This is a genomic window from Streptomyces sp. NPDC005898 (assembly GCF_040629635.1).
Taxonomy (GTDB): domain Bacteria; phylum Actinomycetota; class Actinomycetes; order Streptomycetales; family Streptomycetaceae; genus Streptomyces.
Genome location: NZ_JBEXWC010000011.1, coordinates 1 through 57,217 on the forward strand (window position 1 = coordinate 1; position 57,217 = coordinate 57,217).

Below are 57,217 nucleotides of genomic sequence, written 5' to 3' on the forward strand. Positions count from 1 at the left end.
CCCTTCGGGGGGGGGGGGGGGGGCCTGGCGCCGGGGGGGGCCCCCGCCCCCCGCGGCGGGGGCCCCCCCGCCGTGGGGACCGCCCGTTTCCGGGCGCGCGGTCAGACCTTTTCGGCCTTGCGCGGAAGGAACTGCACCAGGATCGCGACCAGGACGCAGACACCGGCCTGGGCGTACAGGCTGAGTCCGAACCCGTCGGTGTAACCCTGCGCCGAGGGGTGCTCGCCCACCTGGTTGAAGAAGATGACGCCGATCACCGCGATGCCCAGGGCGTTGCCCATCTCCTGCCCGGTGGAGAACACCCCGGAGGCCGCCGCCGCGTGCCCGGGCGCCACGCCTTCGAGGACCAGGGAGGTGAGCGGGGCGACCACGAGGCCCATGCCGAAGCCGCAGACCACCATGGCCGGCACGCACCAGCCGACCGAGCCCGTGGTGCCGAGGTGGGAGGCCGTCTGCGCGAAGGCGATGTCACCCGCGGCCACGACCAGCGCGCCCAGCGCGAGCGCCTGCCGCCCCAGCTTGGCGGCGAACTTGGGCGCCATCGCCGAGGCGACGAAGAACCCGAGGCCCAGCGGCACGAAGAGCAGGCCCGACTCCAGCGCCGAGGTGCCGCGCCCCTGCTGGAGGTAGAGCGCGAGGACCAGGAAGAAGGACGCCATCACCGAGAAGTACACGAGGATGGTGACGGACCCGACGGTGAACGCGCGGTCCCGGAACAGGGACGGGTTGACCAGCGGCGACTTGGCGCCCGCCGCGAGCCTGCGCTGGCTGACCCAGAACGCGGCGAGCAGCGGTACGGCCGCCGCCATGCACAGCCACGTCCAGGCCGGCCAGCCCTCCTCGCGGCCGATGACCAGCGGCAGCACGACCGCGGTGAGTCCGGCCGTGACCAGCAGGACACCGACCAGGTCGATCCCGGTGCGGCCCTCGGACTTCGACTCCGGCACCAGCTTCGGGGTGAGGACGAGGACGAGGACGCCGATCGGCACGTTGATCAGGAAGATGGTCCGCCAGTCCCAGCCGAACACGTCGGCCTTGATCAGCAGACCGCCGATCAGCTGCCCGAAGACGGCCGCCGCGCCGAGCGCGACGCCGTACGCGTTGAACGCCACGGCCCGGTGCTTGCCCGCGTAGGTGGTCGTCAGGATGCCGAGGACCTGGGGGATGACCAGGGCGGCGGCGGCGCCTTGAACGCCGCGGGCGACGATCAGCTCCGCCATGTTCTGGGCGATGCCGCAGGCGAACGAGGCGAGGGTGAAGACCGCCACGCCGACCGAGTAGACCCGGCGCCTTCCGTAGATGTCGCCCAGCCGGCCGCCGGTGATCAGCAGCGCGGACAGGCCGATGGTGAACGTGACGGCGATGAGCTGGATGTCCGCCGCCGTGGCGTGCATGTTCGCCTGGAGCGAGGGGATCGCCACGTTGACGATGAAGAAGTCGAGGTTCGTGACGAAGAGGCCGGCCAGGACGACCAGGAGCGCCCCATAGGAGGGCTTGGCCGCCGTGGCCTCGCCCGGCGGTGCTGCCTCTGGCACGAGGAGTGGGGCCTGTACGCCCGTGAGTTCCGCTTCGGTGGTCATGACCGACCTTCCTGACTAGGGCTCAGCGCGCCGAGGCGGCGACGAGCCGCTGGAGCCGCTGGGCGAAATGCGTGGTGACGGCCTCTGCGTGGCTGTCGATGTAGAAGTGGCCGCCCGGGTACTCGCTGTGGCCCAGGTAGCGCGGGCTGCGCTCGGCCCAGTGCGTCATGGCGTCCGGGCGCTCCATCAGCGGGTCGGACGCGCCGCCGTAGGAGACCAGCGGGCAGCTGGTGCCCGCGCCGTCGTCGACGTACTGGGCGGCGACCCGCAGGTCGGCGCGGAGCGCGGGCACGACGAGGGCGAGCATCTCCGGGTTGTCGTAGACCGCGGCGGGGAACGACCCCAACTTCTTGATCCACTCCACGAGTTCGGGGTCCGGCATCCGGCTCTGCTCCTCCGTCGGCTGGAAGAAGCCCTCGGGCGACCAGCCGGACATGCCGACCAGCAGCGGCGAGGGGCCGCTCTCGGCCTCCATGCGGATGGTGAGCCGGAACGCCAGCTGCGCGCCCAGGCAGTGCCCGAAGAACGCGAAGGGCCGCTCGTCCAGGTCGTCGAGGACGGCCTCGTGGAGCGCGTCGAGCAGCGGCTCCCACTCCTCGTAACTCATCTCCTCGCGGCGGTTGTGGCGCCCGGGCAGGGTCACCGCCTGCGGGGCGATGTCCGCGGGCAGCAGCCGCTCCCAGTCGCGGTAGATGATGGCGCCGCTGCCCGCGTGCGGCAGCATGAACAGCCGTACGGAGGCGTCCTGCGACGGCTCGGCGGGGTGGAACCACTCGCCCGCGGCGGACATCTCCTGGCCCAGGGCGGTGGCGGTGGCGGTGGCACTGGTCACGACTGTGTTCTCCCAACGTTCGTGGTCTCCCCGATGGCGCGTACCGCGGGCAGCAGCACCTCGGCGATCTCCTTCAACTGCGGCTCCGGGTCGAGCGAGCCGACCCGGATGACCAGGTGGCGGGCGCCGGCGCGCACATAGGCGCCGAGCCACTCGGCGCAGCTCTCGGCGCTTCCCCAGCCATAGGCCTGGATGGCCGACATCTGCTCCAGGGAGCGCCCGTAGTAGTGCTCGATGTAGTGCTCCAGCTCGGCCTTGGCCGCCGCCTCGTCGCGGTTGACGGTGACCGTCGCGTACAGCGCGGGCGTCACCGCGTCCGGGGCGCGGCCCGCCGCCTCGGCGAGTTCGGCGATCCGGGCGCGGGCCCTGCCGTACGCCTCGGCGTCGGGCAGGAACGGCAGCCAGCCGTCGTACTTCTCGGCGACCCGGGCGAGCACCTTCGGGGTGTCGCTGCCGGCCAGCCACAGCGGCGGGCCGCCGGGCGAGGCCGGCTTGGGCAGCCGCTCCAGGCGTTCGGCCTGCCAGAACCTGCCGTCGAAGTCGCAGGGGTTGCCCTCCTCGCCGGAGCGCCAGGCGGTGCGCCACAGCGCGGTGATCTCGTCCAGCCGCCCCACCCGCCCGGCGAAGGACGCCCCGACCGAGGCGAACTCCTCCTCGGTCTCGGGCATCGGGAAACCGGAGCCGAGCCCGAGCACCAGCCGGTCGGCGGCCACGTGGTCCAGGCTCGCGATCATGTTGGCGCCGATGAGCGGGTGGCGCAGGGCGGGGGTGAGCGCGGCCGTGCCGACCGTGATGCGCTTGGTGGCGGCGGCGGCTGCGGAGAGCACCACCAGCGGGTCCAGGCGCGGCCGGGCGGTCAGCGAGTCGCCCGCCCACAGCGAGTCAAAGCCGAGCGCCTCGGCCTGCCGGGCGAAGTCGAGCAGCGGGGCGGCGGCGTAGGTGCCGTTGATGGCCTGCTCCCGGGTGGGCAGCAGGATGCCGATGCGCAGGGGCCCGGCTGATGACTGCATGGGGTACTCCGTTTCGTGGGGGTCCGCTGGTGCGTCTGGTCCGTGCGTCTGGTCCGTGCGTCCGGTGGGTGCGTCCGGAGGTGTACGTCTTCGGCGTGCGGCCCGTGCGTCAGGCGTGCTGGCGCTGTGGCGGCAGCGACGCCTGCTGCGCCGAGGCGCGGCGCTGGACGGGCAGGCTCAGGCGTTCGGTCGTCGGCGGCGCCTCGGCACTCAGCCGCTCCCGCACGGCGCGTCGCAGGATCTTGCCCGAGGGGTTGCGCGGCAGGTCGTCGGCGAAGTGGAAGGCGCTCGGGATCTTGTAGTCGGCGAGGTGTGCGCGCAGCGCGACGAGCAGTTCGCGGGGTTTGACGGTGGCGCCGGGCCGCAGGACGACGACGGCGTGCACCGCCTCGCCCCAGTGCGGGTCGGGCAGTCCGACGACGGCGGCGTCGGAGACGGCCGGGTGGGCGGCGAGCGCCTTCTCGACCTCGGCGGGGTAGATGTTCTGCCCGGCCACGATGATCGTGTCGTTCATGCGGTCGCGCAGGTACACATAGCCGTCCTCGTCGAGGTAGCCGGCGTCGCCCATGTGCAGCCACTCCCCCACGATCGTGCGCTCGGTGGCCTCGGGGAGGTTCCAGTAGCCGAGCATGCGGGAGGGGGTGCGGATGCATATCTGGCCGGTCTCGCCGGGCGGCAGGCTCTCGCCGTCGGGGCCGATGACCTTCACCTCGTTGCCGGGGCAGGGTCTGCCGACCGACTTCAGGAGCCGGGTGCCGGGGCGGTGCGCCTCGGGGGGCAGGCAGACCGCGACGCTGCCGGTCTCGGTGCTGGCGTATATCTGCGCGAACTCGCAGCCGAACACCGCCAGGCAGCGTTCGAGCAGCGGCTCGGACATCGGCGCCGCCCCGTAGGCGATCTTGCGCATCGAGGCGAACGCGGCCGGGCCCGCGCCGCGTTCGGCCATCATCATCTGGAGCATGGCGGGCGCCGCGAAGGTGATGGTGACCCCGTGCTCCCGGATGAGCCGCACCGCTTCCTGGGGGATGAACTGCGGCATGATCACGCTGGTGGCACCGGCGTTGAAGGTGTGCATGAACCAGCCGATGCCGGCGATGCCGAAGCCCGGCAGGGAGATCAGGCTGACGTCGTCCGGCAGCCAGTCGAGCCAGTTCGCGTCGTGCTCGCGCATCGCGGCGGGCAGGGTGAAGAAGCTGCGGTGGGCGAGGACCGCGCCCTTGGGCAGGCCGGTGGTGCCGCTGGTGTAGATCTGCACCACCGCGTCGTCGGGTCCGGTGCCCGGCTCCAGGTCGGTGGTGGGGTGGTTGGCGTACCAGGCGGGCAGCCCGGTGCCGCGCGCCGGCTCGCCCTCGCTGTCGGTGCCGTCGACGCGCACGATCGTGCGCAGCCCCGGCAGTTGCGGCTTGACGCGGTCGGCGGTCTCCCAGAACTCGTCGTCGACGAAGAGGAGCACGGCGCCCGAGTCGCGCAGGATGTGGTCCACCTCGCCCTGCGTGAGGCGCCAGTTGACCGGGACGAGGACGGCGCCGGCCTTCGCGCAGGCGAGGATCGTGAGGTAGTAGTTCTCCGACTCGCGGCCCAGGTAGGCGATCCGGTCGCCCGGTCCGATGCCCGCGTCGCGCAGGGCGTGGGCCGCGCGGTTGCTGTCCCGGTGCAGCTTCCCGTACGTGGTGGTGCGGCCTTCGCAGATGATCGCCGCGTGCTCGGCCCGGCTCCCGGCGTGGGCCCGTGAGGTACGGGTCAGCGTCCAGTTGGTTGCGGTGTGGTTTTCCACAGTGGTCTCCCCGCTGCATGGGACATCGGTGGGTGTCATGAGGAATGGATGCCGTGATGGGGGGTGGCTGGCGGACGGTCCCGGTCAGGGGTGCTGCTGGGTGGCCGGGGCCAGGCGTCCGTCGAGGAACTCGGTGAGCCTGCGGACCGTCGGGTGGTCGAAGGTGAGCGAGGCGGGCAGCGGCAGCCGGAACTGGGTCTCCAGGCCGCTCTTGACGGTCTGGGCCATCAGCGAGTCCAGGCCGAGCGAGACGAACTCCGCGTTCGGGTCGAGGTCGTCGTCCGCGTCCATGTGCAGCGCGGCGGTGACCTTCTCGCGCACGGCCGCGCCGATCAGGGCCTCGCGTTCGGGCTTCGGCAGGGCGGCGAGCGCGCTCAGGTCGATCCCCGTGCCGTCCGCGCCGCCCTGCTCCTGCCGGGCGAGCCGGTCGTAGAACGCGTCGTCCACGCCGCCGCCCCCGACATAGCGCGCCCAGTCGAACTCGCCGACCACGCGGCGGCTGCCGGGCCGCTGCCAGAGCCGGGCGAGGGTGTCCAGCGCCCGGGTCGGCGAGAAGAAGTGGACGCCGCTGCGGTCGATCTCCTGGGCGAGCTGCTCGTCCAGCCGGGCCGACATGCCGACCCTGGCCCAGGCGCCCCAGTTGACGGAGAGGCCGGGCAGGCCCCGCAGGCCGCGCCACTCGGCGAGGGCGTCGAGCCCGGCGCTGGCGGCGGCGTAGTGGCCCTGGGTGGCGCCGCCGAGGACGGAGGCGATCGAGGAGTACGCCACGAAGAAGTCCAGCTCCGGGAAGAACTCCTCGGCGGCCTCGTGCAACAGCCAGCCGCCGTACGCCTTCGGGGCGAGCTGGGCGTCGATGGACTCCCAGGTCAGCTCGGCGATGAGCTTCTTGTCGAAGGAGCCGGCCGCGTGCACCACGCCGCCGACCGGATGCGCTCCCGTCGCGAGCCGCGCGGCCAGTTCCCGCACGTCGTCGGCGCTGCTCACATCGGCGCGCACGATGTCGACCCGCGCCCGCTCGGACAGTTCGGCGAGCACCGGCGCCGCCTCTTCGGTGGCCTGCCCGCCCCGGCTGACCAGCGTCAGGTGCCGGGCGCCGAGCGCGACCAGCTTGCGGGCGGTGACCAGGCCGAGGCCGCCGAGGCCGCCGGTGACGAGATAGGTGCGGTCGGGGCGGACGCGGGCCGCGGCGGGCTCGTTCTCCGGGCCGCCGGGCACCTCCACCCACACCTCGTGGGTGCCGGCGGCCGCGGTGCGCAGCGCCTCGCCGATCTCCTCCAGGCGGAAGGCCGTGGCCCCGCCCCGGCTCACGCCGCGGGCCGCGCCGGGGGCCAGGGCCACCTCGGTGGCGGGGACGGTGAGGGTGGCGCGCAGGGCGCCGTCATGACGTACGTAGACCTCGTCGCCGGCGGTGAACGCCGCCTCGGCGCCTGCGGCGACGACCGTCCCCGCGGCCAGTGAGCCGAGGACGGGACCGGAGCCGTCCACCTGCTCGCCGTCCAGCGCCGTGCGGGCGTCGGCGGCGGTCAGGGCGACCGAGGCGACCCGCACCTGGACCTCGCCGGCGGCGGGGGCGCGGTCCTCGACGGGGGCGAGGGTCAGGTCGGAGAGGTCACCGGAGCCGGGGGTGCGCAGGGCGAAGCCGCCGGGCCAGGTGCGGGTGGTGTCGCCCGGCAGCAGCCTGCGCACGTGGCGGTGGCCGGCGCGCAGGGCGACCTGGTACTCGCCGGGGGCCTCGGCGCGGCACTCGTCGAGCAGCGCCGACAGGCCGGTGCCGGGCTCGATGTCGACCAGCGTCGCGCGGTACTGCGGGGACTCGGTGAGCAGCACCCGGCCGAAGCCCCACAGGGTGGCGGCGGCCAGGTGCGCGCCGTCGCCCGGCCGGTCGCCGGGCAGCCGCTGGGCGCCCTCGGTGACCAGCCACAGCCGGGGCGGCCGCTGTTGCGCCGCCGCGTCCAGGACGGTCAGCAGGCCCAGCAGGTCGCGGTAGTTGTGCTCGCACTCGGCGCGCATCAGCTCGGCCGACATGGTGCCGGGCAGCCGCCGCCAGTTCCAGCAGACGTCCGTGACGGAGGTGTCCTCCAGGGCGCTCTTCAGCGCGGCGGTGTCCGGGACCCGCGTGACCCGGGGGCCGGCGCCGTCCGGAGCGCCGATGTCGTCGGGGCCGCCGAGGAGCAGGACGTGCCGGGGGGCGGTGCCCGCGGCCAGGGCGGGCAGGGCGCGGCGCACCCACTCCGGGCGGTGCAGGAACTGCCGCTTGCCCGCGGCGCCTTCGGGGCGGGCGAGGGTGACGCCGGTCAGCTCCAGGACGGGCCTGCCGTCCTCCACGACGAGGATGTCGGCCAGGCGCCGGTCCTGCTCGGTGGTGACGCGGGCGACGACGTCCAGGCGCTCGCCGCGGGGCTTCTTGAAGTGCCGTACGGAAGCGATCTCGCGGGGCAGGAACACCGGGCCCTCGGGGTCGAGGGCGACGGCGGCCTGCACGGCGGCCTCGACCAGCTCGGCGGGCATCTGCTCGACGGCGGTGGTGCCGCGGCAGGTCAGCCGCGCGGAGTGGCCGCCTCCCTCGTGGCGGGCCGCGCTCACCAGGGCGCGGGTGCGCGAGCCGTGCGGGCGGCCCACCGAGGCGAGGTCGGTGTAGAGGTCCTCGGCGTCGCTCTCCAGGACGGCGGGGCCGAGGAGGAGACCGGCGAGCCGCGGCTCGTCCTGGTCGTCGTCCTGAGCGGCGCCGAGCACGGCGGTGGCGTGCACCAGTTCGGTGCTGTCCTCGCCCCCGGCGGGGTCGGTGACGGTCAGGACCGTCACGTCGGCGCCGCCGTCGGGGCGCGGCCGCAGCCGGGTGGTCAGGGTCAGGGGCGTCTCGGCCTTCAGGGTGAGCGGGGTGGGCAGCCGCAGTTCCCGCAGGGCGGCGCGGGTGTGGCCGTGGACGGCGTCCTGGAGCGCGAGCAGCAGGTCGACGTAGGCGCCGGCGGGCAGGGTCGTGCGGTCGCCGTCGGCGAAGTCGGCGAGCGCGCCCAGCTCCTCCACGGTGAACTCGGCGGTGAATTCCCGCAGCGAGCCGTCGCGCGGGGACTCGGTGCCGAGCAGCGGGTGGTGGGCCGCGGCGCCCTGCGTGCCGCTCCGGCGCGGGGTGACCTGGGGCAGCCAGTAGCGCTTGCGCTGGAAGGCGTAGGTGGGCAGGCCGATCTTCGCGGGGACGGCGCGCCCTTCGTGGTAGCCGTCCCAGGAGACGGGCAGGCCCGCGGTGTAGTACTCGGCGAGGGCCCGCAGTGTGGTGTCGCCGCCGCGGTCACGCCGGCGCAGGCTGGCCAGCCACAGGTGGTCGGCGACGGGCAGGGAGCGCTGGGCGAGGGCGGTCAGCGCGGTGGAGGGGCCGATCTCGACGAGGGCGTGCCGGCCGCGCCGGGCCACCGCGCGGATGCCGGCCAGGAACTGCACGGGCTCCCCGATGTGGCGCACCCAGTACTCGGGGGTGCCGATCTCGGCGAACCGGGCGAGCTTGCCGGTGACGTTGGAGATGAGACTGATGGCCGGCTCGTGGAAGGCGATGGTCTCCAGGGCGGCGCGGAAGTCGTCGTAGACCTCGGCCATGAGCGGCGAGTGGAAGGCGTGCGAGACCGCCAGCCGGTCGACGCGCACCCCTTGTGCGGCCAGCTGCCCGGTGACCTCGGCGAGCGCCTCGGAGCCGCCCGAGATCACGCACTGGTCGGGGGCGTTGGCGGCGGCGAGCGCCAGGTCGGGGTGGGGTGCGAGGAGCGGCAGCACGTCCTCGGCGGGGGCGGCGACGGCCGCCATGCCGCCCTCGGCGCGCACGGCCTGCATGAGCCGGGCGCGGGCGGCGACGAGTGTGACGGCGTCGGGGAGGCTGAACAGGCCCGCCACCGCGGCGGCCGCGGCCTCGCCGATGCTGTGCCCGATCAGCACGTTCGGGCGCACGCCCCAGGACATCCACAGCTGGGCGAGCGCGTACTCCAGGGTGAACAGGGCGGGCTGGGTGAACTCGGTGCGGTCGATGGCCTCGGGGTCCTCGGCGCCGCCGACGACGAGGTCCCGCACCGAGCGGTCCAGGTGGGCGGAGAAGAGCCGGTCGCAGGTGTCGACGTGGTCGCGGAAGACGGGGAAGCGCTCGTAGAGGGCGGCGCCCATGCCCGCGTACTGCGAGCCCTGTCCGCTGAACATGAACGCGACCTTGCGGATGCCGGCCGGGCCCTGGTGGTCGCGCTCGGCGGCCTTGTCCAGGAGCTTGGTGAGCGCGGCGCGGTCGGTGACCGGGCCCGCGAGGCGGTAGGGGTGGTGGGTGCGCGCGACGTTGCCGGTGTAGCAGAGCGCATCGACTGCAACGGCGGGGTCGGCGGCGAGCAGCCCGCGGTAGTTCTCCACCTGTTCGCGCAGGGCGGCGGCGGTCTTGGCGGAGAGGGTGAACATGGGCGTGGCGGGGGCCTCGGCGGGCTCCTCGTCCGGTGCGGTCACGGCGGGCGACTGCTCCAGGACGACCGCGCCGATCGTCCCCGCGAAGCCGAAGCTGTTGACGACCGCGCGCCGCACCGGCGCCTTCCACGGCTCGCACGCGGTGGGCACCCGCACCGGGTACAGGTCCCAGGGGATGCGGCCGGAGGGCGTGTCGAGGTTGAGGTGCGGGTAGATCGTGGCGGATCTGAGCTGGAGCACCGACTTGATGACGCCGACGATGCCCGAGGCGGGCTCCATGTGGCCGAGGTTGGTCTTCACGGAGCCGACGAGCAGCGGGTCGCTCTTGGTGTGCGAGTCGGCGAAGGTGTCGCCGATGGCGCCGAACTCGATGGGGTCGCCCAGCGGGGTGCCGGTGCCGTGCGCCTCCACGTACTGGATGTCCTTCGGGGCGAGCGCGGCGGCGGCGAGCGCGGAGCGGATCACCTTCTCCTGCGCGGGGCCGTTGGGCACGGTCAGGCCGGCGCTGTCGCCGTCCTGGCCGACGGCGGTGCCCTTGACCAGGGCGAGGACGGTGTCGCCGTCGCGGGTGGCGTCGGACAGGCGCTTGAGCACGAGGATGCCGCAGCCCTCGGCGCGGGCGTACCCGTCGGCCGACTCGTCGAAGGTCTTGCACTGCCCGTCGGGGGAGAGCATCTGCGCGTTGGAGAACATCACGGGGATGCGGGGGTGGTGCAGGGCGTTGACGCCGCCGCACAGTGCGATGTCGGTCTCGCCGGCGCGCAGCCCCTGGACGGCGACGTGCAGGGCGGCCAGGGACGAGGAGCAGGCGGTGTCGATGCTCATGCTCGGGCCGCGCCAGCCGAGGAAGTACGACAGGCGTCCCGAGAGCGGGAACATGGTGATGCCGGAGGCCAGCAGGCCGTCCAGTTCCTCGTAGGGCAGGGAGTCCAGTTCGAGGGCGTAGTCGATGGAGCTGGCGCCGATGTAGACGCCGCCGTTGCCGCGGCGCAGCGGGGCCGGGTCGATGTTGGCGTGCTCCAGGGCCTGCCAGGCGGTCTCCAGCAGCATGCGCTGCTGGGGGTCCATGTACTGCGCCTCCTTCGGGGAGATGTTGAAGAAGGCGGCGTCGAAACGGTCGATGCGGTCGAGGAATCCACCGGACGTCGTGTGAATCTTTCCCTTATCGTCCGGGCTCTGCGGGGTGAATGCCTCGACGTCCCACCGGTCGCCCGGAATGGGGCCGATGCCCGAGCGCCCCTCGCGCAGGAAGGCATCGAATTCGTCGAGCGAATTACTGCCGCCGGGGAATCGCAGGCCGACGCCGACGATCGCGATCGGTTCGGGCGCCCGGTCGGACACCTGATGGTTCTTGGATTCCTCGTGCGGCATTGATCGTCTCCTTCTGTCCAGGGCCCTGGTGGATCAGTTGGTGCTGGGTATCGCGCCGGCCATCGCATGGGTCGGGTCGCACACGGCGTCGACGAGGTAGTCGAGGAGCCGGCCGACCGTGGGCTCGTTGAAGAGCACGTTCGCGTTGATGGAGAGGTCGAGGATCCCTTCCAGGGTCCGCCTCATCTCGGTCAGCTTCAGCGAGGTGAGGCCGAGGTCGAAGTAGCTGATGTCGAGGGGCAGGTCCTCGGTCTCGTCCATGAGCAGAGTTGCCCTGAACTGGCCGACGAGCAGCCGCTCCAATTCCTCGGTCAGTTCTGGCCGGGGGAGTTCCCTGAATTGCTCAAGTGTCATGTGTTCGGGAGACATGGAGCCATGAAAGCAATGAAGGCTGACGCCTCACTGACGTCGCGCGCGTACCACCCGGACCCCGCACTCAGTCCCTCTTTCCGGTTCTGCTCGCGGGGTTGGCTCAATCGGTGCGCATAGCAGCGATCAGTACGGCGTCAGCGCCGGGTCAGATCGGGCTGCCACGATCGAGATGCTTCGAAACAAGAGCTGATCAGATCGGATTCCACTCGGAGAACCCCCACCCCGAAAGGCTGATAATGCTGCGCGGCGCCATACAGGAGAAAAGTGCTCCGGCACACTCCGCACTCAAGAGCTATGACCTCTACATCGCGGGCAAGGACGTCGCGGGTGACGGGTGGGTCTACACCGTCAGCGGGCGCTCCCTGCTCGAAGACGTCTTCACCAGCGTGAGCCTCAAACGCACGCTGGAACAGGACCCCGAATCCGAGGCGGCCAACCACCCGTACGTGGTGGGCCGTTGCGCGATCGCCGACGACTCCGCCATCGACCTGGCCACGCAGGCCGCGGCCGCGGCGGCGCCGGACTGGGCGGCCGTCCCGCAGGAGCGGCGGATGCGCCTCGGCACCCGGTTCCGCGAGGAACTCATCAAACACCAGGACGAGTTCCTGGACATGCTGGTCGCGGAGTCGCACCCGGTGAAGCTGGCCCGCTGGGAGCTGAGCTGCCTGCTGCAGATCTACGCCCCCGGCAGCCTTCGCTGGTACGCGAAGCAGATGCGCGTCGAGAAGGAGTACGGCGGGCGCAAGCTGATCCTGCAGCGCCAGCCCGACGGCGTGGTGGCCTTCAACCCGCCGCAGAACGCCCCGCTGCCCAGCGCCGCGCTCTCCGTCCTCGCCCTGATGGCCGGCAACGCCGTCGTGGTGCGGGCGCCGCGCAGCATCGCGCTGTCCACCATGTGGCTGCTGCGGGACATCGTCGCGCCGATCCTGGAGGAGTTCGACGCGCCTCCCGGTGTCCTGAACGCGGTGTGCAGCAACCCGAAGCAGACCATGGACCGGTGGGTCACCGACCCGCTGATCAACGACATCTTCTACATCGGCGGCAGCCAGGAGGGCCTGCGCTTCGAGCAGGCCTGCGTGGCCAACGGCAAGAAGCCGATCCTGGAGCTGGCCGGCAACGACGGCATCGTGGTCTGGAAGGACGCCGACGTGAAGTGGGCGGCCGAGGCCATCACCGAGTCGTTCTTCGGCTCCGGCCAGATCTGCATGGTGCCCAACTACATCCTGGTGCACCCCGCGGTCGCCGATGCCCTCATCGCCGAGGTGAAGGAGCAGGTCAAGACGGTCAAGCCGGGCTTCCCCGAGGACGAGGACGTCCTGCTCTCCCCGGTGCGCCGCAGCGAGCGCTTCTTCCGGCTGCTGCGCCAGGCCCTGGACAACGGCGCCGAGCTGGTCACCGGCGGCAACCGCACGGAACTGGACGGCACCCCCTCGGAGACCGGCGTCTTCCTCCAGCCCACCGTCGTGCGCGTGGACGGCCTGGACCGCGCCCGCACCTACGACGTGGTGCGCGAGGAGACGTTCTTCCCGCTCATCCCGGTCATCGTGCCGGAGGCGGACAACGACGACGCCCTCCTGGAGGACTTCCTCCGGTTCGTCAACTCCAACGAGTACGGGCTGCGCAACTCCCTGTGGTCGCGCTCCGACCACGTCATCGACACCTTCGTGCGCCGCGTCGTCAACGGCGGCCTGCTGAAGGTCAACGACTCCCACATCGGCTTCCTGCCGTACCTGCCGAGCCACGGCGGCACCGGCCGCACCGGCGGCGCCTTCGGCGAGGCCAACTACCCCATGCTCAAGACCTCGCACGTGCAGGGCGTCAGCATCGCGCGCGACGTCAGCCCCTACCAGGCGGTCTTCGGCGCCTTCGACGACTGAAACCCATCCCCTCTCCTTCGGAGGTTGTCACGTGCGTACCCTCGATGCCGCTCGGGCCGTCTGCGAGCGCTACCACCCCGGCCTGCTCAAGGAACTGGAGCAACTCCCCTACGCCGAACGGGAGAAGCCCGGCAGTCCGATCATCGATCTCTTCCGCATCCACGGCGGGGTCGGCCTGCTGATACCGGAGAAGTTCGGCGGCCACGGCGCCGGCCCGCTGGACGCGCTGCACACCCAGCTCGCGCTCGGCGCCCTGTCGCCCTCGCTCGTCGCGGCGGTGTCCATGCACCACTTCACCGTCGCCATGCTCTACTCGCTGGCCGTCGAGAAGGGCCGGCTCACCGACGCGCAGACCGATCTGCTGCGCCGGGTCGTCCCCGACCAGCAGGTGATGGCCTCCGGCTGGGCCGAGGGCCGCACCGAGCAGAACATCCTCACCCCCGCGGTCACCGCCCGTCCGGTCGAGGGCGGCTACCTGCTCTCGGGCTCCAAGAAGCCGTGCAGCCTCTCCGGTTCGATGAGCCTGCTCACCGCGAGCATCGCCATCCACGGCCTGGAGGGCGACCCGGAACTGGCGCTGGCCCTGGTGCCCGCCGACGCGCCCGGCCTGTCCGTGCACCCCTTCTGGGGCAACGACCTGCTCGCCGCCGCGGAGAGCGACGAGGTGCGCCTGGAGGACGTCTTCGTACCGAAGGACATGGTCGTGCGCGCCGGGGCCGAGGACCCGGGCCGCCTGGACGACCTCCAGACGGCCGGCTTCGTCTGGTTCGAGATGCTCATCACCGCCGGGTACCTGGGCAGCGCCGCCGCCCTGGTCGAGCAGGTCCAGGAGCGCGAGCGCGGCAGCATCCAGGAGCGGGCCGCCCTCGCGGTCGAACTGGAGGCCGCCCTCTCGCTGCTCGAGGGCGTGGCCCGCGCGATCGGCCCCGAGCCGGGCGACGAGGCGTCGGTGGCCCGGGTGCTCGTCGCCCGCTACGCCGTGCAGAACGCGCTGCCCCGCATCACCTCGCACTCCCTGGAACTCCTCGGCGGCCTGGACTTCATCCGCTCCTCCGAGCACGCCCTCGCGGCCGCCGCGTCCGCCGCGATCGCCTTCCACCCGCCCGGCCGGGGCGCCGCCGCCGAGCCGCTCCTGCGCTACTTCGACGGGGGCCCGCTGGTCCTCGCCTGACGCAGCCCTTGACCGCACCGCTTCTTTGGAGTGAGAAACCTGTGACCGTAATCCAGGAAAACCCGGCTGCCGCGGCAGGCGCGGTCTCCGCGGCCGACACCGAGGCGGAGGTCCTCGGCCTGTACCGCGCCCACCTGAGCAAGGGCCGCGCCACCCTCGCCGAGCTGTTCGGCAGCCACATGGAGGTGGCCTCCGAGGGCGCCTGGCTCACCACGAGCGACGGCGAGCGCTTCCTCAACGCGGGCGGCTACGGCGTCTTCATCATGGGCGCCCGCCACCCCATCGTGATGGAGGAGGTGGAGCGCCAGCTCCGTACGCACCCCACCGCCACCCGCATCCTCCTCGAACCGACGGTGGCCCGCGCCGCCGAGGCCCTGGTCTCCGTCATGCCCGAGGGACTGGACCGCGTGCACTTCGGCCTCTCGGGCGCCGAGGCCGTCGAGACCGGCCTGAAGCTGGCCCGCGCCGGCGGCTTCAAGCGGACCGTCTCCATGCGGGGCGGCTACCACGGCAAGACGCTCGGTGCCCTCTCCGCCACCGCGAAGGAGGTCTACCAGGCGCCGTTCCGGCCGCTGATCCCCGACTTCCACCACCTGCCGTTCGGCGACACCGACGCCCTGGCGGCGGACCTCGCCGCCCACCCCGGTCAGACCTGCGTCATCCTGGAGCCCGTCCAGGGCGAGGGCGGCGTCATCATCCCGCCCAAGGGCTACCTCAAGCGCGTCGAGGAACTCGTGCGCGAGCACGGCGGCTTCCTGATCCTGGACGAGATCCAGTCCGGCTTCGGCCGCCTCGGCGAGTGGTGGGGAGCGGACTTCGAGGACGTGCGCCCCGACGTCCTGCTCGCCGGCAAGGCGCTCGGCGGCGGTGTGCTCCCCGTCTCCGCGGCCGTCGCCACCCGCAAGGCGTTCCGCCCCTTCGACAAGGACCCCTACATCCACACCGCCACCTTCTCGGGGCAGCCCGTCCTGATGGCGGCGGTGCAGGGCGCGGTGCGGGCCATGAAGGAGGACCGCCTGGTCACCCGGGCCACCGACCTGGGCGCCGCGCTGCTGCCGCGGATCGCCGAGATCGCGTACCGCAACATCCCCGAACTCGTCGTCGACGTGCGCGGCCAGGGGCTGCTCATCGGCGTGGAGCTCGTCGAGGCGGGTCTCGCCGGCGAGCTGCTCATCGAACTCTTCAACCACGGGGTGGTCGCCAACCACTCCATGAACGGCAGCTCGGTGGTGCGGTTCACCCCGCCCGCCGTCCTCAGCGACACCGACGTGGAGTTCCTCCTCAACTCCTTCGACCTGGCCACCCGCGACCTTCTCAGCGGTGCGGCCACCATGCCGGAAGGCGGTAACTGATCGTGCGGCACGTAGAACTGGAAGCAGTGGTCCCCGCGGAGCAGGTCTCCACGGTCTTCGACTCCGTGATGCGCTGGGAGAAGTACCCGGACCTGGCGCCCCACGTCAACTCCACCACGGTGCACGCCACGCTGCCCGAGACGGCGTGCAGTTCCAGCTGGGAACTGCACTTCCGCAGCGGGCTGCTGCGCTGGACCGAGGACGACACCTTCCTGCCGGAGCAGGGCGAGATCCGCTTCGAGCAGTCGGACGGCGACTTCGACTCCTTCACCGGCACCTGGGCGCTGACGCAGTCCGGTGACGACGTCGCCGTGCGCTTCGACGCCGACTTCGACTTCGGCATCCCGAGCCTGGAGGGCATCCTCGACCCGATCGCCGAGCGGGTCATCAAGGAGACCGTCGCCTGGTCGCTCACCGGCCTGTTCCCCGGCACGCGGATCGCGGGCGGCATCGAACTGTCGCAGCCCGCCGCCGCCTGAGACCACAGCCAGGAGCTGACCATGGACCAGGCCAATCCCTTCGAGACGCCGAAGACGTACTCCCTGCACCGCGCCGAGTATCTGGTGGGCTTCGCGGTCTCCACCGGGCTGCTCATCGCGCACATCGGCGAGATCCGCTGGATACCGGCGGTCGCGCTCTTCCTCTACATCGACCTGATCGGCTACATCCCCGGCGCCATCGCCTTCAAGCGCAGCGGCGGGAAACCGATCTCCAAGGTGTACTACGTCCTCTACAACGTGATGCACAGCCTCATCACCCAGGCCGCGGTGGCCGCGCTGTGGTGCTGGCTGATCGGACCCGAGTGGGCGCTGCTCGTGCTGCCCTTCCACCTCTTCGGCGACCGGGGCCTGTTCGGCAACTTCATGAAGTCGTTCGCCCTGCCCTTCGAGCCGGTGCGCCAGAGCGGCTATCTGCGGCTCCTGGACGACCTGGGGATCGAGCACCCCAAGCCGGTCGGCCACGCGCAGGACCCGGAGCCGGTCGGGCACATCGTCAAGCTGCCGCAGCAGGCGGCCCGGGCCCGCGAGGAGGCACTGCGATGAGCACCCTCACCCCGCTGCGCCGCCCGGTGCGCCAGGACCCGGCGGAGCGCCGCCGGGCGCTGTACCACCTGGCGTCACCGGTGTCGGTGCTGACCGTCGGCCACGCCGGCCGGCTGCACGGCACCACGGCGAGCACGGTCACCCTCGTCTCCCGCGAGCCGCTGCTGATCGGGGTCGCGCTGCGGCCCGGCTCGTCGTTCGCGCGGCTCGCCGCCGCCGAGGGGCGCTTCGTGGTCAACGTCCTGGACGGCACGCAGGGCGACCTGGCGCGCTGGTTCGCGGACAGTTCGCGCCCCGACGGCAGCGCCCAGTTCGACGGCCTGCCCTGGACGCCCGACTCCTACGCCGGCGCGCCCCGGCTGTCCGGGGCGCTCGCCCACTACTCCTGCCGGGTGCACTCCTCGCACCGGGCGGGCGACGGCGAGGTGCTGCTCGGCTACGTCGTGCGCGCCGGCGCCGAGAGCGGCCCGCCGCTGTTCAGCTACGCGGGCGACCTCGTCGCAGGCGCCCTGCATCCCGCCCGCACCACGAAGGAGACATCGGCATCATGACCGGTTCTGTGGCCCCCGAGGCCGACTGGGACAAGGCCCCCGGCTTACTCGACGGCGCGAAGGAACTCACCCTCGGGCCCGACGACTGCGACCTCGCCTACTGGTTCACCTCCGTCGCCCAGGGCACCCTGCGCGACCGCGGCGAGACCGGGCACCACGCGAACGCGACGGTCCCCGACTTCCTGAAGGCGCCCGGCCCGCTGCGCGACGCGCTGGTCCTGGAGTTCGGCTTCCGCGGCCTGTCCGAGGAGATCGCGACCCGCCTCCTCGGGCACTACGTGGCGCTGGCCCCGGGCGTGCCCGAGATGGAGTTCTACGCCACCCAGCTCATCGACGAGGCCCGGCACGCCCGCGTCTTCCGCAACCACCTGGTGGAGCTGGGGCACCCCGCGGGCACCCTCCTCAAGGACATCGACGAGATGGCCGCGGACTACCGCAAGCGCGTCCTGGACCCGGTCGTCGACTTCACCCTCGACATCGTCCGCGACCAGGCCGACTTCGCCGGCGGCGTCGCCGTCTTCGCCATCGTCATCGAAGGGGTGCTCGCCCCGGCCGCCGAGCTGAGCGAGCGCAAGTGGACCCCGCTGTCCCCGGCCACCGGGGAGATCTCGCGCGGCACCGCCATCGACGAGATCCGCCATCTGACGGTGGCCAGCACCATCCTGCGCGACCACATCGTGGCCCACCCCGAGTACCGCCCGCGCCTGATGGAGATCCTGCGCGCCGGGGTCAAGCTGTGGGACGAGATCCCCGACCGGGAGTTCGTCATCCACCGCGAGGAGCTGTTCCAGAAGGGCATGGCCGACCACGCCGACAAGATCGGCGACTACGAGATCTGGCCCGGCGTGCGGATGCTCGACACCACCCCCGAACAGCGCTACGACATGGCCGAGCAGTGGACCGACGAGATGGCCGAGTCCCGCATGGCGTACATGGGGCTGCCCGTCGAGGTCCTCAGCAGTCCGGAGCCGGGCGCATGAGCGGCGCGGCCCGGCCCCTCGGCCGGTCGGCGGTGATCTGCGGCATCGGCTCGTACGTGCCGCCGAACAAGGTGACCAACGACGAGCTCTCGCAGCGCCTCGACACCTCCGACGCGTGGATACGCTCCCGCACCGGAATCGCCGAGCGCTACGTGGTCTCGCCCGGCACCGCCACCTCCGACCTGGCGGTGGAGGCCGGTCTGCGCGCGCTGAAGTCGGCGGACACCGAACAGGTGGACGCCGTCGTCCTGGCCACCACCACCCCCGACCAGCCGTGCCCGGCGACCGCGCCGACGGTGGCGGCGCGCCTCGGACTCGGGCAGGTGGCGGCGTTCGACGTGGCCGCCGTCTGCTCCGGGTTCCTCTACGGGCTCGCCACCGCCTCCGGGCTGATCGCCGCGGGGCTGGCCGAGCGGGTGCTGCTGGTGGCCGCCGACGCGTTCACCACCATCGTCAACCCCGAGGACCGCACCACCGCGGTGATCTTCGCGGACGGCGCGGGGGCCGTGGTCCTGCGGGCCGGGGACGCCGGTGAACCCGGCGCGGTCGGGCCGCTGGTCCTCGGCAGCGACGGTGAGCTGAGCCATCTCATCGAGGTGCCGGCCGGCGGCTCCCGGCAGCGCTCGGCGGGCACCGCGCCCGAGCCGGGCGACGAGTACTTCCGGATGCTCGGCCGCGACACCTACCGGCACGCGGTGGAGCGGATGACCGTCACCTCGCAGGAGGCGGCCGAGCGCGCCGGCTGGCGGCTGGCGGACGTCGACCGGTTCGCCGCCCACCAGGCGAACGCCCGCATCCTCGACTCCGTCGCGGAACGGCTCGGCCTCCCCGCCGAGCGGCAGCTCACCAACATCGAGCAGGTCGGCAACACCGGCGCCGCCTCGCTCCCCCTGCTCCTGTCCCAGTCCGCCGCCGACGGCCGGCTCACCGCCGGGCACCGAGTCCTGCTCACCGCGTTCGGCGGCGGACTCTCCTGGGGGGCCACGACGCTCGTCTGGCCCGAAGTGCAGTCCGTCTGACGCCCACCGGCGCCGGCGGCACCTCCTCAAGACCCGTACGCCGAACGGCGCGTACGCCTTTCGAAAGGGATCGTCATGATGCTGGAGCAGCTCAAGGAAATCCTGTCCAACAAGCTCAAGGTGTCCCCCGAGGCCATCACGCCGGAGGCCACCAGGGACGACATCGAGCTGGACTCGCTGGCCGTGGTGGAGCTGTCACTGCTGCTCAAGTCCGAACTGGACATAGACGTCAGCGACGACGACCTCCTGGAGGCCGAGACCGTGGCCGACATGGTGGAACTCATGGAGACGAGGAGCGCGAAGGTCTGATGGCCGGCATCGACATCGCCGTCACCGGGCTCGGCCTCGTCACCCCGGGCGGTATCGGGGTGGGGCCGAGCTGGGCGGCGGTCTGTGAGGGCCGGTCGGGCGCGGCGTTCGATCCCGTACTGGCGGACAATCCGGTACGGATCTCCTGCCGGGTGCCCGGCTTCGACCCCGAAGCGCTGTTGACGGCCCGCAGGGCCCACCGCCTGGACCGTTTCGTGCAGTTCGCGCTGGTCGCCGCGCGTGAGGCGATCGCTGACGCCGGGCTCGACCCGCTGACCTGGGACGGCGCCCGGGTCGGGGTGGTGCTCGGCTGCGCGGACGGCGGCCCCGGCACGGTCGAGGAACAGCACGCCGTCCTACGGGAGAAAGGCGCCGACCGCGTCTCGCCGCTGCTGCTGCCCATGCAGCTGCCGAACATGCTGGCCGGTCAGACGGCCATCGAGTTCGGGGCGACGGGACCCAACCTGGTGGTGGCCACGGCCTGCGCCTCCGGGGCGACGGCCATCGGCACGGCGCGGGACCTGCTCGCGCTCGGCCGCTGCGACGTCGTCCTCGCGGGCGGCAGCGAGGCCATGATCACGCCGTTGGTGATGGCCGGGTTCGCGCAGATGGGCGCCCTGTCCCGGCGCGAGGACGACCCCACCCACGCCTCGCGTCCCTTCGACGCGGAGCGGGACGGGTTCGTCGCGGGTGAGGGCTCCGGGATCCTCGTCATGGAACGCGTCGAGGACGCCCGGGCCCGCGGGGCGCACGTGCACGGCCGGATCATCGGCTACGGCGCCACCGCGGACGCCCACCACATGACGTCCCCGCATCCGGACGGCGCCGGGGTGGAGGCGGCGGTCCGCGCGGCCCTCGCCGACGCCGGCGCCGACCCGGACGAGGTCCAGCACGTGAACGCCCACGGCACTTCGACGCCGCTCAACGACGTCGCCGAGGCGAGGATGATCAAACGGACCCTCCAGGGGGATCCGCTGGTCACCTCGACCAAGGGCGTGACCGGGCATCTGCTGGGCGCGGCGGGCGCGGTGGAGGCCGCGTTCACGCTGCTGAGCATCGAGCACGAACTGGTGCCGCCCATCGCCAACCTGGTCATGCCGGACCGGGAGGTCGACATCAAGCTGGCGTACTCGGCGACCTCCATGCCCATCGATCTGGCGCTGAGCAATTCCTGCGGGTTCGGGGGGCAGAACACCGTCCTGGCCCTCGCCCCCGCGTGAGCACCGGAGCCGACCCGCTCCCAGCCCCGCCCCCTCCCCTGCCCCGGCAGGAGCCGCAGCCGCCCCTCGCCAGGGGGGCGGCTCGGCGCATCTCCCCCGCCCCGCACCGCGAGACCCCAGGAGAAGCCATGCACGATCCGCGCGAACTGATCGCCGCCGGACCCGAGGCGGTGCGGCGTCTGGCCCGCCGCCGGCACGACCTCGACCTGAGCGCGCTGGACGCGGCCCACCGCGGCCGGGCCGACGCCCAGGCCGAGGTGACCCGGCTGCGCACCGAGGCCAACCGCGCCACCCGCGAGCGCAGGTCCGGGCCGCCCTCGGAGGAGGAGAAGGAGGCGGCCCGCGCGCTGCGCGCCGACGTGCAGCGGGCCGAGGCGGCCGCCAAGGAGGCGGGCAAGCGCCTCGCGGACCTGGTCCTGACCATTCCCAACATCCCGCTGGACACCGTGCCGGACGGCGACTCCGAGAAGGAGGCCGTGGAGGTGCGCCGGGGCGGCCCGCCCGCGTGCGAGGCGTCCGACGCCCGCCACCACGCCGACATCGGCGAGCGGCTCGGCATCTTCGACGGCAAGGCCGCGGCGCGGCTCTCCGGGGCCCGCTTCACCGTGAGCCGCGGTCCCGGGGCCCGCCTGGAGCGGGCCCTCGCCGACTTCTTCCTCGATCTGCACACCGGCGAGCACGGCTACACCGAGCACTCGGTGCCGTTCCTCGTCAACCGCGACACCATGACGGGCACCGGGCAGCTCCCGAAGTTCGCCGACGACCTGTTCGCCACGCAGGTCGGCGAGCGCGAGCTGTTCCTGATCCCGACCGCCGAGGTCCCGCTCACCAACCTCCTCGCGCAACAGACCCTGGACGCCCGCGAGATGCCGTACGCGTTCACCTCCCGCACCCCGTGCTTCCGCGCCGAGGCTGGGGCCTACGGCAGGGACACCCGGGGCATCCTGCGGCTGCACCAGTTCGAGAAGGTGGAGCTGGTGCGGGTCTGCGCGGCCGAGGACGCCCAGGAGGAGCTCGAGCTCATGCTGGGCCACGCCGAGGAGTGCCTGCGGCGCCTGGGCCTGTCCTACCGGGTGGTGCTGCTGCCGGCGGGCGATCTCGGTTTCTCGGCCCGGATGACGTACGACATCGAGGTGTGGCTGCCGGGCAGCGGCTCGTACCGCGAGATCTCCTCGGTCTCCGACTGCGGCACCTTCCAGGCCCGGCGCGCCGGCATCCGGTGCCGCACGGCGGACGGCCGCAAGGAGTACGCGGCGACGCTGAACGGCTCGGCGCTGCCCATCGGCCGCACGGTGGCCGCGCTCCTGGAGCAGGGCGCCCGGCCGGACGGCTCGGTGGAGCTGCCCGAGGCCCTCATCTCGTACACCGGGTTCCGCAGGATCCTGCCCGACGGCACCACCGAGTGACCCAGCCGGCCGGCCCGGGCACGACGAATGGGGGGGAGTTCAGGTGATCACCTGAACTCCCCCCCATTCGTTGTGGCCTCGCGGGCGCCGGGTCACGCGCCCATCATGTGGGCCCCGCCGTCCACGTGGACGATCTCGCCCGTCGTACGGGGGAAGAAGTCCGACAGCAGCGCGACGATGCCGCGGGCCGCCGGGTCCGGGTCGGTGAGGTCCCAGCCGGCCGGGGCGCGGGTGTGCCAGTCGTCCGCCAGCTCGGAGAAGCCGGGGATGGACTTGGCGGCCATGGAGCGCAGCGGCCCCGCGGCCACGAGGTTGCAGCGCACACCGCGGGCGCCGAGGTCCCGGGCGAGGTAGCGGCTGGTGGACTCCAGCGCCGCCTTGGCGACGCCCATCCAGTCGTACTTGGGCCAGGCGACGCTCGCGTCGAAGGTGACGCCCACCACCGAGCCGCCGCGCGGTTCCATGAGCGGCAGGCAGGCGGTGGTCAGGGACTTCAGGGAGTACGCGGAGACGTGCACGGCCGTCGAGACGTCCGCCCAGCTCCCGTCGAGGAAGTGGAAGGCGCCGGGCGGACCGTAGGCGATGGAGTGGACGACGCCGTCGAGGCCGTCGACGTGCTCGCGCAGGCGGTCGGCGAGGCCGTCGAGGTGGTCCTGGTCGGTGACGTCCAGCTCGACGACCGGGGCGGGCTTCGGCAGCAGGCCGGCGGTGCGCTCGATCAGGGAGAGCCGCCCGAACCCGGTCAACACGACCTCGGCGCCCTCCAGTTGGGCGATGCGGGCCGCGTGGAAGGCGATGGACGCCTCGGTCAGGACGCCGGTCACCAGGACGCGCTTGCCCGCGAGGAGGCCGCTCATGACGCGACCACCGCCCGCGGCAGCGCGGCGACCAGGTCGGAGTCGTGGGGCAGGGCGCCGAGCGCGGCGGCGCCGCCGGGCGAGCCGAGCCGCTCGAAGAAGGCGGCGTTGGAGGCGCGGTGGTCGCCCCAGTCGCCGGGCACGTCGTCCTCGAAGTAGATGGCCTCCACGGGGCAGACGGGTTCACAGGCCCCGCAGTCCACGCACTCCTCGGGGTGGATGTAAAGGGCGCGGCCGCCTTCGTAGATGCAGTCCACGGGGCATTCGTCGATGCAGGACTTGTCCTTCACATCGGCGCAGGGCTGAGCGATGACATAGGCCATGCGGGATTCCTCCTTGTCGCGGCGGGGCGGCTGATCAGCCGGCGGGCAGACGGTCGACCGAGGCGCCGGTGGTGCGCTCGCCCAGGGTGAGGACGGTCACCGCGAGCGCGGTCATCACGGCCGCGATGACGCCGAACAGCGCCCCCGGCCCGTAGGTCTGCAGGACCGGCAGCAGGGCGAACGGCAGGGCCGCGGCGCTGAGTTTGGACAGTGAGTACGCCGCGCCGGACGCGGCCGCGCGGATGGCGGTCGGGTACTGCTCGGCGAGGTAGACGTGGCTGACGCTGGAGAAGAGGTTGCTGCACACGGTGTAGACGAAGCCGAAGGTCATGACGAGCGTCGGCGAACCCGCGTAGCTGAAGCCGAGTCCGGCCACGACCATCGCGCCCGCCGAGGCGACCACCAGCTTCTTGCGCTCGACGCGGTCGATGATCGGCAGCGCGAGCGCGGAGCCCACGGGGTAGCCGAGGAAGCACACCGCGGTGAAGCCGAGGCCGGCGACGATCCCGTACCCCTTGGCGGCGAGGATCTGCGGCGCGAGTGTGCCGAAGCCGTAGTAGCCGACCGTGGAGAGCGAGCAGAAGATCCAGAGCATGGTGGTGCGCCGGCGCAGGTGGGGCTGGAAGATGTCGCGCAGCCTGGGCGTCGTGCCCGGATCGTGCCCCGGGCCCTCCTCGACTCCCGGGTCGGGGTCGGCCTTGCGCAGGTCGGCCGCCGTCGAGGCCGCCGCCGCGGCCGGGACCTCGGCCTCCATGCGGGAGACCAGCTCCTCCGCCTCCGCCTCGCGGCCGACCGTGGCAAGCCAGCGCGGGGACTCGATGAGCCGCCTGCGCAGCACCCACACCACGGCCGAGCCGAGCGCCCCGATGACGAAGAGCCAGCGCCAGCCGTCGATGCCGAGTGGGGTCAGCGGCACCAGCCACAGGGCCGCGAAGCCCACGGCGGGCACCCCGCAGAAGGCGAGGGTGTAGGCCCAGGCGATGTACCGGCCGCGCTTCTTCGCGGGCAGCACGTCCGACAAGTAGCAGTCGGACAGGGACTGTTCGGCGCCGATGCCGATGCCCGCGAAGAATCGCGTGGCGATCAGCCAGGCCGCGTTCGGCGAGAAGGCGCCGAGCAGCGAGAAGCCCGAGTAGATGGCGAGGTTGATCAGGAACGCCCGGCGCCGCCCGTACCGGTCGGCGATCTTGCCGAGCAGCAGCGAGCCGATGAACTGGCCGATGAAGGCGGAGGCGAGGACCAGCTTCAGCTCGGTGGCGCCGAAGGCGAAGTCGTTCTGGAGGACCTTGGCGATGGTGCCGGAGAGGTTGTTCTCGAACGTGTCGAAGAGCAGCCCGACGCCGATCACCGCGGTGATGCTGCGGTGGGTCGGGGTGATCGGCATCCGGTCGAGCCGGGCGCCGATGGAGGCGCCCGGCGTAAGGACGGCCGGAGCCGCCGGTCTGGTGACGGTGTCGGTCATCAGGCGGCTCGCCCGACGTGCGCGTCGACCTCGCCGCGGCGGACCGGGGCGCTGACCTCGTGCAGGTAGGAGGCCACCTCGCGGTAGGAGGCGAAGAAGCCGACCTCGTGGTAGGGCACCCCGCGCTCGGCGCAGTACTCGCGGGTGAGTTCCCGGGCCCGCCCCAGGTTCTTCTGCGGCATGGCGGGGAACAGGTGGTGCTCGACCTGGTAGTTGAGACCGCCGTACAGGAAGTCGATGAACCAGGACGGACGGATGTTGCGCGAGGTCAGGACCTGGCGCTCCAGCCAGTCCAGGGTCTCCTCGTCACCGTCGCGCACGTCCATGCCCTTGTGGTTCGGGGCGAAGATCATGCCGAAGTAGACGCCGAGGGTGGCCTGCTGGACCAGGATGAAGGCGACCCCGAGGACCGGCGACAGGACGGTGAAGACGCAGGTCAGATAGATCGCGGCCCGCGCTATGAGCAGCGTGGACTCCAGGACCGGACGCTTGGTGAGGCCCTGCGCGATCGACTTCACGGCCGTCTTGTGCATCTTGAACGACTCGAGGACGAGCAGCACGAAGAAGAGCACGCTCTGGTAGCGCACGATGAAGCGCTGCCGGGGGGTGCGGGTCGCGTACTGCTTGATGTCGAAGATCGCGGTGCGCCGGCCGATGTCCGGGTCCATGTCGAGGTGGTTGGGGTTGCTGTGGTGGCGGTTGTGGTGGTTGACCCACCAGCCGAAGCTGACGCCGTTGACGAAGTTGGCGTGGAAGTAGCCGACGGCGGAGGCGGCCCGCTTGTCGCGGAACATCGCCTTGTGTCCGGCGTCGTGCCACATGAAGGAGGACTGGCCGCCGCACAGGCCCATCCACACCGCCACGGCGAGCTGCCACCACGAGTCTCCCAGCAGGAAGAACGCGGTGAGCCCGGCCACGAGCAGCGAGGTGTTGCGGATCAGGCGCCCCACGTAGTACCGCGGGTTCAGGTCGAGCAGCCCCTCCGCCTTGACGCGTTTGAGGAGCTCGGAGAACGTGGCGGATGCCCCGGTGCGCTGCGGGACGTCGGTGCGCTGCGGGGCTACGGCGACACCGGTCTCTTGGACGTGCGGACGCTGCATACGAAGCTCTCCTCGGAAGAAGTGCCCGAACCGGGCGACGGCGCCCGCCCGGCGCACGGGACCCGCTGGAGCACGGTGCGACTGAGCGCGTGCGGTGCCCCATCGGACGGACGCCGGGCGAACGTGTGTGCAGCGTTCCGTGGAGCGCTGATGTGGCGCTGATGCTGAGCTGATCGGCCAGGTCGCGGCGCACCTGCCGCGATCAGTCCGCCGGGTCGGGCTCGGCCCGCAGCAGGGCGTCCAGGTCCCGCACCACGGCGTCCGCGGCGCGGGCGACGTCCTCGTCGTCCGGGGCGCCGATGACGCCCATGAGCTGTTCCACCATGGTGTGCTTGAGCGCGTCGACGGTCTGCGCGTTGTCACTCATCGTTCATCCACTCCTTTTCGCGTTGAGTCTGCTCGGTACTTGATGTGCCGTCAGAAGGCGTTGCAGGCACGGAAGATGTGGGCGAAGGAGGCGAGCGAGGCGGGCCCGTCGAAGGCGACGTACTCCGGGATGACCGCGTCGGGTGCCCACTTGTGCTTGTACGAGAGCTGCGTCTGGGCCGGGTAGAGCGCGGCGCCCTCGGCCCACAGGGCGTGCATCAGCCACTGGAAGGCGGGGCTGTGCCCGTCCAGTTCGTTGGCGGCGTCCAGCCCGGTGAAGGGCGTGAAGCCGAAGTGCAGCCACTGCACGCCCTCGCCGCGGAACACCTCGATGGCGTGCGCGTTGATGGCCTCCATCAGGCCCGGCGACCCGTCCGGCACGCGCCGGCTCAGATCGTGCATCCAGCCGGCGCGGGCGCCGTAGACCGGGGAGTACGAGATGTACGCCACGGGCTCCCCGGCGATCGTGCCGACGAACAGCCGCCGCTCCTGCTGCGCCTCGCCGCCGATCTCGCCGACCAGGAACTCCAGGGGGCGGGCCGCGCCCTTGCTGGAGAGCCAGGCGCCGTCGATCGTCTCCAGCGCCTGACGCCAGGCGCCGGCCTCGACCTCCTGTATCTGCAGGCCGTTGCGGTAGGCGCGGGAGATCTTGTTGCGCAGCTGCATGAAGCGGGTGCCGCGCAGGGTGAACTCCGGGAGGCTCACCGCCCAGGAGGCGCCGATCTGGTTGACGGTGTAGCCGCGCGCCGCGTAACGCTCGGCGTCGTCGCGCTGGAGCTGGACGCCCACGTGGGTGAGCCCCTGCTCCTTGACGTGGTCCCGGAAGCCGTCGAGGAGGCCCTCGTACTCCTCCGGGCCGGCGAAGGGCCCACCGAACTGGACGGCGAACCGGCCGGTCCTGCGGTAGACGACGACACCGTCGGAGCCGGGTCGCGTGAAGGTGCTGTTGCCACTGTTGAGCGCGAGGAACGCGCTGGGATTCTCGGCCCGCGTATAAGTGCGAACAGCCTGGAGAATCGGGTTTTCCACTACGGTCACGGTCATGATCCGTTTCCCTTTCGGCAGCCGTTGCGGTCGTTGAGAGTAGAGCACCGCCGCCCCTTTGATGGGAAGGGCGAAAAGCTTACGAGGCAGGTCCGTGACGACACGTCAGCAGGGCGTCAGCCGCTCGTCAGAACCACCTGGCAATGTTCTTCTCGTGAACGGAACGGGAAACCGGGCCGGGAACACGGAGAGGTGCCCGGAGTGGCTTATCGGGGACCTCGGGCTCAGCCCAGGTCGGGTCCCTCGGGGCCCACGCAGGTTCGAATCCTGCCCTCTCCGCAGGCACGAAACTCTGTGCCGGTACGACCAGGAGAGGTGCCCGGAGTGGTTTATCGGGGACCTCGGGCTCAGCCCAGGTCGGGTCGCTCGCGACCCACGCAGGTTCGAATCCTGCCCTCTCCGCAGGCACGAAACTCTGTGCCAGTACAACCAGGAGAGGTGCCCGGAGTGGTTTAACGGGGACCTCGGGCTCAGCCCAGGTCGGGTCCCTCGGGGCCCACGCAGGTTCGAATCCTGCCCTCTCCGCAGGCACGAGATTCTGTGCCGGTACGACCAGGAGAGGTGCCCGGAGTGGTTTAACGGGGACCTCGGGCTCAGCCCAGGTCGGGTCGCTCGCGACCCACGCAGGTTCGAATCCTGCCCTCTCCGCCAGCGGAACATGGACTTCCACACCTACTTCGCCGGGCCTCCCCCGCCCCGGTGAAGCGACCGCCCCGGCGCCCCGCGACAGCGGCTGGACCGCCGGGGCGGGCCTATGTCCGAGGGACACGCGCATCTTTTCCCGGACGAACCCCCAGGTCAGCCCCGTATTCAACTACCTGAGGCGACTCGTTCAAAAAAATACCTTCCCAAAGGAATGATACCGTGAGAGGGTCTTCGCTGGAAGGGAGTCAGAGGGTGCACCCCTGCCTCCCCCCGGCTGGGGACACCCAGAGATCGCCACGCCGACCTCCACCCGCGGTCCCCCACACCGCAGCACCGATGGCCCTGGCGACCCGGAAGGTGAACCGCCCCGACGTTGCAGCAACGAAAGCCAAGGGGGAAACGGCATGCTGAGCTTTTCCATTCTCGGAGCACTGCAGATCCGCACCGCGTTAGGTTTCGCGGAGATCTCTGGAGACCTCCAACGGAATCTCATCCAGACCCTGCTCGTCAGCGAGGGCCGCCCGATTTCGGGAGAGATCCTCGTGGAGGAAATGTGGGGCGACTCCGTCCCCGACAAGCAGGCCAATGCACTGCAGGCACATATCAGCAGGCTCCGCCGGAAACTGAAGAGCCTGGAACCGGATATTCCGGTTTCCCGGGTGACCATTCACCCTTCGGGTTACCGGCTCACCATCCATGAGGGCGAGTTCGACGCCGCGGAATTCACGAAGGCGGTCCGCCAGGCGGAGGCGGCGGGGGCCTCCGATCCCGGCGCCACCGCGGACCTGCTGGGCCGGGCGCTCGCGCTGTGGCGGGGCCCCGTATTCGGCGACTTTCCCGGCGGCACCATTTGCCAGCTGGCCTGCGCCCGTTACGAGGAATACCGCATGCGGGCCATGGAGCTGCGTTTCGAGGCAGAACTGCGGCTGGGTCACCACGCGTCGATGCTCGCGGAACTGCACGAGGCGCACAGTAATCACCCTCTGCGGGAACGCTTCTGCGAACAGCTGATGGTCGCCCTGTACCGCTCGGGCCGCCAGGCAGACGCCCTCAACGTCTACCGCGCCATGCGCCGCCATCTCTCGGACGAACTGGGCATCGACCCGTCCCCCGCACTGCGCGACGTGGAACACGCGATTCTCGCGCACGATCCGGCGCTGACGGGCGCCGCCCGCACCCTGCTCCAGCCGGCCTGACCGGGTGGCGGCCCCTTTCACGGGGCCGCCGTCCGTCACCTCGTACGCGGGGGGGGGCGCCACGCCGCTCTCCCCTTCCCCCTATATGGGCGAGGCCTCCCTACATGGGCGAGGCCTCCGTACGAGCGAGGCCTCCGATGGCACGCGGGGCAACGGCCCAAGACCGGCAACCGCCCAACCACCGGCGGACGCAGCCCGACCGGACGGCGCCCGACCGGACGGCGCCCGACCGGACGGCGCCCGACCGGACGGCGCCCGACCGGACGGCGCCCGACTGGGCGGAACCCGACGCACCGCCACCACCCCCAGGCCCCCGCACGGCCCCGTCACCGCAGGTCGACCCCCCATACACACGGCGTCAGCGCCCGGTCAGCGGCACTTGTCACCATGTGAACGGAAAGCGGGCGCCCGCCCTCCGCGCGGACCCCCCGTACGCGTCCCGGTATGCGTCCCGCGCGGCGCGCATGAACCCCCAACCACCGTATCCACCAGGAGTTTCCATGACCACGAGCCAGACCTCCGCACGCCTTGGAACCGCGGCCACGAACTCGTCCGCCGCGCGCCCGCTGCGTCTGTTCCTCGGTCTCGACGCCGCCGTCACGGCCGGCAACGGCCTGATCTACCTGATCGCCGCCGGCCCCGTCGGAGACCTCCTCGACATGAACACCGGCTTCCTGCGCGCGATCGGCGTCTTCCTCACCGTCTACGGCGTCCTGGTCGGCCTCCTCGCCGCCCAGCAGGTGCCGTCCGCCACCGCCACGAAGGTCGTCATCGAGGCCAACCTGCTGTGGGCCGTCGCCAGCGTCGCCACCGCGATCTTCGGCTGGTTCGACCCGAACACGATCGGCACCGTGTGGATCCTCATGCAGGCCGTCGTCGTCGGCGGGTTCGCCGTGCTCCAGATCAGCGGCCTGCGCAAGCTCACCAACTGAACCGCGCACAGCGTCCCCGGTGACGGCAGCGCAACGGGTAAGGGGAGAGATGAAACTCCACGTCGCGGAGCTGGCGGCAATCCGGGAGCAGGTCCACGCAGGCCCCGGTGAACCGGCCACCGCCGCTCAGAAGGCCAAGGGCAAGCTCACCGTGCGCGAGCGGATCGCGCTGCTCCTGGACGAGGGTTCGTTCCGCGAGGTCGAACCCTTGCGCCGGCACCGGGCGACCGGTTTCGGCCTGGAGGCGAAACGCCCGTACACGGACGGTGTCGTCACCGGTTGGGGCACGGTCGAGGGCCGGACGGTCTTCGTCTACGCGCACGACTTCCGCATCTTCGGCGGCGCGCTCGGCGAGGCGCACGCCACGAAGATCCACAAGATCATGGACATGGCCATCGCGGCCGGTGCGCCGCTGGTCTCCCTGAACGACGGCGCGGGCGCCCGTATCCAGGAGGGCGTCTCCGCGCTCGCCGGCTACGGCGGCATCTTCCAGCGCAACACCAAGGCGTCCGGTGTCATCCCGCAGATCAGCGTGATGCTGGGCCCGTGCGCGGGCGGCGCCGCGTACAGCCCGGCCCTCACGGACTTCGTGTTCATGGTCCGCGAGACCTCGCAGATGTTCATCACGGGACCGGACGTGGTGAAGGCCGTGACCGGCGAGGAGATCACCCAGAACGGCCTCGGCGGCGCCGACGTCCACGCGGAGACGTCGGGCGTCGCGCACTTCGCGTACGACGACGAGGAGACGTGCCTCGAAGAGGTGCGGTACCTCCTCACGATGCTGCCGTCGAACAACCGCGAGAACCCTCCGGCGACCACCACCGACGACCCGTCGGACCGCACCTGCGAGCCGCTGCTCGACCTGGTGCCGGTGGACGGCAACCGCCCGTACGACATGCACCGGGTCATCGAGGAACTGGTCGATGAGGGCGACTTCCTGGAGGTCCACGAGCGTTGGGCGCGGAACATCATCTGCGCGCTGGCCCGTCTGGACGGAAAGGTCGTGGGCATCGTGGCGAACCAGCCGCAGGCCCTGGCCGGCGTCCTGGACATCGAGGCCTCCGAGAAGGCCGCACGGTTCGTGCAGATGTGCGACGCGTTCAACATCCCCATCGTCACCCTCCTGGACGTCCCCGGCTTCCTGCCCGGCGTCGACCAGGAACACGGCGGCATCATCCGCCACGGCGCGAAACTCCTCTACGCCTACTGCAACGCCACCGTCCCCCGCATCTCCCTGATCCTGCGCAAGGCCTACGGCGGCGCCTACATCGTCATGGACAGCCAGTCCATCGGCGCCGACCTCACCTACGCCTGGCCCACCAACGAGATCGCCGTGATGGGCGCCGAAGGCGCCGCCAACGTCATCTTCCGCCGCCAGATCGCCGCCGCCGAGGACCCCGAAGCCATGCGCGCCCGCATGGTCAAGGAGTACAAGGCCGAACTGATGCACCCCTACTACGCCGCCGAACGCGGCCTGGTCGACGACGTCATCGACCCCGCCGAGACCCGCGAGGTCCTCATCAACTCCCTCGCGATGCTCGCCAACAAACACGCCGACCGCCCGGCCCGCAAACACGGCAACCCCCCGCAATGACGCACCCGCGCTGACCCGGACAGGCACGCGGTGACGCCCACGACCGGAGGTCCCATGCCCGCAGCAGCCGACATCCGCATAGAAAAAGGCGAGGTCACGGACGCCGAACTGGCAGCCCTAACAGTCCTGCTCCTCTCCCTCACCACCCCCCGCCCCACCACCCCCTTCACCCCCACACCCCCCACCACAGCCTGGCGCCGAGACAACTACCGGCCCCCCCACAGCTGGCAGACCTGACTCCCCCACAAGCAACAAAATGGGATCGGCTCCCCCAGGAGCCGATCCCTTCCCTTTTGCGGCGGCGCCGCATGCTGGACGGGGGGGCTGGCCATGGTGCGGGAAGGCGCCGAAATCGCTCCGGCGGGGATCGCCGGCTCCCCGGCCTGAGCTGCGAGCCGCTACCGTGAAGCCATGACCGCACTGCCCGACTGGATGCGCCCGCCGCGCGCGGAAGGCTGGTTCGCGGAGGACCTCGACCGCCTCCCCGAGGCACCCCGCCACACCGAGCTGATCGACGGAGCCCTCGTCTTCATGATGTCGCCCCAGCGGTCCTGGCATGGCCGCCTCGTCACCGTCCTGACCACCACGCTCATGGCGCAGGCGCCAGCCGGGTTCGAGGTCGAGCGGGAAATGACGATCCGCCTCGATGCCCGCAACCGCCCCGAGCCGGACCTCTTGCTGACGGACCTGCCCTACGATCCCGACCGCACCTGGTACGCACCGGAGGACGTCCAGCTCGTCGTCGAGGTCGTCTCCCCGGAGTCCGCCCATCGTGATCGCACAGTGAAACTCCGCAAGTACGCGGAGGCCGGCATCCCGCACTACTGGTGCGTCGAGGACGAGGACGGGGCACCCGTCGTCCACGTCTACGAACTCGACGAACCCACGCGCGCATACGCGCCCGCCGGAATCTTCCGGGGCGCCCTCCAGCGCCCGGTGCCTTTCAAGATCACCCTGGACCTGGACAAGCTCACACCACCCCGAAGCAGCTGAAAAGTCAGCACCAAGTCGGCACACGGCAGGTGACACTCCAGCGGCTCCGGCGTGCCGATGCCAGGGAAGGGGTGCAGCGCCGCTTGGTCCTCGGCCGAGGCAAGCACGGCGTTGCCGTGCTTATAGACGATCTCGATGGCAGGTCATCCGGTCCGACGTTGAACCGGAACGTCTACTGCAGCGCTGTGACCTGCGCAAACACCTCTTTCGAGTCGGTCGTCCCAGCACCATCCCAGCACGGGAGCCCCGACCCGGCACCACCCCGTTGCCGCAGCGATGAGCTCGGTGCAGCTCTCCTCGTGCCGTTTACCGTCACGCTCCGCCAGTCGGAGAAGCGACACGCCTGCCCTCAATGCAGATGACGGTGGCTCCGCGTCGGTCTGCGCCGCCGTGGGAGCCGGCGATGACCACGACGACGGTGGCGCCGAAGTAGGTTTCATGGCGTCGCGCAGGGAACGGGCGGAAGCGTCGGGGACTGCGGGCAACAGCCAGACGCACGGCGAGGGCAAGGCGGACACGTACCGTCAACCCCGGACCCGCGACGGAGTGAGCGTTTTCAGCCTTGCCTCTCTAGGCTGCGGACAGCTTTGGCGATGACGATCACACACTTGCAGCTGATGCGGGATCTGTGAAGAATCTGCCCGGACTTCAGCCGTGCCGTGCGTTCGATGGATGCCCTCACCGCCAACATGGCCCGGTTGACGGTGTGCTGAGTGACGGTGAGCCGGCGCCCTGGTAGGCGCGGTCGGCCAGAAGCGGGACGCCCTGGGTTCGCAGATCTCGGATTATGCGGCGGGTGCGGAGCCGCCGTCAGGTCACGGGTACAGGCCGGCAGCGCGGGCGAGATCCACAGCACTCACCTGTGGGAGCGGTGACGAGCTGCGCATTCACGCCTTGACGGCGATGCTTGGCCGAGTGATCGGCCCGGCTGTCGCCAACGCGGTCACACTCGGCCAGCGTCCCGTCCAGCAGGACGAACTCCGGATGGCACTCGCGCAGAGTCTTGAGCAGGCCCGGGACCCGGTCGGCGAGCAAGTCGGTCACGGCGGTGACATACGCGTGGGCGGCGCCGACGGGTATCCGCGAAGCCAGCCGCGATCCGGGTGAGGGTGTCGTGGCGACGCAGAAACACCAGAGCGACGAGCGCACGCTGGTGCGACGGGAGCGAGCAGCGTCGGTCACCCTCACGGATGCGTGACCCACTGGACATGGGCATGCGGGAAACCTTGAACACCTCCTCCGGCGGCACGGGGGCCTTGTGCGTTACGGCTCTCACCTAACCTCACCGGCGTAACCCCATCAGCGGCCACGCTGAAAACGCTCACTGCTCCAACTGCGGGCGATAAATGGCCACTTGATTACGGCAGGCTGCAGTGCTGCAGTACCGTCGGGGCATGACGACCCCATCAGCCGGAGAGCTCACCGTTTCGGGCGCGAGCGTTCGGCATTTGTACGATCTGTACCTCTCCGACCGACTTCGCGTCAACCGCCGCTACCAGCGGAAGTTGGTATGGAACGTGGAGGAGAAACAGCGTCTAGTTGACTCGCTGTTGGAAAATCTCCCGGTTCCCTTGTTCTTAATGGCGTCGACTGAGTCGACGGACGGGACCATCAAACTTGAACTCATCGACGGGATGCAGCGACTTAACGCAATATTCTCTTTCATTGAGAATGAATTTTCGTCCAACGGGGCCTATTTCAATCTCGCCGCCCTTGGATCATCCGCCACAAGAGTCGCTCAACCCTCAAATGTTCAGCAGCGCGAGCCAATTATGCCTGAACAGGCTTGCGCGCAGTTCCTCGACTATACGCTCGCCCTTTCCGTATTTCACCCGAAAGAATATGCATACGTATCCGAGGTCTTCCGAAGGATCAATTCCGGTGGACGTCGGCTCTCGCGCCAAAATATTCGACAAGCCGGGACACTCTCCCCACTGGCTGACCTCGTCCGTGTCATTTCTTCACGGATCAGGGGTGACATATCCCCCGGGGACGCTGTCGCCTTTCGGGTGATGCCTCAGCTGAGCATCACAAACCGCGGTCTCGACTATGGAGTCCAAGTTGACGATATCTTCTGGGTTCGCGAAGACTTGCTGCAGCCCACAGACGTCCGCGAGTCCGCCGACGAACAGCTCGTCCTAGACATCATCGCCGACTTCTTGATGGATCCCCTGACCGAAACCAATACCAGGATGCGGGACCAATTCTACGGTTACACCAGCATCGATCACCTGCATCCCACCACACCGTCATACACAGAAATCAACTCGGCCATCGATGCCTACGATCCACGGGCCGTCGAGGACCACTTCATGCATGTGTACGACATCGTGCGGTCCATACTGGCGCAGGACTCCAGTACCTTCGCGAGCCTCGTCAACTGCGCGACCGAGTCCGGTTCGCGACGGTGCTTCCACGCCACCTTCCTGGCGATCTACGAGCTCACTTATAAGGAAGGTATGCGCCTCAGTTCTCCGCGCACTGCTTGGGGACATCTGAGCGGAATTGGATCGCTTATGACAGCTACAGCTCTTCCGATGCATGACGACGACTGGCGGCCGGCCCCGAAGAGGCGAATGGTCGACGCCATAAAGGGAATACTCCGCAACGCGTTCGAAATGCGGGAGGCGGCCACACACAACCTAGGGAGATACGGGTGGGCCAGCCAGCTCGAAAGGTTGATGGGAAACGCGATTGTCGAACAGCAGTCGTTCGACTGCAAGCAGGGTTTCCTCAGGCTTGACACCTCGCGCCAATTCGACGAAAAGGCCTTCACTAAAATCTGTCGCACTATCACGGCGATCGCCAATACTGGCCCCAGAGTGACCGGCTACGTAGCGGTCGGGATCGCAGACAATGAGCAACACGCGGAAAGGGTGAAGGAACTCGACTCTGTTCAACCCGAGGGATTCCGGGGGTTTCACATAGTCGGCATCGAGAGGGAAGCCCCACTTTTATCCAAGTCTCTTAATGACTATTGGATGTGGTTGTGCCAGCTCTTGAAAAGCAGCGGTCTCGATCCTGATCTCGCAGGAAGGGTGGCCGCAGAATCCAAGCTGGTCAACTACCGGGGCCGCATGGTTGCACTTCTACACATATCGTCGGGTACGCAACCCTACTTTTTCGAGAACACGCTCCTTGAGCGATCCGGGTCTGAGACCTTGGTCGTGGAGCAAAACGACTACTTCCGCGTGTTCCAGCGCTTCACCACCGCCCCCCGGTGAGTCGCCGACCCACGCGCCTGCCTAGCTGACGTACTTCGGTACGGGGGCCACAACGTGCACGGTGTATTCGTCTGCGGCGAGCCGGTGGGCCTGGTTGCCGAGGCCGCCGCCAACGTGTAAAGCAGAACGCGGTGTAGGCAGCTTGATGCAGCACGCACACGAGAACCGTCCGGTGGCGAGCTGAGGACGGCGAGCTTACGCCCGGTGATGGGGCGTCGCGGCCACACCGTCATCACTGGGGTTGTACGCGATGCCGCGCAGGGCCACGACCTGGGCCCCACGGGCGCGCTGGCCGAGGATGTTCCCGGCTGCCGGGCGACGAGGTCGGTGCAGGCATCTTCCTGCCGCATACCTCGGCTGGGCCGACAGCACGCCGTGCTGCCGCTCGGCCTGCCCGAGACCGCAGGCAAGCATCTGGCCGGGCGGGGCCGGCAGGCCCCCGCTCGGCTGGCACCGTACCTGGCTTGCCGCCGAGCGCACGCAGAGGCTCCTCACCGGCATCCCAGCCCGATCCCAGCACCGGAGGGATAATCAGGACAGACGACAGGTAGCGAGGCGTCAGTCATCTCAGCACGGGAAAGTATCAGGGGTCCGACCCGGGAGAGTCGGACTCCTTCTGACCTGCACGCTTGCCAGACAAGCGGTGTAGCGGTACGTCACCCGCTACACGTTGAAGCGGAACTCCACCACATCCCCGTCCTGCATCACATACTCCTTGCCCTCCATGCGGGCCTTGCCCGCCGCGCGGGCCTCGGCCACCGAGCCTGTTTCGACCAGGTCGGCGAAGGAGATGACCTCGGCCTTGATGAAGCCCTTCTGGAAGTCCGTGTGGATGACGCCGGCCGCCTCGGGGGCCGTCGCGCCGCGCTTGATCGTCCAGGCGCGGGATTCCTTGGGGCCGGCCGTCAGGTACGTCTGGAGGCCCAGCGTGCGGAAGCCGACGTGGGCCAGGGTGGCGAGGCCCGGCTCCTCCTGGCCCACCGACTGGAGGAGTTCGAGGGCCTCGTCGTCGTCCAGTTCGGCGAGGTCCGCCTCCAGCTTGGCGTTGAGGAAGATCGCCTCCGCGGGGGCGACCAGCGCGCGCTGCTCGGCCTTGAAGTCGTCGTCCGTCAGCTCGTCCTCGTCGACGTTGAAGACGTAGAGGAAGGGCTTGGTGGTGAGGAGGTGAAGGTCGTGGAGGAGCTCCGAGCGCTCCGAGCCCTGGACGATGCCCTGGGAGAAGAGCGTGTCGCCGCGCTCCAGGATCTCCTTGGCCTCCTCCACCGCCTTGACCTTCGGCGCGACGTCCTTCTTGATGCGCGACTCCTTCTGGAGGCGCGGCAGGACCTTCTCGATGGTCTGGAGGTCGGCGAGGATCAGCTCGGTGTTGATCGTCTCGATGTCGTCCTTGGGCGAGACCTTGCCGTCGACGTGCACGACGTTCTCGTCCTTGAAGGCGCGGATGACCTGGCAGATCGCGTCCGACTCGCGGATGTTCGCGAGGAACTTGTTGCCGAGGCCCTCACCCTCGCTCGCGCCGCGCACGATGCCGGCGATGTCGACGAAGTCGACCGTCGCGGGGAGGACCTTCTGCGAGGAGAAGATCTCGGCCAGCTTCGTCAGGCGGGGGTCGGGGACGCCGACGACGCCCACGTTCGGCTCGATCGTGGCGAACGGGTAGTTGGCCGCCAGCACGTCGTTCTTGGTCAGGGCGTTGAACAGGGTCGACTTGCCGACATTGGGCAGACCGACGATTCCGATCGTGAGCGACACGTTGCGACTTCCCGTACGTCAGGGCTGGGTGGGGCGGCCCTTCGTACCCGCGCCTGGTGCGTGCGCTTCGTACGGGGGCCGATCCACCAGTCTACGGCGTGCCGCCGGCTGCCCCTCCGGACGGCCGTCCGCCCGGCCCCCGCCCGGTCCTCTGCCCGTCCTGTCCCGGCCGCTCCCCGTCGAACGCATGGCCAAGGTCACTCAAAGGGCGTGTCCCGCGCCTGATTCCGCGCGGGAGCCGACCTAGGTTGGTCCAGTGGAGCAACACAGGACGCGTCCCCCTCAGCCCGACCCGAAGGCCGCCCCGGCGGCCCGGTCCCGACGGACCGCTCCCCTGCCCCCGCAGGGCAGGGCCGCGCGGCCCGGCACTGTGTACCGGGCCGCGGCCCGGTCGCGCCGTCCCGTCCCGCCGTTCGTCGAGGCGCTGCGCCGCGCCCCGCTGTACCGCAGGCTGCGCCAGCTGCCGAACCCGCGGCTGACCGGGCTCGGCAGCGGGCTGTTCTGCGCGACCGTGATGTTCCTGTTCGCCTGCCTGCTGCGGCTGCTCTTCGGCGGTTCCCTCGTCGCGTACGGCGTGCTGTTCCTGCCCGTGGCCGCGCTCACCGCGTTCTGGGTGCGCCCGGCCGACCTGGTCACCGCGCCGGTGGTGGTGCCGATCGCCTTCGCCGCGGGCGTCCTGCCGATCTCCGGCGGCAGCGGAGGGTTCGGCGGCCAGTTCATGGGGCTCGTGACGTCGCTGGCCCTGCACGCCGGCTGGCTGTACGGGGGCACCCTCGTCACCGGGGTCATCGTGACCGTGCGCAAGGCCCGGCTGATGACCGAGCGGCGCAGGACACCCCGTCCTGCGCCCCGGCGGCCCGACGGCAAGGGCGTGCCCGCCGCCTGACCTCCCGGGACGCCTTCCCGGACGTCGGCCCGCTGCTACGCCTCGCCGGCCGCCGCCATCGCCGCTCCGACGATGCCCGCGTTGTTCTGGAGCTGGGCGGGGACGATCTCCGCCTCGATGCCCTCGATCAGCGGCAGGAACTTGTGCGCCTTGCGGCTGACACCGCCGCCGATGATGAACAGCTCCGGCGAGAACAGCATCTCCACGTGCGCGAGGTACTTCTGGACGCGCCGCGCCCAGTGCTCCCAGCTCAGGTCCTCGTCCTCGCGCGCCTTGGAGGAGGCCTTCTTCTCCGCGTCGTGGCCGTGCAGTTCGAGATGGCCCAGCTCGGTGTTGGGCACCAGCCGGCCGCCTGTGAACAGGGCGCTGCCGATGCCCGTGCCGAGCGTGAGCATCAGGACCGTGCCCGTGCGCCCCTTGCCCGCGCCGAAGTGCATCTCCGCGACGCCCGCCGCGTCCGCGTCGTTCAGGACGGTCACGGGGGCCCCGCCGAGCCGGTCGGAGACCAGCTTGCTGATGTCCTTGCCGATCCAGCTCTTGTCGACGTTCGCGGCCGTGCGCGCCGTGCCGTCGGTGATCACGCCGGGGAACGTGGCACCGACGGGCCCCGTCCAGCCGAAGTGCTCCACCACCTCGCACACGCCCTTCACCACCGCGTCCGGCGTCGCCGGATGCGGGGTCAGCACCTTGTGCCGCTCTTGCGCCAGGTCTCCGCGCTCCAGGTCCACGGGCGCGCCCTTGATCCCTGATCCGCCGATGTCCACACCGAAGATCTGCATGGCCCCCACGTTACGGCGAGGGTCGGCGCCGTGACAGCTCGGCCGGCACGATCAGCCCCGCGACAGCTCCGCCGCCTCGGCGCGCAGGTCCCTGCGGAGCTCCTTGGGCAGCGAGAAGGTGATGGACTCCTCGGCGGTCTTCACCGTCTCCACGTCGGCGTAGCCCCGCTCGGCGAGCCATTCGATGACGCCGTCCACCAGGACGTCCGGCACGGACGCGCCCGAGGTCAGACCGACCGTGGTGACGCCCTCCAGCCAGGCCTCGTCGATCTCGCCGGCGTTGTCGACGAGGTGGGAGGCGGCGGCGCCCGCGTCCAGGGCGACCTCGACCATGCGGATGGAGTTCGAGGAGTTCTTGGAGCCGACGACGATGACCAGCTCGGCGTCCTCGGCGAGCTTCTTGACCGCGGTCTGGCGGTTCTGCGTGGCGTAGCAGATGTCGTCGCTGGGCGGCGACAGCAGGTTCGGGAACTTGCCCTTGAGGGCGTCGACCGTCTCCATCGTCTCGTCGACGGAGAGCGTGGTCTGGGAGAGCCAGACGACCTTGTCGGGGTCGCGGACCTCGACGTTCGCCACGTCCTCGGGGCCGTCGACCAGCGTGATGTGGTCGGGCGCCTCGCCGGAGGTGCCGATGACCTCCTCGTGGCCCTCGTGCCCGATCAGGAGGATGTCGTAGTCCTCCTTGGCGAACCGGACCGCTTCCTTGTGCACCTTGGTGACCAGCGGGCACGTCGCGTCGATCGTCGCGAGCTTGCGCTCGGCGGCCTCCGCGTGGACGGTCGGGGCGACGCCGTGCGCGGAGAACATGACGATGGAGCCCTCGGGCACCTCCGCCGTCTGGTCGACGAAGATCGCGCCCTTCTTCTCCAGGGTCTGCACCACGTACTTGTTGTGGACGATCTCGTGGCGGACGTAGATCGGGGCCCCGTACTGCTCCAGGGCCTTCTCGACGGCGATCACGGCACGGTCCACGCCCGCGCAGTAGCCACGGGGAGCGGCGAGCAGGACACGGCGGGAGCCAGGCGTTGCAGTCATGCCCCCCATCGTAAGGCCGCGTCCAGCGCGTCAAAGATCGCCGCGTTGGAGAGACTGGAGCCCTGCGTCGAGCTACGGAGGCACGATGTCCGGACAGTCCGCCAGTACGGGAGCCCACTCCGCGGGCGCCGACCCCGCAAAAGCCCCCGGGCCCGCCGAGGGTACGGGGCTGCGGCGCAGCCTCGGCTTCCGGGATCTCGTCGTCTACGGGCTGCTCTTCATCGCCCCCATGGCGCCGGTCGGCGTCTTCGGCACGCTCGACGCGAAGTCGCACGGCGCCGTCGCCCTCGTCTACCTGATCGCCACGGTCGCGATGGCGTTCACCGCTTTCAGCTACGCCCAGATGGTGCGGGTCGTCCCCCAGGCGGGGTCCGTCTTCGCGTACGCGCGCGTGGGGCTCGGCAAGGGCCCCGGGTTCATCGCCGGCTGGATGGCGATGCTGGACTACCTGCTGATCCCCGCGGTCGCCTACCTCTTCTCCGGGATCGCGATGAACTCGCTGGTCCCCTCGGTGTCCCGGTGGGTGTGGACGGCGATCGCGGTGCTCGTCACGACCGCGCTGAACCTGTGGGGCGTGCGGACGGCGGCGCGGGTCGGCTTCGCGGTGCTCGCCATGGAAGTGGTGGTGCTGCTGGTCTTCGTGGTGGCCGCCGTGGTGGTCCTCGTGCAGGACGGGGCGCGGCGGGACTGGTTGTCGCCGCTGACCGGGGACGGCTCGCAGGGGGCGTTCGCGCTGTCGGCGGTGGTGGGGGCGGTGTCCATCGCCGTCCTGTCGTATCTGGGCTTCGACGCGATCGCCTCCTTCGCGGAGGAGGTCACCGGCGGCTCCGCCAAGGTCGCGCGGGCGGTGCTGTTCTGCCTGGCGCTCGCGGGCGTGCTGTTCGTCGCCCAGACGTACCTGGTGGCGCTCCTGGAGCCGCTGTCCTCCGCCGAGCTGGCCGCCGAGCCCGGCAAGCAGGGGACGGCCTTCTACGACGCCGTGAACTCGGCGGCCGGGACGTGGCTGCACGATCTGGTGGCCGTCAGCAAGGCGATCGGCGCGGCGTTCGCGGCGCTGGCCGGGCAGGCGGCGGCGGGGCGGCTGCTCTTCGCGATGGCGCGGGAGCGGCGGCTGCCGAAGGCCCTGTCCCGGACGGACTCCGGCACTCCCCGGGTCGCGCTGCTGTGCGCGGCCGTGGTGACGCTGGTCGCCGCGGTGTGGGCGGCTCGGCGGGACGACGGGATGGATCACCTGGTGTCGGTGGTGGACATCGGGGCGCTGACGGCGTTCCTGCTGCTGCACGCGAGTGTCGTCGGGTGGTTCGCGGTGCGGCACCGGGAGGACGGGTTCAGCTGGTGGCGGCATCTGCTGGTGCCCGTGCTGGGGGCGGTGATCGTGGTGGCGGTCATCTGGGAGGCGTCCGGGGCGGCGCAGGTCGTGGGGGCGGTGTGGTTGGGGGTGGGGCTTGTCGTGCTTTTCGCACAGCGGGGCCGTTGGGGGGTGCTCTGAGCCGCCGCTTCGCGACGGGTGTCTCCCACCCACCCACCCACCCGTTTACCCCGGGTCGTGCGGCGCCGTAGGGACGCCCGGTTACCCCGGGTCGCGTCCGTGCCGTAGGGGCGCTTTCGGTCCGCCCTGGGTGTCATACCCTCCGACTACGCTCGCCGCATGGCTCTCAACACGTCCGCGGACGCGCCGCTCCCCGTGGGGCAGGTGTCGCGGCTCATCGGTGGGTGGATCGACCGGCTCGGCGCCGTATGGGTCGAGGGGCAGATCACCCAGCTGTCCCGCAGACCGGGCGCCGGCGTGGTCTTCCTGACGCTGCGCGACCCCTCGCACGACATCTCGGTGAGCGTCACCTGCTACCGCCAGGTGTTCGACGCCGTGGCGGACGTCGTCTCCGAGGGCGCCCGTGTCGTCGTCCACGCCAAGCCGGAGTGGTACGCGCCGCGCGGGCAGCTGTCCCTGCGGGCCGCCGAGATAAGGCCGGTCGGCGTCGGTGAGCTGCTGGCGCGGATCGAGCAGCTGAAGAAGAGCCTCGCCGCGGAGGGCCTGTTCGCGCCCGGGCGCAAAAAGCCGCTGCCGTTCCTGCCACAGCTCATCGGCCTCGTCACGGGCCGCGCCTCGGCCGCCGAGCGGGACGTCCTGGAGAACGCCCGGCACCGCTGGCCCGCCGTCCGCTTCGAGGTGCGTGCCGTGCCCGTCCAGGGCGTGCACGCGGTGCCGCAGGTCGTCCGGGCCGTGCAGGAGCTGGACGCGCTCGACGAGGTCGACGTGATCATCGTGGCGCGGGGCGGCGGCAGCGTGGAGGACCTGCTGCCGTTCTCCGACGAGCAGCTGATCAGGGCGGTGGCGGCCTGCCGTACGCCGGTGGTCTCGGCGATCGGGCACGAGCCGGACAGTCCGCTGCTCGATCTCGTGGCGGACCTGCGGGCCTCCACGCCCACGGACGCCGCCAAGAAGGTCGTGCCGGACGTCGGCGAGGAGTACGAGCGCGTACGGGGTCTGAGCGAGCGCGCCCGGCGCTGCGTGGACGCCTTCCTCGACCGGGAGGAGCGCGGCCTCGCGCACGCCCTGGCCCGCCCCGCCATGGAGCACCCGCACCGGATGGTCGAGGAGCGCGAGGAGCAGGTCTCGGCGCTCGTCGACCGGGCCCGGCGCACGCTCGGGCACCTGTTGGACCGGGCGTCCTCGGAGCTGACGCACACGCACGCACGCGTGGTGGCCCTCTCCCCCGCCGCGACCCTCCAGCGGGGGTACGCGGTGCTGCAGAAGGCGGACGGCGCGGTCGTCCGGGCCCCGCAGGAGGTGGACGCCGGCGAGGAGTTGCGGGCCCGCGTCGCCGAGGGCGAGTTCACCGTACGAGCCGAACAGGCTGAACAGGCCGAACAGGCCGAACAGGCCGAGCCAGCCGAAGCAACCGCGCCGACCGAACCAACCGCACGAGCCGGACGAACCGCACGGAACGAGAATTAGGGTGACCGCATGACCAGCAAGACGGACGAGGCCGTGGGCCCGGCGGACGCGCTCGGGTACGAGCAGGCGCGGGACGAGCTGATCGAGGTCGTACGCCGCCTGGAGACCGGCGGCACGACCCTGGAGGAGTCACTCGCCCTGTGGGAGCGGGGCGAGAAGCTGGCGACGGTGTGCCGCCGCTGGCTGGACGGCGCGCGCGCCCGCCTGGACGCGGCGCTCGCGGGTGAGGGCGGGGAGGGGGCCGGGGCCACCGAGGACGTCGACGACCCCGAGGACCCCCGCGACGGCGCGGACGTCTGAACGGGCGAGGCTTGTGAGGCGAATCACGACCCACCCCGTTTGGTTGAAACTTAAACGTTGCGGTCGTACTATCGTCCATGCCTGTTGATATCCCGCCGTAACGAGAAGGTTGACCATGTCTCTCGCCCTTGACCCCGCCGCCCAGGACCTGCTCTTCCGCGAGGCCCGCACCGCGAACACCTTCACCGACGAGCCGGTCACCGAGGAGCAGGTCCAGGCGATCTACGACCTGGTCAAGTACGGCCCGACCGCCTTCAACCAGTCGCCGCTGCGCGTCACCCTGGTGCGCTCCCCCGAGGCCCGCGAGCGCCTGGTCGCGCACATGGCCGAGGGCAACCGCCCGAAGACGGCGACCGCCCCGCTGGTCGCGATCCTCTCCGCGGACAACGAGTTCCACGAGGAGCTTCCGGCGCTCTTCCCGCACTTCCCGCAGGCCAAGGACGTCTTCTTCGCCGAGCGCCCGGCCCGTGAGCAGGCCGCGCTGGTGAACGCCACGCTCCAGGCCGGCTACTTCATCGTGGGCGTGCGCGCCGCCGGTCTGGCCGCGGGCCCGATGACCGGCTTCGACTTCGCGGGCGTCCAGAAGGAGTTCCTGGACGACGACCACACCCCGCTGATGATCGTCAACATCGGCAAGCCGGGCGAGGACGCCTGGTTCCCGCGCTCCCCGCGGCTGGCCTACGAGGACGTCGTCACCACGGTCTGATCCGCACGGTCTGATCCGCGCCGTCTGATCGGCACGGTTTGAACCGCACGGTCCGATCGGCACGGTCTGATCGGCGGGCGCCCTCAGCGCCCGAACCGGCACGCGAAGGGCCCCCGGCACGCCGCCGGGGGCCCTTCGCGCACCCGCGCACCCGCCCGCCCGGGCGGGTCAGCCGGTCCGCAGCGACTGCGCCATCTTCGTGAGCTGTCCGAACGACGCCGTGCCGGTGACGACGGTCGTCGCGCCCTTCTCGGTGCTCACCAGGGCGTCGTACGTCGAGCCCTCGTAGCGCCGCCACGTCCGGCCGCCGATCTTGTCGGTGGCGTCCGTCCTGCGGGCCTCCTGCGTGGCGCCCTCGATGAACCTGGCCGGCTTGGCGGTGGACTGCTTGATCGCCACGTACTCGCCGTCGGGGTCGAGGAAGCCCAGGTGCCACGCGTCGTGGTCGGCGCCGTCGAACCGCACGGACGTCGGCTTCCACTCCTTGGACAGGCCCTCGGGCGCCGCCACCGGATAGGCCGCGGCCCGCCGGGCCGTCAGAAGCTCCACGCGGTAGTCGACCCGCTTGACGGGGGTCTCGGACTCGTCATGCGGGACGAAGAGGTAGATCACGCCCGCGACCAGGGCGATCACCACCAACGACCACAGCATGTTCTTGACGGTCTGGTTGCCTTGTCTGCCTGCCACGCCCCCATGGTCTCAGGCGCCGGCCGCGCCCCGTCGCCCGGTGCCCGGTCCGCTCATGCGTGGGGCCCACTGCTCATTTTGTCGGCCTACGGATAGAGTCGTTCACAATCCCTCATCCGGCCGTCGTCGTATCAGCAGAGAGGTGCGTCCCGATGACCGAGCATCATCTTCCGTCCGAGCTCGAGGTTTCCCCCGAGGCTCCCGACCGCAACCTCGCCCTGGAGCTCGTCCGGGTCACCGAGGCGGCCGCCATGGCCGCGGGCCGCTGGGTCGGCCGCGGCGACAAGAACGGCGCGGACGGCGCCGCGGTCAGGGCCATGCGGACCCTGGTCCACACCGTCTCGATGAACGGCGTCGTGGTCATCGGGGAGGGCGAGAAGGACGAGGCCCCGATGCTCTTCAACGGAGAGCGCATCGGTGACGGCACCGGCGCCGAGGTCGACATCGCCGTCGACCCGATCGACGGCACGACGCTGACCGCGAAGGGCATGCCCAACGCGATCGCCGTCCTGGCCGCCGCCGACCGCGGCGCGATGTTCGACCCCTCCGCCGTGTTCTACATGGACAAGCTGGTCACCGGCCCCGAGGCCGCGGACTACGTCGACATCAACGCGCCCGCGTCGGTCAACATCCGCCGGGTCGCCAAGGCCAAGAACTCCTCGCCCGAGGACGTCACGGTGATGATCCTGGACCGCCCCCGCCACGAGGGCATCGTCAAGGAGATCCGCGAGACCGGCGCCCGCATCAAGTTCATCTCCGACGGTGACGTCGCCGGCTCGGTCATGGCCGTGCGCGAGGGCACCGGCGTCGACCTCCTGATGGGCATCGGCGGCACCCCCGAGGGCATCATCTCGGCCTGCGCGATCAAGTGCCTGGGCGGCGTGATCCAGGGCAAGCTGTGGCCGAAGGACGACGCGGAGCGCCAGCGCGCCCTCGACGCCGGTCACGACCTGGACCGCACGCTCTCCACGGACGACCTGGTCAAGGGCGACAACGTCTTCTTCGTCGCGACCGGCATCACCGACGGCGAGCTGCTCCAGGGCGTGCGCTACCGCGCGGCGACCGCCTCGACGTCGTCCCTGGTCATGCGGTCCAAGTCGGGCACCATCCGCAAGATCGACTCCGACCACCGGCTCTCGAAGCTGCGGGCGTACAGCGCGATCGACTTCGACCGCGCGAAGTAGCTCCACCGCACCAAGTAGTCCCACCGCGCGAAGCGGCGCGTACGACGAAGGGGGGCGTCCCGTGCGGGGGACGCCCCCCTTCGGCATGGGCCACCAGCGAGCCCGCCGCGCCGCACCTAGCCCGCCGCGGCGATCCCCGTCGCGGCGGCCGCCTTCTTCAGCTCCACGTCCCGCCTGCGGCGGCGGGCCAGGACCACGCGGCGCTCGGCGGCGGTGAGGCCGCCCCACACGCCGTACGGCTCGGGCTGGAGCAGGGCGTGTTCGCGGCACTCGACCATCACCGGGCATCGGCCGCAGACCCGCTTGGCCGCCTCCTCGCGCGAGAGTCTGGCCGCGGTCGGCTCCTTGGACGGGGCGAAGAACAGTCCGGCTTCGTCGCGGCGGCACACCGCCTCCGTGTGCCAGGGCGCGTCATCGGTCCGATCACGCGCGGGCCCCCGCTGAGCCGGGACAGCGGCGACCTGCAGGGACTGACGCGAGGGTTGCAGCACGGTCTACTCCTGACGACGGCTTCGCGAGCGAGAGACGATGCAGCAAGCTCTACCCGCTGTGTGCGCGCCTATGCACTGAGTTCCGACGCGCGGAAGTGCGGCCTCCCCTCGCGGCGCGCGGACCGTCAGTGCCCGAGGTGCTTGCGCAGCCTCTGATGCAGGTCACGGACGAACTTGCCGCGCTTGGGCCGCGCCTCGATGCTGCCGAGGATCGCCATGCCGTCCACGAAGACGACCGGGGCGTCCTGGTCGGGCGAGTCGAGGGTGTCCACCTCGAAGCTGCCGAGGACGCCCGTGCCGCTGCCGCGCAGCGAGACGTTCTCCGGGAGGCGGATCTCGACCGAGCCGAAGATCGCGATCGCCTTGATGACGACCTGGCGCTGCTCGAAGATCGCCTCGCTCAGGTCTATCTCGACGCTGCCGAAGACGGCGTACGCGTGGGTGCGCCGGGCCACCCGCCAGCGGCCCTTGCGGACGGAGCCGCTGAGGACGGCCACCAGGTTCTCGTCCGCGACCGGCGGGATCGCTCCGGGGGACGGCCTGGAGGGGACGGGGCCGGGGGTGGGCCCGGACGGGGTCCTGGGGTGGGCGGCGGAGTCCTGGGCGGCGGGCAAGTCCCGAACCAGTGGCTGCAGTTCGGCCATCGTCTTGGCGCGATAGACGCCCTCGACGCGGTCCGCGTGCTCGTCGGCGGTGAGGCGGCCCTCGGCCAGGGCCTCGCGGAGGATGGCCGCGGTGCGGTCCCGGTCGGCGTCGGAGGCGCGGAGGGATCCCGGCTCCTCGGCTGGGGCGGGAGCGGGCTGCGGGAGACGCTTTTCGAGGTCCACGTCGGCAGCGTACCCAAACGCGATAGATCGCGACTACCCCTGTGGACAACCGGGCGCGGCGCCCCGGATCCTCTACTGAGCCTTACCTCACAGACTCCGCCCGCCGGGCGCGTTCTACGCTGGTTGGCGCGTCGCCAATGGAGGCCGCGCCGCTGTCTGCCGAGTGAGGAATGGCCGCAATGTCCGTTAGCCCCCGCCCGCCCATCCCGGCGTTCGAGTACTCCGACCTGCTCCCCCTGGGAGAGGACACCACCCCCTACCGGCTGGTGACCTCCGAGGGTGTCTCCACCTTCGAGGCCGACGGGCGGACGTTCCTCAAGGTCGAGCCGGAGGCGCTGCGCACGCTCGCCGCCGAGGCGATCCACGACATCCAGCACTATCTGCGCCCCGCGCACCTGGCGCAGCTGCGGCGCATCGTGGACGACCCCGAGGCGTCGTCCAACGACAAGTTCGTGGCGCTCGACCTGCTGAAGAACGCGAACATCGCGGCGGCGGGCGTGCTGCCCATGTGCCAGGACACCGGCACCGCGATCGTCATGGGCAAGCGCGGACAGAACGTCCTGACCGAGGGCGAGGACGAGAAGGCGCTCTCCAAGGGCGTCTTCGACGCCTACACGAAGCTGAACCTGCGCTACTCCCAGATGGCCCCGCTGACCATGTGGGAGGAGAAGAACACCGGCTCCAACCTGCCGGCGCAGATCGAGCTGTACGCGACCGACGGTGGCGCCTACAAGTTCCTGTTCATGGCCAAGGGCGGTGGTTCCGCCAACAAGAGCTTCCTCTACCAGGAGACGAAGGCCGTCCTGAACGAGGCCTCCATGATGAAGTTCCTGGAGGAGAAGATCCGCTCCCTGGGGACGGCCGCCTGCCCGCCGTACCACCTGGCGATCGTCGTCGGCGGCACGAGCGCCGAGTTCGCCCTGAAGACCGCGAAGTACGCCTCCGCGCACTACCTGGACGAGCTGCCGTCCGAGGGCTCCCCGACCGGGCACGGCTTCCGGGACAAGGAGCTGGAGGAGAAGGTCTTCGAGCTGACGCAGAAGATCGGCATCGGCGCGCAGTTCGGCGGCAAGTACTTCTGCCACGACGTGCGCGTGGTGCGCCTGCCCCGGCACGGCGCCTCGCTGCCCGTCGCCATCGCCGTCTCCTGCTCGGCCGACCGCCAGGCCACCGCGAAGATCACCGCTGAGGGCGTCTTCCTGGAGGAGCTGGAGAGGGACCCGGCGCGCTTCCTGCCGGAGACGACGGAGGAGACCCTCAACGACGACGCCGAGTCGGCGGACGTGGTCGAGATCGACCTCAACCAGCCGATGGACGCGATCCTCGCCGAGCTGACCAAGCACCCGGTCAAGACCCGCCTGTCGCTCACCGGCCCGCTCGTCGTGGCCCGTGACATCGCGCACGCCAAGATCAAGGAGCGGCTCGACGCGGGCGAGGAGATGCCGCAGTACCTGAAGGACCACCCGGTGTACTACGCCGGTCCCGCGAAGACCCCCGAGGGCTACGCCTCCGGCTCGTTCGGGCCGACGACGGCCGGGCGCATGGACTCCTACGTGGAGCAGTTCCAGGCGGCGGGCGGCTCCAAGGTGATGCTCGCCAAGGGCAACCGCAGCAAGCAGGTCACCGACGCGTGCGACGCGCACGGCGGCTTCTACCTCGGCTCGATCGGCGGCCCGGCCGCGCGGCTGGCCCAGGACTGCATCAAGAAGGTCGAGGTCGTCGAGTACGAGGAGCTCGGCATGGAGGCGGTCTGGAAGATCGAGGTCGAGGACTTCCCGGCCTTCATCGTCGTGGACGACAAGGGCAACGACTTCTTCCAGGACCCGGCCCCCGAGCCGACGTTCACGCACATCCCGGTCCGGGGCCCGGGCCTGGCGTAGCGCGGGAAACCGGCGGGTGCGCCCCGTGAGGGCGCACCCGCCAGGGGCGCGGGGAACGGCGCGGCCAGCCGCGACGCGCCCGCGGAAGGACGGCCCCTCAGGCGAACCGCTGATTCGCCGTCCCCCCACACTTCTGCAGCCGCAACGGCTCCTTGGCCCCCGCCAGGGTCAGACAGAGCCCGCGCGCGGCGGCGGCCCGCACGGTCCCGGCCTCACGGACGAACTTCTGGTTGCCGCCCCCGTGGCAGTTCCACAGGACGACGGCGGCGCCCTCCTTGTAGGCGCCGTCGGGCACGTCGAGGCACCGGTCCTGGGTCAGCCCGGTGTGCAGGGACTGCCGGTCGCCGTCGTACCACCAGGTCTGGTTGCGGTTGCCGGTGCAGTCCCAGCCCTGGACCTTGGTGCCGTTGCGGCTCTTCGAGGCGTCGACGTCCACGCACGTCCCCGTGCCCTCGTTCCTCAGCGGCTGGTACGCGTCGTCCCAGGCGCCCTTGTACAGCTTCGGGCCGCCCGTGCTCGCCGGGTCGGCGCAGCCCGCCTCGCGGTAGCCCGACTCCTGGAGCTGCGTCAGGCAGGAGGCGAAGGCGGCGTGGCCGCGGGCGTTGGGGTGGAAGGACTGGCGCACGGAGTTGGAGTCCGGCGGGAAGGGGTGGGTGACGTCCACGGAGAGGCCGCGCGCCCAGGTGTCCTCCATGCAGACCTCGTGGCCGTGGAAGAGGCGGGAGTTGTCGAGGTAGGTGGCGCCCGCCCGCCTCGCGGCCTCGCGCATGCCCGTCGCGAAGGTCGGCACCGCGTGGTTGCGGCCCCACTCGGTGTCCGAGTCGTAGCCGAGCCCGCCGCAGGCGAGCTTGCCCGGGAACGTGGGGTTGTCGCGGAAGTCCGGGCCGATCGGGCTCGGGTAGCCCATGGCGACGAGCCGGTAGTCGCCCTCCTGGTAGCCCGCGTCCCGCATGACCGTCCTCAGGTCGCGCAGGGACTGCTCGACCTTGGGCACGAGGGCGTCCACGCGCGCCTGCCAGCCGTCGTGGTACTTGCCGGCGCACGGCCCCTGGCTCAGCAGGTAGCGGGTCACGCAGTCGGTCATCACCGGTGAGAACTGCAGGTCGTCGTTGGCGCCGACGACGAGCAGGATCGTCTTGATCCTTGTGTTGCGCGCCTTGATGGCGAGGTTGTCGCTCTGCACCAGCTCGTCGGCGTACTGCTTCTGGCCGCCGATCCTGATGTTGACCGTCTGGGCCCCGGAACAGGCCACGTTGTACGTCACGTCGGCGGGGATGCCGGTGCGGTGGATCGCGGCGTCCGGCGAGCGGTGGCACCAGTTGTCCGGGCCGTCGGTGCCCGGTTCGTACGTGCCGACGCCCTCCCCGGAGATCTCGCTGTCGCCGAGCGAGATCAGACCCGTCTTGCGCTCCGCCATGGGGCGTTCGGCCGGGCCGCCGTACAGCTCGGTGGCCTCGGCCGCCCGGATCTTCTCCAGTTCCGGCGGAAGGGGCACCGCCGCGGACGTCCGGGCCCCGCCCCCGTCCGCCGCCTGCGCGGGTACGGCGGCCGCCGCGCCGAGCACGGTCGCCATCGCGGCGGCCGCCGCGAACGTCCCTCGCAGCCGGGCCCGTCCGCTGCGTCTGATGCGCTTCATCGCGCCTCCCCGGGTTGGTGTTACCCAGGGTTTTTACTGGTGGGTAGAGGTCTTGGGAATACCTGGAACAAGACAAGTGCTCAACTTTTCCGGGGCTTTCGACGGCCTCGGAGCGGAGAGGTAGGTTCACGGCATGACCAGCGACGCCAGCGACAGCGAGAACGGCACCGGCACCGGCGAGTACCGGATCGAGCACGACTCCATGGGCGAGGTGCGGGTCCCTGCCGGCGCCAAGTGGCGGGCGCAGACCCAGCGCGCGGTGGAGAACTTCCCCGTCTCCGGGCAGCGCATCGAGCGCGCCCACATCGCCGCCCTCGCCCGCATCAAGGCGGCCGCGGCCAAGGTCAACGCGGGGCTCGGGGTGCTGGACGAGGACGTCGCCGAGGCCATCGTGGCGGCGGCGGAAGAGGTCGCCGAGGGGCGCTGGGACGCGCACTTCCCCGTCGACGTCTTCCAGACCGGCTCGGGCACCTCGTCCAACATGAACACCAACGAGGTCCTCGCCACGCTCGCCACCGAGCGGCTCGGGCGCCCCGTCCACCCCAACGACCACGTGAACGCCTCGCAGTCCTCCAACGACGTCTTCCCGTCCTCGATCCACATCGCGGCGACGGGCGCGGTCACCGGCGAGCTGATTCCGGCCCTCGACCACCTCGCCGCCGCCCTGGAGCGCAAGGCCGAGGAGTTCGCGGACGTCGTCAAGTCCGGGCGCACGCACCTGATGGACGCCACCCCGGTGACGCTCGGCCAGGAGTTCGGCGGCTACGCGGCGCAGGTGCGGTACGGCATCGAGCGCCTGGAGGCCTCGCTGCCGCGCCTGGCCGAACTGCCGCTCGGCGGCACGGCGGTGGGCACCGGCATCAACACCCCGCCCGGCTTCTCCGCGGCCGTCATCGCCGAGGTGGCGCGGGCCACCGGCCTGCCGCTGACCGAGGCGCGCGACCACTTCGAGGCGCAGGGCGCCCGGGACGGCATCGTGGAGACCAGCGGGCAGCTGCGGACCATCGGCGTGGGCCTGACGAAGATCGCCAACGACCTGCGGTGGATGGCCTCGGGCCCGCGCACCGGCCTCGCCGAGATCAACCTCCCCGACCTCCAGCCCGGTTCGTCGATCATGCCGGGCAAGGTGAACCCGGTCATCCCGGAGGCCGCGCTGATGGTCGCCGCCCAGGTCACCGGCAACGACGCCACGGTCGCCGCGGCGGGCGCCGCCGGCAACTTCGAGCTGAACGTCATGCTTCCGGTCATCGCCAAGAACGTCCTGGAGTCGATCCGGCTGCTGGCCAACGTCTCCCGGCTGCTCGCCGACCGGACCATCGACGGCATCACCGCCAACCGCGAACGCGCCCGCGAGTACGCCGAGTCCTCGCCCTCCGTCGTGACGCCGCTGAACAAGTACATCGGCTACGAGGAGGCGGCCAAGGTCGCCAAGAAGTCCCTGGCCGAGCGCAAGACGATCCGCGAGGTCGTCCTGGAGGCCGGCTACGTCGACCGGGGCGACCTCACCAAGGAGCAACTGGACGAGGCCCTGGACGTGTTGCGCATGACCCGCCCCCAGGCGTGAAGGCTGTCGAGGGGCTCGGGACCGGCACCGGAGAGGCGTCTAATATCTGTCCATGACAGACCTCGACGGGAAGACGACGGACGGTGACGGTGCGGCGGCCCGGTGGGCCCCCGGCGACCACATCCTGTGGCGCTACCGGGAGAACGCCGGGGACCGCGTGCACATCTGCCGCCCCGTCACCGTCGTCCAGGACAGCCCGGACCTGCTCGCCGTGTGGATGGCGCCCGGCACCGAGTGCGTCAAGCCCGTGCTGGCCGACGGGACCCCGCTGCACCACGAGCCCCTCGCGACCCGCTACACCAAGCCGCGCGCGATCCGCAGGGACCGCTGGTTCGGCACCGGCGTCCTGAAGCTGGCGCGTCCCGGCGAGCCGTGGTCGGTCTGGCTGTTCTGGGACCAGGGCTGGCAGTTCAAGAACTGGTACGTGAACCTGGAGGAGCCCCGCGTCCGGTGGGCGGCCGGCGTCGACTCCGAGGATCACTTTCTGGACATCTCCGTGCGCCCGGACGGCAGCTGGCGCTGGCACGACGAGGACGAGTTCGCCGAGGCGCTGCGGGTGGGCCTGATGGACGCGGGAAAGGCCGCCGACGTGCGTGCGGCCGGGCGGGCCGCGCTTGACGTGATCCACGCGTGGGGGCCGCCGTTTTCGGACGGCTGGCAGCACTGGCGCCCCGATCCGTCCTGGGGCGTACCGCCCCTGCCGGATGACTGGGACCGTACGCCCGCGCGCGTGTCCTCATGAGACCCTTGATGCGCCCCCGTGGTTCAAACGTAGGATCGTCCTCCGCAAGGGCGCACAGTAACAACTCCGTGGGTTTGCGCGCTGTCTGACAGGAAGTCATCGAGGGGCGGCAGAACGTGAGCGAGGACCGCAGAGGCCAGGCCGAGGCCTTTGACGCCATCGGGCAGCAGTACGACGACGCCTTCGCGCGCAAGGAGGGCCAGCTCGCCGCCGGACGCGCTCTGGCCGACGCGCTGGCGCCCGGATCCCGCGTCCTGGACGTGGGCTGCGGCACCGGTCTGCCCACCGCCCGGCAATTGGCCGAGAAGGGCCACTCGGTCCTCGGCACGGACATCTCCTCGGGCATGCTCGCCCTGGCCGAAAAGAACGTACCGGCCGCCAAGTTCCGGCAGATCGACATCGCGGACCTCACGGCCGAGGGGCCCGACGGCGTCGGCCGGTTCGACGGCATCACCTGCTTCTTCGCCCTGCTGATGCTGCCGCGCCGGGAGATCCCCGGGGCGCTGCGGCGGCTGCACGGCCTGCTGCGGCCGCGAGGCCTGATGGAGCTGTCCATGGTCGAGGCCGATCTGGACGACGCGCCGATCCCGTTCCTGGGGCACACGATCCGGGTATCGGGATACCTGCGGGACGAACTGCGGCAGGTCGTGCGGGACGCGGGCTTCGAGATCACCGGCGAGGACACGTACTCGTACACTCCCGAGAGCACCGACGCCTCCCCGGGCCCGCAGTCCCGTGCGAGCAGGGAAGGCCCCAATCCGGAACATCAGATCTTTCTGCACTGCCGACGCGGCTGAGCGACGTGCAACGCTGGACGGCGCGCACGGCGCGCAGCCCCGGACGGACGGATTCAAGACGCGTGACGGAGCACCTCACCCCCCACGAGGGTCGCAAGGCACCAGCTGCCCGGCCGACCGCCCCCGCGGAGCCCCGCGGGGCGCTGCTGCGTTCCCGCGAGTCGCCACAGGGTGCGCGTGACACATCCCCGGGAGCATCGGTGCCGCCGACCAGTGAGCATTCCCAGCCGTCCGCCTCCGAGCCGGACCCGGGCCGGCCGCGGCCCGCCCCCGACGGCGTGCCGGCGCAGCCCGGTCCCGCGGGCCCGCCGGACGGCACGGAGCGCCGCACCGGTCAGCCGCGGCCCCCGGGCACCGGCCCGGCGGCGATGCGGCGCGACGGCGACCGGCTGCGCTTCGTGGGCGCCGCGACCCGGCGCATCGCCCGCGGCATCGACCTGGACGAGATCGTGATGGGCCTGTGCCGCGCCACGGTCCCCACGTTCTCCGACGCGATCCTCGTCTACCTGCGCGACCCGCTGCCCGTCGGCGACGAGCGGCCCACGGGCCCGCTGGTGCTGCGCCTGCGCCGCACCGACCGGCTGCGTTCCCTGGAGGAGGGCACCGAGGAGCAGCCCGGCGCCGAGGGCGGCACGCTGCCCACGCTCCAGGTGGTGCGGCCCGACGTCACCGATGTGACGGGCACCGCCGAGCTGTGCGAGGTGCGGCACGGCGGCGCGCTCGCCGAGGTGCTGCGCGGGGTGCGGCCGGTCTTCGCGGACTCGGCGGCGGCCCGGGCGGCGCTGCCCGAACTGCTCGGCGAGGGGCGGACCGTGCCGACCGGCCGGCGGGCCATCCTCGCGCCGCTGCGGGGCCGCCGCAGGGTGATCGGCGCGGCCGTGTTCCTGCGCCGCCCGGACCGCCCCGCGTTCGAGGCGGACGACCTGCTCGTCGCCGCCCAGCTGGCCACGCACAGCGCGCTCGGCATCGACAAGGCGGTCCTGTACGGCCGCGAGGCGTACATCGCCGACGAGTTGCAGCGCACGATGCTGCCCGAGACGCTGCCGCGCCCGACCGGGGTGCGGCTCGCCTCGCGCTATCTGCCGGCCGCCGAGACCGCCCGCGTCGGCGGCGACTGGTACGACGCGATCCCGCTGCCCGGCAGCCGGGTCGCCCTGGTCGTCGGCGATGTCATGGGGCACTCCATGACCTCGGCGGCGATCATGGGCCAGCTGCGGACGACCGCGCAGACCCTCGCGGGGCTCGACCTGCCGCCCCAGGAGGTCCTGCACCATCTGGACGAGCAGGCCCAGCGGCTCGGCTCGGACCGGATGGCCACCTGCCTCTACGCGGTCTACGACCCGGTCTCGCACCGCATCACCATCGCCAACGCCGGACATCCGCCGCCGGTGCTGCTGCACCTGGGCGGGCGTGCCGAGGTGCTGCGGGTGCCGCCGGGCGCGCCCATCGGGGTGGGCGGCGTGGACTTCGAGGCCGTGGAGCTGGACGCCCCGGCGGGCGCCACGCTGCTGCTGTACACGGACGGCCTCGTCGAGTCCCGGCTGCGGGACGTGTGGACCGGCATAGAGCAGCTGCGCGAACGCCTCGCGGCGACCGCCCAGCTGACGGGTCCGGACCATCCGCCGCCCCTGGAGGCGCTCTGCGACGAGGTGCTCGACATGCTCGGGCCGGGCGACCGGGACGACGACATCGCGCTGCTCGCCGCCCGCTTCGACGGCATCGCGCCGAGCGACGTCGCGTACTGGTTCCTGGAACCGGAGAACGCGACACCGGCCCGCGCCCGCAGGCTGGCCCGCAGCGCGCTGGTCCGCTGGGGCCTCGAAGAGCTGACCGACTCGGTGGAGCTGCTGGTCAGCGAGGTCGTGACGAACGCCGTGCGGTACGCGTCGCGGCCGATCACGCTGCGGCTGCTCCGTACGGACGTACTGCGCTGCGAGGTCGGCGACGACGTCCCGCAGCTGCCCCGACTGCGCCAGGCACGCGCCACCGACGAGGGAGGCCGCGGCCTGTACCTGGTCAACAAGATGGCGCGGCGCTGGGGCGCCACGCGGCTGAGCACCGGAAAGGTGGTCTGGTTCGAAGTGAACCGGAGCTAGCGCGCACAGTGCCTCCGTACAGGGCACAGCGCCCGTACGGGGAAGGCGCCCGGAACCTCGAAGGTTCCGGGCGCCTTTCCTTTCGCCGTGCGCGGGGCGGCCGTCAGTCCCTGCGGGGCCCGCGGTCGTCGGGATCGTCGGGGATCTCGATCGTCTCCGTGGGCATCGGCTCGTGCGTGGGCGGCTTGGACGACGGGCTCTGCGACGGCGGCTTGGACGACGGCGTCTGCGACGGCGGCTTGGAGGACGGGCTCTGCGTCGGAGGCTTGGACGTGGGGTCCTTCTCCGGCTTCGTCGGCGTGCTCGACGGCTTGGCCGGCTCCTTGGACGGCGTGGGCTCGGGGGGCGGCGCGATGGCCGCGCCCATGTTCGTGTCGAGGTCGAACTCGCTCGGCGAGCCCATCGCGTCGAACGTGTACGCCGCCCAGATCTCGGCCGGGAAGCTGCCGCCGTCGACGCGCGGCCGGCCGCCGGCGCCCTTCATGGAGACCTGCTTGTTCTTCTCGGGGGTGCCGGGGGCGCCCTCGCCGAACAGGCCGACGGAGGTGACCAGCTTCGGCGTGTAGCCGGTGAACCAGGCCGACTTGTTGTCGTCGGAGGTACCGGTCTTGCCGGCGACGTCCTGCGCGGGGTTGCGCACCGCGTGGCCCGTGCCGTCGTCGACCACGCCGGTCAGCACGGAGGTCAGCGAGTCGGCGGTGCCGCGCTTGACCACCTCCTCGCCGATCGGGTCGGGCAGGTCGATCGTGCGGTCCTTGTGCTCGACGGAGCCGACGAGGGCCGGGGTGACCTTCTTGCCGTGGTTGTCGAGCGTGGCGTAGACGCCCGCCATCTCCAGCGGGCTCGCGCCCATGGAGCCGAGGGTCTGGGC

48 protein-coding genes, 4 tRNA genes and 1 pseudogene (1 of these 53 cut by a window edge) are annotated in these 57,217 nt (G+C 71.0%); 32 read left to right on the forward strand and 21 right to left on the reverse strand.

Annotated features, from left to right (window positions below; translation table 11 throughout):
* Positions 1–101: 101 nt before the first annotated feature.
* From ABZ385_RS16710 to ABZ385_RS16735, 6 genes are all read right to left on the reverse strand, one after another.
* The gene (locus ABZ385_RS16710; protein ID WP_358584366.1) at positions 102–1,580 is read right to left on the reverse strand and encodes an MFS transporter; all 1,479 of its coding nucleotides are present in this window, start codon (positions 1,578–1,580) and stop codon (positions 102–104) included.
* A gap of 22 nt (positions 1,581–1,602) precedes the next feature.
* Positions 1,603–2,370, reverse strand: coding sequence for an alpha/beta fold hydrolase (locus tag ABZ385_RS16715; protein WP_358584390.1), 768 nt, complete (start codon positions 2,368–2,370; stop codon positions 1,603–1,605).
* Positions 2,371–2,408: 38 nt separating this feature from the next.
* Complete coding sequence (locus tag ABZ385_RS16720; protein WP_358584367.1) at positions 2,409–3,422, reverse strand: LLM class flavin-dependent oxidoreductase; 1,014 nt, start codon at positions 3,420–3,422, stop codon at positions 2,409–2,411.
* Between the two features lie 109 nt (positions 3,423–3,531).
* Complete coding sequence (locus tag ABZ385_RS16725; protein ID WP_358584368.1) at positions 3,532–5,196, reverse strand: fatty acid--CoA ligase; 1,665 nt, start codon at positions 5,194–5,196, stop codon at positions 3,532–3,534.
* Between the two features lie 84 nt (positions 5,197–5,280).
* Entirely contained in the window at positions 5,281–10,992 is a 5,712-nt protein-coding gene (locus ABZ385_RS16730; protein WP_358911951.1) for an SDR family oxidoreductase, read from the reverse strand.
* 33 nt (positions 10,993–11,025) lie between these two features.
* Positions 11,026–11,361, reverse strand: coding sequence for an acyl carrier protein (locus ABZ385_RS16735; protein ID WP_358697916.1), 336 nt, complete (start codon positions 11,359–11,361; stop codon positions 11,026–11,028).
* A 239-nt stretch (positions 11,362–11,600) separates the two neighbouring features.
* Between ABZ385_RS16735 and ABZ385_RS16740 the strand changes: the two genes are divergently transcribed.
* From ABZ385_RS16740 to serS, 11 genes are all read left to right on the forward strand, one after another.
* Complete coding sequence (locus ABZ385_RS16740) at positions 11,601–13,241, forward strand: aldehyde dehydrogenase family protein (protein ID WP_358584371.1); 1,641 nt, start codon at positions 11,601–11,603, stop codon at positions 13,239–13,241.
* Between the two features lie 31 nt (positions 13,242–13,272).
* Entirely contained in the window at positions 13,273–14,412 is a 1,140-nt protein-coding gene (locus tag ABZ385_RS16745; RefSeq protein WP_358911953.1) for an acyl-CoA dehydrogenase family protein, read from the forward strand.
* A 41-nt stretch (positions 14,413–14,453) separates the two neighbouring features.
* Positions 14,454–15,764 carry an aminotransferase class III-fold pyridoxal phosphate-dependent enzyme gene (locus ABZ385_RS16750; RefSeq protein ID WP_358584373.1) on the forward strand — a complete coding sequence of 437 codons (1,311 nt, stop codon included), beginning with the start codon at positions 14,454–14,456 and terminating at the stop codon, positions 15,762–15,764.
* Positions 15,765–15,766: 2 nt separating this feature from the next.
* Complete coding sequence (locus ABZ385_RS16755; protein WP_358584374.1) at positions 15,767–16,243, forward strand: SRPBCC family protein; 477 nt, start codon at positions 15,767–15,769, stop codon at positions 16,241–16,243.
* A 21-nt stretch (positions 16,244–16,264) separates the two neighbouring features.
* A complete protein-coding gene (locus ABZ385_RS16760) occupies positions 16,265–16,807 on the forward strand; it encodes a hypothetical protein (protein WP_358584375.1) in 543 nt (180 codons plus the stop codon).
* Positions 16,804–17,358 carry a flavin reductase family protein gene (locus ABZ385_RS16765; RefSeq protein WP_358584376.1) on the forward strand — a complete coding sequence of 185 codons (555 nt, stop codon included), beginning with the start codon at positions 16,804–16,806 and terminating at the stop codon, positions 17,356–17,358. Before ABZ385_RS16760 ends, ABZ385_RS16765 begins: the two co-directional genes overlap by 4 nt.
* Entirely contained in the window at positions 17,355–18,338 is a 984-nt protein-coding gene (locus ABZ385_RS16770) for a VlmB-like protein (RefSeq protein WP_358584377.1), read from the forward strand. Before ABZ385_RS16765 ends, ABZ385_RS16770 begins: the two co-directional genes overlap by 4 nt.
* The gene (locus ABZ385_RS16775; protein WP_358584378.1) at positions 18,335–19,357 is read left to right on the forward strand and encodes a beta-ketoacyl-ACP synthase III; all 1,023 of its coding nucleotides are present in this window, start codon (positions 18,335–18,337) and stop codon (positions 19,355–19,357) included. The genes ABZ385_RS16770 and ABZ385_RS16775 overlap by 4 nt, the downstream gene beginning before the upstream one ends.
* A 75-nt stretch (positions 19,358–19,432) precedes the next feature.
* Complete coding sequence (locus ABZ385_RS16780; protein WP_127911495.1) at positions 19,433–19,666, forward strand: phosphopantetheine-binding protein; 234 nt, start codon at positions 19,433–19,435, stop codon at positions 19,664–19,666.
* Positions 19,666–20,886 carry a beta-ketoacyl-[acyl-carrier-protein] synthase family protein gene (locus ABZ385_RS16785; RefSeq protein ID WP_358584379.1) on the forward strand — a complete coding sequence of 407 codons (1,221 nt, stop codon included), beginning with the start codon at positions 19,666–19,668 and terminating at the stop codon, positions 20,884–20,886. Before ABZ385_RS16780 ends, ABZ385_RS16785 begins: the two co-directional genes overlap by 1 nt.
* A 128-nt stretch (positions 20,887–21,014) precedes the next feature.
* Positions 21,015–22,292, forward strand: coding sequence for a serine--tRNA ligase (gene serS, locus ABZ385_RS16790; RefSeq protein ID WP_358584380.1), 1,278 nt, complete (start codon positions 21,015–21,017; stop codon positions 22,290–22,292).
* Between the two features lie 92 nt (positions 22,293–22,384).
* Here serS and fabI read toward each other — a convergent pair whose 3' ends face one another.
* From fabI to ABZ385_RS16820, 6 genes are all read right to left on the reverse strand, one after another.
* Positions 22,385–23,149 carry an enoyl-ACP reductase FabI gene (gene fabI, locus ABZ385_RS16795; protein WP_358584381.1) on the reverse strand — a complete coding sequence of 255 codons (765 nt, stop codon included), beginning with the start codon at positions 23,147–23,149 and terminating at the stop codon, positions 22,385–22,387.
* A complete protein-coding gene (fdxA, locus tag ABZ385_RS16800) occupies positions 23,146–23,472 on the reverse strand; it encodes a ferredoxin (RefSeq protein WP_358584382.1) in 327 nt (108 codons plus the stop codon). Before fdxA ends, fabI begins: the two co-directional genes overlap by 4 nt.
* Before the next feature lie 34 nt (positions 23,473–23,506).
* The gene (locus ABZ385_RS16805; RefSeq protein WP_358697102.1) at positions 23,507–24,934 is read right to left on the reverse strand and encodes an MFS transporter; all 1,428 of its coding nucleotides are present in this window, start codon (positions 24,932–24,934) and stop codon (positions 23,507–23,509) included.
* Entirely contained in the window at positions 24,934–26,034 is a 1,101-nt protein-coding gene (locus tag ABZ385_RS16810; protein WP_358584384.1) for an acyl-CoA desaturase, read from the reverse strand. Before ABZ385_RS16810 ends, ABZ385_RS16805 begins: the two co-directional genes overlap by 1 nt.
* 202 nt (positions 26,035–26,236) lie before the next feature.
* Positions 26,237–26,401, reverse strand: coding sequence for a hypothetical protein (locus ABZ385_RS16815; RefSeq protein WP_358584385.1), 165 nt, complete (start codon positions 26,399–26,401; stop codon positions 26,237–26,239).
* 50 nt (positions 26,402–26,451) lie between these two features.
* Positions 26,452–27,444: a DUF2156 domain-containing protein gene (locus tag ABZ385_RS16820; protein WP_358911955.1), complete on the reverse strand. Its 993-nt coding sequence runs from the start codon at positions 27,442–27,444 to the stop codon at positions 26,452–26,454.
* A 186-nt stretch (positions 27,445–27,630) separates the two neighbouring features.
* Here ABZ385_RS16820 and ABZ385_RS16825 point away from each other — a divergent pair.
* From ABZ385_RS16825 to ABZ385_RS16865, 9 genes are all read left to right on the forward strand, one after another.
* Positions 27,631–27,723, forward strand: a tRNA-Leu gene (locus ABZ385_RS16825).
* A gap of 30 nt (positions 27,724–27,753) precedes the next feature.
* A tRNA-OTHER gene (locus ABZ385_RS16830) sits at positions 27,754–27,846 on the forward strand.
* 30 nt (positions 27,847–27,876) lie between these two features.
* A tRNA-Leu gene (locus ABZ385_RS16835) sits at positions 27,877–27,969 on the forward strand.
* A 30-nt stretch (positions 27,970–27,999) separates the two neighbouring features.
* Positions 28,000–28,095: transfer RNA gene (locus tag ABZ385_RS16840), tRNA-OTHER, on the forward strand.
* 398 nt (positions 28,096–28,493) lie between these two features.
* Positions 28,494–29,285, forward strand: a complete 792-nt coding sequence (locus ABZ385_RS16845) for an AfsR/SARP family transcriptional regulator (RefSeq protein ID WP_358584387.1) — start codon at positions 28,494–28,496, stop codon at positions 29,283–29,285.
* Between the two features lie 500 nt (positions 29,286–29,785).
* Positions 29,786–30,217 carry a hypothetical protein gene (locus ABZ385_RS16850; protein ID WP_358584388.1) on the forward strand — a complete coding sequence of 144 codons (432 nt, stop codon included), beginning with the start codon at positions 29,786–29,788 and terminating at the stop codon, positions 30,215–30,217.
* Between the two features lie 49 nt (positions 30,218–30,266).
* Entirely contained in the window at positions 30,267–31,811 is a 1,545-nt protein-coding gene (locus tag ABZ385_RS16855) for an acyl-CoA carboxylase subunit beta (RefSeq protein ID WP_358911957.1), read from the forward strand.
* A 54-nt stretch (positions 31,812–31,865) separates the two neighbouring features.
* Positions 31,866–32,048, forward strand: a complete 183-nt coding sequence (locus tag ABZ385_RS16860) for an acyl-CoA carboxylase epsilon subunit (RefSeq protein WP_358590557.1) — start codon at positions 31,866–31,868, stop codon at positions 32,046–32,048.
* A gap of 174 nt (positions 32,049–32,222) precedes the next feature.
* Positions 32,223–32,804 (forward strand): Uma2 family endonuclease, encoded by a 582-nt coding sequence (locus ABZ385_RS16865; RefSeq protein WP_358911959.1) that lies wholly within the window; start codon positions 32,223–32,225, stop codon positions 32,802–32,804.
* Between the two features lie 556 nt (positions 32,805–33,360).
* Here ABZ385_RS16865 and ABZ385_RS16870 read toward each other — a convergent pair.
* Positions 33,361–34,024 (reverse strand): annotated as a pseudogene (locus tag ABZ385_RS16870) (transposase family protein); the annotation flags it as partial.
* A 174-nt stretch (positions 34,025–34,198) separates the two neighbouring features.
* Between ABZ385_RS16870 and ABZ385_RS16875 the strand changes: the two are divergent.
* Positions 34,199–36,028 (forward strand): DUF262 domain-containing protein, encoded by a 1,830-nt coding sequence (locus ABZ385_RS16875; protein ID WP_358911961.1) that lies wholly within the window; start codon positions 34,199–34,201, stop codon positions 36,026–36,028.
* 663 nt (positions 36,029–36,691) lie between these two features.
* On the opposite strand, the gene ychF is transcribed toward ABZ385_RS16875, so the two are convergent.
* Positions 36,692–37,780: a redox-regulated ATPase YchF gene (gene ychF, locus ABZ385_RS16880; RefSeq protein WP_358911963.1), complete on the reverse strand. Its 1,089-nt coding sequence runs from the start codon at positions 37,778–37,780 to the stop codon at positions 36,692–36,694.
* Positions 37,781–38,036: 256 nt separating this feature from the next.
* Between ychF and ABZ385_RS16885 the strand changes: the two genes are divergently transcribed.
* Positions 38,037–38,666 (forward strand): DUF6542 domain-containing protein, encoded by a 630-nt coding sequence (locus tag ABZ385_RS16885; RefSeq protein WP_358911965.1) that lies wholly within the window; start codon positions 38,037–38,039, stop codon positions 38,664–38,666.
* A gap of 35 nt (positions 38,667–38,701) precedes the next feature.
* Here the strand turns inward: ABZ385_RS16885 and ppgK are convergent, their stop codons facing one another.
* Both ppgK and ABZ385_RS16895 read right to left on the reverse strand, forming a co-directional pair.
* A complete protein-coding gene (ppgK, locus tag ABZ385_RS16890; protein WP_358590511.1) occupies positions 38,702–39,445 on the reverse strand; it encodes a polyphosphate--glucose phosphotransferase in 744 nt (247 codons plus the stop codon).
* Positions 39,446–39,496: 51 nt separating this feature from the next.
* Positions 39,497–40,489 carry a 4-hydroxy-3-methylbut-2-enyl diphosphate reductase gene (locus tag ABZ385_RS16895; protein WP_358590513.1) on the reverse strand — a complete coding sequence of 331 codons (993 nt, stop codon included), beginning with the start codon at positions 40,487–40,489 and terminating at the stop codon, positions 39,497–39,499.
* 76 nt (positions 40,490–40,565) lie between these two features.
* On the opposite strand from ABZ385_RS16895, the gene ABZ385_RS16900 reads away from it, so the two are divergent.
* The 4 genes from ABZ385_RS16900 to ABZ385_RS16915 all read left to right on the forward strand — a co-directional run bounded on the left by ABZ385_RS16900 (position 40,566) and on the right by ABZ385_RS16915 (position 44,442).
* Positions 40,566–41,969, forward strand: a complete 1,404-nt coding sequence (locus ABZ385_RS16900) for an APC family permease (RefSeq protein ID WP_358911967.1) — start codon at positions 40,566–40,568, stop codon at positions 41,967–41,969.
* A gap of 159 nt (positions 41,970–42,128) precedes the next feature.
* Entirely contained in the window at positions 42,129–43,436 is a 1,308-nt protein-coding gene (xseA, locus tag ABZ385_RS16905) for an exodeoxyribonuclease VII large subunit (protein WP_358911969.1), read from the forward strand.
* 9 nt (positions 43,437–43,445) lie between these two features.
* A complete protein-coding gene (locus tag ABZ385_RS16910; protein ID WP_358589887.1) occupies positions 43,446–43,736 on the forward strand; it encodes an exodeoxyribonuclease VII small subunit in 291 nt (96 codons plus the stop codon).
* A 115-nt stretch (positions 43,737–43,851) separates the two neighbouring features.
* Positions 43,852–44,442, forward strand: a complete 591-nt coding sequence (locus ABZ385_RS16915) for a malonic semialdehyde reductase (RefSeq protein WP_358589890.1) — start codon at positions 43,852–43,854, stop codon at positions 44,440–44,442.
* A gap of 168 nt (positions 44,443–44,610) precedes the next feature.
* Here the strand turns inward: ABZ385_RS16915 and ABZ385_RS16920 are convergent, their stop codons facing one another.
* A complete protein-coding gene (locus ABZ385_RS16920; RefSeq protein ID WP_358589892.1) occupies positions 44,611–45,129 on the reverse strand; it encodes a DUF4245 domain-containing protein in 519 nt (172 codons plus the stop codon).
* Between the two features lie 152 nt (positions 45,130–45,281).
* Between ABZ385_RS16920 and glpX the strand changes: the two genes are divergently transcribed.
* Positions 45,282–46,313 carry a class II fructose-bisphosphatase gene (gene glpX, locus ABZ385_RS16925; protein WP_127909988.1) on the forward strand — a complete coding sequence of 344 codons (1,032 nt, stop codon included), beginning with the start codon at positions 45,282–45,284 and terminating at the stop codon, positions 46,311–46,313.
* 116 nt (positions 46,314–46,429) lie between these two features.
* On the opposite strand, the gene ABZ385_RS16930 is transcribed toward glpX, so the two are convergent.
* Together ABZ385_RS16930 and ABZ385_RS16935 are read right to left on the reverse strand one after the other, a co-directional pair.
* Positions 46,430–46,804 (reverse strand): WhiB family transcriptional regulator, encoded by a 375-nt coding sequence (locus ABZ385_RS16930; RefSeq protein WP_358589894.1) that lies wholly within the window; start codon positions 46,802–46,804, stop codon positions 46,430–46,432.
* A gap of 125 nt (positions 46,805–46,929) precedes the next feature.
* Entirely contained in the window at positions 46,930–47,631 is a 702-nt protein-coding gene (locus ABZ385_RS16935) for a DUF1707 domain-containing protein (RefSeq protein WP_358911971.1), read from the reverse strand.
* 203 nt (positions 47,632–47,834) lie between these two features.
* Between ABZ385_RS16935 and ABZ385_RS16940 the strand changes: the two genes are divergently transcribed.
* On the forward strand, positions 47,835–49,511 hold the full coding sequence (locus tag ABZ385_RS16940; RefSeq protein WP_358589897.1) for a fumarate hydratase: 1,677 nt from the start codon (positions 47,835–47,837) through the stop codon (positions 49,509–49,511).
* Between the two features lie 97 nt (positions 49,512–49,608).
* Here the strand turns inward: ABZ385_RS16940 and ABZ385_RS16945 are convergent, their stop codons facing one another.
* Positions 49,609–51,147: a ricin-type beta-trefoil lectin domain protein gene (locus ABZ385_RS16945; RefSeq protein ID WP_358911973.1), complete on the reverse strand. Its 1,539-nt coding sequence runs from the start codon at positions 51,145–51,147 to the stop codon at positions 49,609–49,611.
* 133 nt (positions 51,148–51,280) lie between these two features.
* On the opposite strand from ABZ385_RS16945, the gene ABZ385_RS16950 reads away from it, so the two are divergent.
* From ABZ385_RS16950 to ABZ385_RS16965, 4 genes are all read left to right on the forward strand, one after another.
* Positions 51,281–52,711 carry a class II fumarate hydratase gene (locus ABZ385_RS16950; protein ID WP_358697954.1) on the forward strand — a complete coding sequence of 477 codons (1,431 nt, stop codon included), beginning with the start codon at positions 51,281–51,283 and terminating at the stop codon, positions 52,709–52,711.
* 52 nt (positions 52,712–52,763) lie between these two features.
* Complete coding sequence (locus tag ABZ385_RS16955) at positions 52,764–53,453, forward strand: DUF402 domain-containing protein (RefSeq protein WP_358697953.1); 690 nt, start codon at positions 52,764–52,766, stop codon at positions 53,451–53,453.
* A gap of 116 nt (positions 53,454–53,569) precedes the next feature.
* Positions 53,570–54,250, forward strand: coding sequence for a methyltransferase domain-containing protein (locus ABZ385_RS16960; RefSeq protein WP_358911974.1), 681 nt, complete (start codon positions 53,570–53,572; stop codon positions 54,248–54,250).
* Positions 54,251–54,450: 200 nt separating this feature from the next.
* Positions 54,451–56,346, forward strand: coding sequence for an ATP-binding SpoIIE family protein phosphatase (locus ABZ385_RS16965; RefSeq protein WP_358911976.1), 1,896 nt, complete (start codon positions 54,451–54,453; stop codon positions 56,344–56,346).
* A 103-nt stretch (positions 56,347–56,449) separates the two neighbouring features.
* On the opposite strand, the gene ABZ385_RS16970 is transcribed toward ABZ385_RS16965, so the two are convergent.
* Positions 56,450–57,217, reverse strand: the 3' portion of a protein-coding gene (locus tag ABZ385_RS16970; protein ID WP_358581869.1) for a transglycosylase domain-containing protein. The gene runs 1,488 nt beyond the window's last position; only the last 768 of its 2,256 coding nucleotides appear in the window; its start codon lies beyond the right edge, outside the window; the stop codon is at positions 56,450–56,452.

Coding starts and splice junctions, on each gene's coding strand:
- ABZ385_RS16710 (WP_358584366.1), bottom strand. CDS start 1,580: ATGACCACCGAAGCGGAACTCACGGGCGTACAGGCCCCACTCCTCGTG.
- ABZ385_RS16715 (WP_358584390.1), bottom strand. CDS start 2,370: ATGTCCGCCGCGGGCGAGTGGTTCCACCCCGCCGAGCCGTCGCAGGAC.
- ABZ385_RS16720 (WP_358584367.1), bottom strand. CDS start 3,422: ATGCAGTCATCAGCCGGGCCCCTGCGCATCGGCATCCTGCTGCCCACC.
- ABZ385_RS16730 (WP_358911951.1), bottom strand. CDS start 10,992: ATGCCGCACGAGGAATCCAAGAACCATCAGGTGTCCGACCGGGCGCCC.
- ABZ385_RS16735 (WP_358697916.1), bottom strand. CDS start 11,361: ATGTCTCCCGAACACATGACACTTGAGCAATTCAGGGAACTCCCCCGG.
- ABZ385_RS16740 (WP_358584371.1), top strand. CDS start 11,601: ATGCTGCGCGGCGCCATACAGGAGAAAAGTGCTCCGGCACACTCCGCA.
- ABZ385_RS16760 (WP_358584375.1), top strand. CDS start 16,265: ATGGACCAGGCCAATCCCTTCGAGACGCCGAAGACGTACTCCCTGCAC.
- ABZ385_RS16765 (WP_358584376.1), top strand. CDS start 16,804: ATGAGCACCCTCACCCCGCTGCGCCGCCCGGTGCGCCAGGACCCGGCG.
- ABZ385_RS16770 (WP_358584377.1), top strand. CDS start 17,355: ATGACCGGTTCTGTGGCCCCCGAGGCCGACTGGGACAAGGCCCCCGGC.
- ABZ385_RS16775 (WP_358584378.1), top strand. CDS start 18,335: ATGAGCGGCGCGGCCCGGCCCCTCGGCCGGTCGGCGGTGATCTGCGGC.
- ABZ385_RS16780 (WP_127911495.1), top strand. CDS start 19,433: ATGATGCTGGAGCAGCTCAAGGAAATCCTGTCCAACAAGCTCAAGGTG.
- ABZ385_RS16785 (WP_358584379.1), top strand. CDS start 19,666: ATGGCCGGCATCGACATCGCCGTCACCGGGCTCGGCCTCGTCACCCCG.
- serS (WP_358584380.1), top strand. CDS start 21,015: ATGCACGATCCGCGCGAACTGATCGCCGCCGGACCCGAGGCGGTGCGG.
- fabI (WP_358584381.1), bottom strand. CDS start 23,149: ATGAGCGGCCTCCTCGCGGGCAAGCGCGTCCTGGTGACCGGCGTCCTG.
- fdxA (WP_358584382.1), bottom strand. CDS start 23,472: ATGGCCTATGTCATCGCTCAGCCCTGCGCCGATGTGAAGGACAAGTCC.
- ABZ385_RS16805 (WP_358697102.1), bottom strand. CDS start 24,934: ATGACCGACACCGTCACCAGACCGGCGGCTCCGGCCGTCCTTACGCCG.
- ABZ385_RS16810 (WP_358584384.1), bottom strand. CDS start 26,034: ATGCAGCGTCCGCACGTCCAAGAGACCGGTGTCGCCGTAGCCCCGCAG.
- ABZ385_RS16815 (WP_358584385.1), bottom strand. CDS start 26,401: ATGAGTGACAACGCGCAGACCGTCGACGCGCTCAAGCACACCATGGTG.
- ABZ385_RS16820 (WP_358911955.1), bottom strand. CDS start 27,444: ATGACCGTGACCGTAGTGGAAAACCCGATTCTCCAGGCTGTTCGCACT.
- ABZ385_RS16845 (WP_358584387.1), top strand. CDS start 28,494: ATGCTGAGCTTTTCCATTCTCGGAGCACTGCAGATCCGCACCGCGTTA.
- ABZ385_RS16850 (WP_358584388.1), top strand. CDS start 29,786: ATGACCACGAGCCAGACCTCCGCACGCCTTGGAACCGCGGCCACGAAC.
- ABZ385_RS16855 (WP_358911957.1), top strand. CDS start 30,267: ATGAAACTCCACGTCGCGGAGCTGGCGGCAATCCGGGAGCAGGTCCAC.
- ABZ385_RS16860 (WP_358590557.1), top strand. CDS start 31,866: ATGCCCGCAGCAGCCGACATCCGCATAGAAAAAGGCGAGGTCACGGAC.
- ABZ385_RS16865 (WP_358911959.1), top strand. CDS start 32,223: ATGACCGCACTGCCCGACTGGATGCGCCCGCCGCGCGCGGAAGGCTGG.
- ABZ385_RS16875 (WP_358911961.1), top strand. CDS start 34,199: ATGACGACCCCATCAGCCGGAGAGCTCACCGTTTCGGGCGCGAGCGTT.
- ppgK (WP_358590511.1), bottom strand. CDS start 39,445: ATGCAGATCTTCGGTGTGGACATCGGCGGATCAGGGATCAAGGGCGCG.
- ABZ385_RS16895 (WP_358590513.1), bottom strand. CDS start 40,489: ATGGGGGGCATGACTGCAACGCCTGGCTCCCGCCGTGTCCTGCTCGCC.
- ABZ385_RS16900 (WP_358911967.1), top strand. CDS start 40,566: ATGTCCGGACAGTCCGCCAGTACGGGAGCCCACTCCGCGGGCGCCGAC.
- xseA (WP_358911969.1), top strand. CDS start 42,129: ATGGCTCTCAACACGTCCGCGGACGCGCCGCTCCCCGTGGGGCAGGTG.
- ABZ385_RS16910 (WP_358589887.1), top strand. CDS start 43,446: ATGACCAGCAAGACGGACGAGGCCGTGGGCCCGGCGGACGCGCTCGGG.
- ABZ385_RS16915 (WP_358589890.1), top strand. CDS start 43,852: ATGTCTCTCGCCCTTGACCCCGCCGCCCAGGACCTGCTCTTCCGCGAG.
- glpX (WP_127909988.1), top strand. CDS start 45,282: ATGACCGAGCATCATCTTCCGTCCGAGCTCGAGGTTTCCCCCGAGGCT.
- ABZ385_RS16945 (WP_358911973.1), bottom strand. CDS start 51,147: ATGAAGCGCATCAGACGCAGCGGACGGGCCCGGCTGCGAGGGACGTTC.
- ABZ385_RS16950 (WP_358697954.1), top strand. CDS start 51,281: ATGACCAGCGACGCCAGCGACAGCGAGAACGGCACCGGCACCGGCGAG.
- ABZ385_RS16955 (WP_358697953.1), top strand. CDS start 52,764: ATGACAGACCTCGACGGGAAGACGACGGACGGTGACGGTGCGGCGGCC.